Annotated in this window: 53 protein-coding genes, 1 tRNA gene and 2 pseudogenes (2 of these 56 running past the window's edge); 41 read left to right on the top strand and 15 right to left on the bottom strand. The window is 45.2% G+C overall.

What is annotated here, in order from left to right; genetic code table 11:
- Window positions 1-1,177: the beginning of a chromosome segregation protein SMC gene (smc, locus tag BMZ56_RS18725; protein WP_090629237.1), read on the bottom strand. Its footprint begins 2,390 nt before the window's first position; only the first 1,177 of its 3,567 coding nucleotides appear in the window; its start codon is at window positions 1,175-1,177; its stop codon lies beyond the left edge, outside the window.
- A gap of 100 nt (window positions 1,178-1,277) precedes the next feature.
- Here smc and BMZ56_RS18720 point away from each other — a divergent pair, with 100 nt between their 5' ends.
- Window positions 1,278-3,116: a UbiD family decarboxylase gene (locus BMZ56_RS18720; RefSeq protein WP_090629235.1), complete on the top strand. Its 1,839-nt coding sequence runs from the start codon at window positions 1,278-1,280 to the stop codon at window positions 3,114-3,116.
- Between the two features lie 12 nt (window positions 3,117-3,128).
- Here the strand turns inward: BMZ56_RS18720 and BMZ56_RS18715 are convergent, their stop codons facing one another.
- The 3 genes and pseudogenes from BMZ56_RS18715 to BMZ56_RS18705 all read right to left on the bottom strand — a co-directional run bounded on the left by BMZ56_RS18715 (window position 3,129) and on the right by BMZ56_RS18705 (window position 7,091).
- Window positions 3,129-5,786 carry a DUF5916 domain-containing protein gene (locus BMZ56_RS18715; RefSeq protein ID WP_218146614.1) on the bottom strand — a complete coding sequence of 886 codons (2,658 nt, stop codon included), beginning with the start codon at window positions 5,784-5,786 and terminating at the stop codon, window positions 3,129-3,131.
- Window positions 5,787-5,854: 68 nt separating this feature from the next.
- A pseudogene (locus BMZ56_RS26195) lies at window positions 5,855-6,019 on the bottom strand (DUF427 domain-containing protein); the annotation flags it as partial.
- A 169-nt stretch (window positions 6,020-6,188) separates the two neighbouring features.
- Window positions 6,189-7,091 carry a LysR family transcriptional regulator gene (locus BMZ56_RS18705; RefSeq protein WP_090629232.1) on the bottom strand — a complete coding sequence of 301 codons (903 nt, stop codon included), beginning with the start codon at window positions 7,089-7,091 and terminating at the stop codon, window positions 6,189-6,191.
- Between the two features lie 98 nt (window positions 7,092-7,189).
- On the opposite strand from BMZ56_RS18705, the gene BMZ56_RS18700 reads away from it, so the two are divergent.
- From BMZ56_RS18700 to BMZ56_RS18665, 8 genes are all read left to right on the top strand, one after another.
- Window positions 7,190-7,819, top strand: a complete 630-nt coding sequence (locus BMZ56_RS18700) for an NAD(P)H-dependent oxidoreductase (protein ID WP_090629231.1) — start codon at window positions 7,190-7,192, stop codon at window positions 7,817-7,819.
- Window positions 7,820-7,873: 54 nt separating this feature from the next.
- Entirely contained in the window at window positions 7,874-8,185 is a 312-nt protein-coding gene (locus BMZ56_RS18695) for an aldo/keto reductase (protein WP_245893299.1), read from the top strand.
- Between the two features lie 28 nt (window positions 8,186-8,213).
- Window positions 8,214-8,540: a hypothetical protein gene (locus BMZ56_RS18690; RefSeq protein WP_090629229.1), complete on the top strand. Its 327-nt coding sequence runs from the start codon at window positions 8,214-8,216 to the stop codon at window positions 8,538-8,540.
- A 359-nt stretch (window positions 8,541-8,899) separates the two neighbouring features.
- Window positions 8,900-9,655, top strand: coding sequence for a hypothetical protein (locus BMZ56_RS18685; protein ID WP_090629227.1), 756 nt, complete (start codon window positions 8,900-8,902; stop codon window positions 9,653-9,655).
- Entirely contained in the window at window positions 9,652-10,041 is a 390-nt protein-coding gene (locus BMZ56_RS18680; protein ID WP_090629226.1) for a hypothetical protein, read from the top strand. Before BMZ56_RS18685 ends, BMZ56_RS18680 begins: the two co-directional genes overlap by 4 nt.
- A 213-nt stretch (window positions 10,042-10,254) precedes the next feature.
- On the top strand, window positions 10,255-11,106 hold the full coding sequence (locus tag BMZ56_RS18675; RefSeq protein ID WP_090629224.1) for an NAD(P)H-binding protein: 852 nt from the start codon (window positions 10,255-10,257) through the stop codon (window positions 11,104-11,106).
- A gap of 12 nt (window positions 11,107-11,118) precedes the next feature.
- Complete coding sequence (locus BMZ56_RS18670) at window positions 11,119-12,039, top strand: helix-turn-helix domain-containing protein (protein ID WP_177195211.1); 921 nt, start codon at window positions 11,119-11,121, stop codon at window positions 12,037-12,039.
- 32 nt (window positions 12,040-12,071) lie between these two features.
- Window positions 12,072-13,007 (top strand): NADP-dependent oxidoreductase, encoded by a 936-nt coding sequence (locus BMZ56_RS18665; protein WP_090629221.1) that lies wholly within the window; start codon window positions 12,072-12,074, stop codon window positions 13,005-13,007.
- Between the two features lie 268 nt (window positions 13,008-13,275).
- Here BMZ56_RS18665 and BMZ56_RS18655 read toward each other — a convergent pair whose 3' ends face one another.
- The 4 genes from BMZ56_RS18655 to BMZ56_RS18645 all read right to left on the bottom strand — a co-directional run bounded on the left by BMZ56_RS18655 (window position 13,276) and on the right by BMZ56_RS18645 (window position 16,057).
- The gene (locus BMZ56_RS18655; RefSeq protein WP_090629220.1) at window positions 13,276-14,406 is read right to left on the bottom strand and encodes an IS481 family transposase; all 1,131 of its coding nucleotides are present in this window, start codon (window positions 14,404-14,406) and stop codon (window positions 13,276-13,278) included.
- Window positions 14,407-14,473: 67 nt separating this feature from the next.
- Window positions 14,474-14,752 (bottom strand): hypothetical protein, encoded by a 279-nt coding sequence (locus tag BMZ56_RS25465; protein ID WP_143072967.1) that lies wholly within the window; start codon window positions 14,750-14,752, stop codon window positions 14,474-14,476.
- Window positions 14,703-15,221: a hypothetical protein gene (locus tag BMZ56_RS18650; RefSeq protein ID WP_090629218.1), complete on the bottom strand. Its 519-nt coding sequence runs from the start codon at window positions 15,219-15,221 to the stop codon at window positions 14,703-14,705. Before BMZ56_RS18650 ends, BMZ56_RS25465 begins: the two co-directional genes overlap by 50 nt.
- Before the next feature lie 302 nt (window positions 15,222-15,523).
- Window positions 15,524-16,057, bottom strand: a complete 534-nt coding sequence (locus BMZ56_RS18645; RefSeq protein WP_177195210.1) for an antirestriction protein ArdA — start codon at window positions 16,055-16,057, stop codon at window positions 15,524-15,526.
- A gap of 489 nt (window positions 16,058-16,546) precedes the next feature.
- Between BMZ56_RS18645 and BMZ56_RS25660 the strand changes: the two genes are divergently transcribed.
- Window positions 16,547-16,708 carry a hypothetical protein gene (locus BMZ56_RS25660; RefSeq protein ID WP_162835070.1) on the top strand — a complete coding sequence of 54 codons (162 nt, stop codon included), beginning with the start codon at window positions 16,547-16,549 and terminating at the stop codon, window positions 16,706-16,708.
- 26 nt (window positions 16,709-16,734) lie between these two features.
- Window positions 16,735-17,532 (top strand): annotated as a pseudogene (locus BMZ56_RS26015) (recombinase family protein); the annotation flags it as partial.
- Between the two features lie 739 nt (window positions 17,533-18,271).
- Here BMZ56_RS26015 and BMZ56_RS18630 read toward each other — a convergent pair.
- Together BMZ56_RS18630 and prmC are read right to left on the bottom strand one after the other, a co-directional pair.
- Window positions 18,272-18,344, bottom strand: a tRNA-Lys gene (locus BMZ56_RS18630).
- Window positions 18,345-18,515: 171 nt separating this feature from the next.
- Entirely contained in the window at window positions 18,516-19,382 is an 867-nt protein-coding gene (prmC, locus tag BMZ56_RS18625) for a peptide chain release factor N(5)-glutamine methyltransferase (RefSeq protein ID WP_090629213.1), read from the bottom strand.
- A 99-nt stretch (window positions 19,383-19,481) separates the two neighbouring features.
- On the opposite strand from prmC, the gene ribD reads away from it, so the two are divergent.
- The 5 genes from ribD (at window position 19,482) to BMZ56_RS26010 (ending at window position 23,800) form a co-directional block, all read left to right on the top strand.
- Entirely contained in the window at window positions 19,482-20,546 is a 1,065-nt protein-coding gene (ribD, locus tag BMZ56_RS18620) for a bifunctional diaminohydroxyphosphoribosylaminopyrimidine deaminase/5-amino-6-(5-phosphoribosylamino)uracil reductase RibD (RefSeq protein WP_090629211.1), read from the top strand.
- Window positions 20,546-21,424: an ABC transporter permease gene (locus tag BMZ56_RS18615; protein WP_090629210.1), complete on the top strand. Its 879-nt coding sequence runs from the start codon at window positions 20,546-20,548 to the stop codon at window positions 21,422-21,424. The genes ribD and BMZ56_RS18615 overlap by 1 nt, the downstream gene beginning before the upstream one ends.
- A 16-nt stretch (window positions 21,425-21,440) precedes the next feature.
- Window positions 21,441-22,199, top strand: a complete 759-nt coding sequence (locus tag BMZ56_RS18610; RefSeq protein ID WP_090629208.1) for an ABC transporter ATP-binding protein — start codon at window positions 21,441-21,443, stop codon at window positions 22,197-22,199.
- 90 nt (window positions 22,200-22,289) lie between these two features.
- Window positions 22,290-23,579 (top strand): DUF2851 family protein, encoded by a 1,290-nt coding sequence (locus tag BMZ56_RS18605; RefSeq protein ID WP_090629207.1) that lies wholly within the window; start codon window positions 22,290-22,292, stop codon window positions 23,577-23,579.
- Window positions 23,579-23,800, top strand: coding sequence for a PspC domain-containing protein (locus BMZ56_RS26010; protein WP_090629371.1), 222 nt, complete (start codon window positions 23,579-23,581; stop codon window positions 23,798-23,800). The genes BMZ56_RS18605 and BMZ56_RS26010 overlap by 1 nt, the downstream gene beginning before the upstream one ends.
- Window positions 23,801-23,803: 3 nt before the next feature.
- Here the strand turns inward: BMZ56_RS26010 and BMZ56_RS18595 are convergent, their stop codons facing one another.
- The gene (locus BMZ56_RS18595; protein WP_245893298.1) at window positions 23,804-24,478 is read right to left on the bottom strand and encodes an ankyrin repeat domain-containing protein; all 675 of its coding nucleotides are present in this window, start codon (window positions 24,476-24,478) and stop codon (window positions 23,804-23,806) included.
- A gap of 460 nt (window positions 24,479-24,938) precedes the next feature.
- On the opposite strand from BMZ56_RS18595, the gene BMZ56_RS18590 reads away from it, so the two are divergent.
- The 12 genes from BMZ56_RS18590 (at window position 24,939) to BMZ56_RS25460 (ending at window position 34,621) form a co-directional block, all read left to right on the top strand.
- Window positions 24,939-25,997, top strand: coding sequence for a COG1470 family protein (locus BMZ56_RS18590; protein ID WP_245893297.1), 1,059 nt, complete (start codon window positions 24,939-24,941; stop codon window positions 25,995-25,997).
- Window positions 25,998-26,000: 3 nt separating this feature from the next.
- A complete protein-coding gene (locus tag BMZ56_RS18585) occupies window positions 26,001-26,975 on the top strand; it encodes an ABC transporter ATP-binding protein (protein WP_090629201.1) in 975 nt (324 codons plus the stop codon).
- Entirely contained in the window at window positions 26,959-28,023 is a 1,065-nt protein-coding gene (locus BMZ56_RS18580) for an ABC transporter permease (RefSeq protein WP_245893295.1), read from the top strand. Before BMZ56_RS18585 ends, BMZ56_RS18580 begins: the two co-directional genes overlap by 17 nt.
- A 48-nt stretch (window positions 28,024-28,071) precedes the next feature.
- Window positions 28,072-28,635 (top strand): UbiX family flavin prenyltransferase, encoded by a 564-nt coding sequence (locus tag BMZ56_RS18575; RefSeq protein ID WP_090629200.1) that lies wholly within the window; start codon window positions 28,072-28,074, stop codon window positions 28,633-28,635.
- 130 nt (window positions 28,636-28,765) lie between these two features.
- Window positions 28,766-30,034, top strand: a complete 1,269-nt coding sequence (locus tag BMZ56_RS18570) for a dihydroorotase (protein WP_090629198.1) — start codon at window positions 28,766-28,768, stop codon at window positions 30,032-30,034.
- Window positions 30,035-30,036: 2 nt separating this feature from the next.
- Window positions 30,037-30,705: a hypothetical protein gene (locus tag BMZ56_RS18565; protein WP_090629196.1), complete on the top strand. Its 669-nt coding sequence runs from the start codon at window positions 30,037-30,039 to the stop codon at window positions 30,703-30,705.
- 15 nt (window positions 30,706-30,720) lie between these two features.
- Window positions 30,721-31,296: a DUF4199 domain-containing protein gene (locus BMZ56_RS18560; protein ID WP_090629195.1), complete on the top strand. Its 576-nt coding sequence runs from the start codon at window positions 30,721-30,723 to the stop codon at window positions 31,294-31,296.
- Window positions 31,297-31,302: 6 nt separating this feature from the next.
- Window positions 31,303-32,253: a glycosyltransferase family 2 protein gene (locus tag BMZ56_RS18555; RefSeq protein ID WP_090629193.1), complete on the top strand. Its 951-nt coding sequence runs from the start codon at window positions 31,303-31,305 to the stop codon at window positions 32,251-32,253.
- A gap of 14 nt (window positions 32,254-32,267) precedes the next feature.
- Window positions 32,268-33,269: a glycosyltransferase gene (locus tag BMZ56_RS18550; RefSeq protein WP_090629367.1), complete on the top strand. Its 1,002-nt coding sequence runs from the start codon at window positions 32,268-32,270 to the stop codon at window positions 33,267-33,269.
- Between the two features lie 80 nt (window positions 33,270-33,349).
- The gene (locus tag BMZ56_RS18545; RefSeq protein ID WP_245893293.1) at window positions 33,350-33,598 is read left to right on the top strand and encodes a hypothetical protein; all 249 of its coding nucleotides are present in this window, start codon (window positions 33,350-33,352) and stop codon (window positions 33,596-33,598) included.
- Window positions 33,595-34,362: an MBL fold metallo-hydrolase gene (locus BMZ56_RS18540; RefSeq protein WP_090629190.1), complete on the top strand. Its 768-nt coding sequence runs from the start codon at window positions 33,595-33,597 to the stop codon at window positions 34,360-34,362. The genes BMZ56_RS18545 and BMZ56_RS18540 overlap by 4 nt, the downstream gene beginning before the upstream one ends.
- Window positions 34,363-34,468: 106 nt before the next feature.
- Window positions 34,469-34,621, top strand: a complete 153-nt coding sequence (locus tag BMZ56_RS25460) for a lmo0937 family membrane protein (protein WP_104443725.1) — start codon at window positions 34,469-34,471, stop codon at window positions 34,619-34,621.
- Here the strand turns inward: BMZ56_RS25460 and BMZ56_RS18535 are convergent.
- Entirely contained in the window at window positions 34,592-35,311 is a 720-nt protein-coding gene (locus BMZ56_RS18535; RefSeq protein ID WP_090629188.1) for a 2-C-methyl-D-erythritol 4-phosphate cytidylyltransferase, read from the bottom strand. The two genes, BMZ56_RS25460 and BMZ56_RS18535, sit on opposite strands and share 30 nt — an antisense overlap.
- A gap of 13 nt (window positions 35,312-35,324) precedes the next feature.
- A complete protein-coding gene (gene queA / locus BMZ56_RS18530) occupies window positions 35,325-36,374 on the bottom strand; it encodes a tRNA preQ1(34) S-adenosylmethionine ribosyltransferase-isomerase QueA (protein WP_090629186.1) in 1,050 nt (349 codons plus the stop codon).
- A gap of 174 nt (window positions 36,375-36,548) precedes the next feature.
- Between queA and BMZ56_RS18525 the strand changes: the two genes are divergently transcribed.
- On the top strand, window positions 36,549-37,796 hold the full coding sequence (locus tag BMZ56_RS18525; protein WP_090629185.1) for an ABC transporter permease: 1,248 nt from the start codon (window positions 36,549-36,551) through the stop codon (window positions 37,794-37,796).
- A 25-nt stretch (window positions 37,797-37,821) separates the two neighbouring features.
- Here the strand turns inward: BMZ56_RS18525 and BMZ56_RS18520 are convergent, their stop codons facing one another.
- Window positions 37,822-39,027: a pyridoxal phosphate-dependent aminotransferase gene (locus BMZ56_RS18520; RefSeq protein ID WP_177195209.1), complete on the bottom strand. Its 1,206-nt coding sequence runs from the start codon at window positions 39,025-39,027 to the stop codon at window positions 37,822-37,824.
- Between the two features lie 104 nt (window positions 39,028-39,131).
- Here BMZ56_RS18520 and BMZ56_RS18515 point away from each other — a divergent pair, with 104 nt between their 5' ends.
- Entirely contained in the window at window positions 39,132-40,103 is a 972-nt protein-coding gene (locus BMZ56_RS18515; RefSeq protein WP_245893292.1) for a cation diffusion facilitator family transporter, read from the top strand.
- Here the strand turns inward: BMZ56_RS18515 and BMZ56_RS18510 are convergent, their stop codons facing one another.
- Window positions 40,104-40,982 carry a PPK2 family polyphosphate kinase gene (locus BMZ56_RS18510; RefSeq protein WP_090629181.1) on the bottom strand — a complete coding sequence of 293 codons (879 nt, stop codon included), beginning with the start codon at window positions 40,980-40,982 and terminating at the stop codon, window positions 40,104-40,106.
- Between the two features lie 122 nt (window positions 40,983-41,104).
- On the opposite strand from BMZ56_RS18510, the gene BMZ56_RS18505 reads away from it, so the two are divergent.
- The 11 genes from BMZ56_RS18505 to BMZ56_RS18450 form a co-directional block, all read left to right on the top strand.
- Complete coding sequence (locus tag BMZ56_RS18505) at window positions 41,105-43,456, top strand: penicillin-binding protein 1A (RefSeq protein ID WP_090629180.1); 2,352 nt, start codon at window positions 41,105-41,107, stop codon at window positions 43,454-43,456.
- Window positions 43,457-43,627: 171 nt separating this feature from the next.
- Window positions 43,628-46,741 (top strand): peptidase MA family metallohydrolase, encoded by a 3,114-nt coding sequence (locus BMZ56_RS18500; RefSeq protein ID WP_317048202.1) that lies wholly within the window; start codon window positions 43,628-43,630, stop codon window positions 46,739-46,741.
- A gap of 519 nt (window positions 46,742-47,260) precedes the next feature.
- On the top strand, window positions 47,261-48,040 hold the full coding sequence (locus BMZ56_RS18490) for a LexA family transcriptional regulator (protein WP_090629175.1): 780 nt from the start codon (window positions 47,261-47,263) through the stop codon (window positions 48,038-48,040).
- 104 nt (window positions 48,041-48,144) lie between these two features.
- Window positions 48,145-48,615, top strand: coding sequence for a ribosome assembly cofactor RimP (gene rimP, locus BMZ56_RS18485; RefSeq protein WP_090629174.1), 471 nt, complete (start codon window positions 48,145-48,147; stop codon window positions 48,613-48,615).
- 2 nt (window positions 48,616-48,617) lie between these two features.
- Window positions 48,618-49,856 carry a transcription termination factor NusA gene (gene nusA / locus BMZ56_RS18480; protein WP_090629172.1) on the top strand — a complete coding sequence of 413 codons (1,239 nt, stop codon included), beginning with the start codon at window positions 48,618-48,620 and terminating at the stop codon, window positions 49,854-49,856.
- A gap of 110 nt (window positions 49,857-49,966) precedes the next feature.
- On the top strand, window positions 49,967-52,858 hold the full coding sequence (gene infB, locus BMZ56_RS18475; protein WP_090629170.1) for a translation initiation factor IF-2: 2,892 nt from the start codon (window positions 49,967-49,969) through the stop codon (window positions 52,856-52,858).
- Between the two features lie 403 nt (window positions 52,859-53,261).
- A complete protein-coding gene (locus BMZ56_RS18470) occupies window positions 53,262-54,110 on the top strand; it encodes a formylglycine-generating enzyme family protein (RefSeq protein WP_245893291.1) in 849 nt (282 codons plus the stop codon).
- Window positions 54,111-54,139: 29 nt separating this feature from the next.
- The gene (locus BMZ56_RS18465) at window positions 54,140-55,459 is read left to right on the top strand and encodes a Gfo/Idh/MocA family oxidoreductase (RefSeq protein WP_090629167.1); all 1,320 of its coding nucleotides are present in this window, start codon (window positions 54,140-54,142) and stop codon (window positions 55,457-55,459) included.
- Entirely contained in the window at window positions 55,459-56,478 is a 1,020-nt protein-coding gene (locus BMZ56_RS18460) for an FAD:protein FMN transferase (RefSeq protein ID WP_245893290.1), read from the top strand. The genes BMZ56_RS18465 and BMZ56_RS18460 overlap by 1 nt, the downstream gene beginning before the upstream one ends.
- Window positions 56,475-57,398 carry a hydroxypyruvate isomerase family protein gene (locus tag BMZ56_RS18455; protein WP_090629165.1) on the top strand — a complete coding sequence of 308 codons (924 nt, stop codon included), beginning with the start codon at window positions 56,475-56,477 and terminating at the stop codon, window positions 57,396-57,398. The genes BMZ56_RS18460 and BMZ56_RS18455 overlap by 4 nt, the downstream gene beginning before the upstream one ends.
- Before the next feature lie 3 nt (window positions 57,399-57,401).
- Window positions 57,402-57,671 carry the beginning of a nucleoside permease gene (locus BMZ56_RS18450; protein ID WP_090629164.1) on the top strand. It continues 948 nt past the right edge of the window, so only the first 270 of its 1,218 coding nucleotides appear in the window; its start codon is at window positions 57,402-57,404; its stop codon lies off the right edge, out of view.

The following is a 57,671-nucleotide window of genomic DNA, read 5'->3' as shown; positions in this document are numbered from 1 at the left end:
TTTGTAACTCGTTATGTTGGCGCACGGTGGCGTCCAGTTTATTTTTGGCCGTTTGCTGCTGACCGCGGAGTTCATCTACCTCGGCCTTTTGCCGGTGCAGGGAGGAGGTGATGCCATCCAGTTTGGTCTGCTCCACGAGGTGTTCTTCGTTGAGCCGCTTAATGTTATAAAGTGCGTGATTGAGCTGTTGTTTATCTTGGTTCAGCTCATTGCTCAGGCGGGCCTCTTTATCCTGCAGGTTCCGAAGCTGCTCGTTTTTAACTTTTTTGTCACTTTCGTATGCACGTATTTTTCCAACATATTCGTTGGTTGCTTTCTGTTGGGTGGCCAGATTTTTCTCCTTGGCCAGGCTTTCCTGCTTTAATTGTTGGAGTTGCGCCTCTAATGTGGCAATTTCTGTGTTGATGCGGGTCTGTTCCGTACGTTGTGCCAATTCCTGTTCTTCGATCTTGCCCAGCGATTCACTGAAGTGGGCGATACGGTAGGAAGCCAGCGAAATGCTCAGCGTTTTATATTGTTCTTTGAGGCGGTAGTATCGTTCTGTTTTTTTTGCTTGGTTCTCCAGCGTTTTGAGGTTTTTTTCAATTTCGAACAAGAGGTCGTCTACCCGTTCCAGATCACTTTCTGTATCTTTCAGTTTACCGAGGGTTTGTTTCTTCCGGACTTTGTATTTGGAAATTCCCGAAGCCTCCTCAAACAGGTTCCGGCGTGAATTTTCCTTGTTGTTAATGATCTCGTCGATCATTTTAAGTTCAATGATGGAGTAGGTATCGGCTCCGATACCGGTATCCAGAAAGAGATCGGTAATGTCTTTGAGACGGCATTTAACGTCATTGAGCCGGTATTCGCTTTCGCCGTTTCGGTAGAGTTTACGTGTGATGGTTACCTGCGAAAACTCCGTCGGCAGAATGTTCTTCGTATTGTCGAATGAGAGCGATACTTCAGCAAGATTGGCAGCTTTGCGGTTTTTGCTGCCGTTAAAGATGATGTTTTCCATCTTTTCCGAACGCAGCATGCGGGTGCTCTGTTCGCCCAGTACCCACCGGATTGCATCCACCACATTGGACTTGCCGCATCCATTTGGACCCACGATGGCAGTGATCCCTTCGTTGAAGTGGATGGTTATTTTATCGCCGAAACTTTTGAAACCCTTTATCTCAAGCTTGGTGAGTTGCATCGGTATCTATCTTCTCTTTTCGTGTTTCCGTGGCGAATTTAAGAAATTGGATTGATTAAGTACATCGATCGGTTATCTTTGTCCAATAATACCAAACAATATGGGATACAAGAGCCTTGCCGAATGCATTAACGACCTGGAGCGTCATAAACATTTGATCCGTATCCGGCAGGAGGTAGACCCATATCTGGAAATGGCTGCCATCCACATGCGCGTGTATGATGCACAGGGGCCTGCGCTATTGTTTGAAAATGTTAAGGGCAGTCCGTTTCCTGCGGTTTCCAACCTATTTGGCACGTTGGAGCGTTCGCGGTTTATGTTCCGGGACACGCTCGACAAAATCAAGGTGCTGGTGGATGTTAAGTCCGATCCCATGCAGGCGCTGAAAAAGCCATTGCGCTATACCCGCGTGGCATCTACGGCACTCTCAGCACTTCCGTGGAAGAAAAAAAGCGGAGCGCCTATCCTCCACGGTACTACCTGCATCAGTGAGTTGCCGCAGATTGTTAACTGGCCGATGGACGGTGGTCCGTTTGTGACTATGCCGCAGGTATATACCGAGGATGTAACCCAACCCGGTGCCCTGCATGCCAATCTGGGAATGTACCGTATCCAGTTGGCGGGAAATGATTACGTGACAGACAGCGAAATCGGTCTCCACTACCAGCTCCATCGGGGTATCGGGGTGCACCAAACGAAAGCCAATGCATTGGGGCAGCCCTTAAAGGTGAGCATTTTCGTAGGCGGGCCTCCGGCGCATGCGTTGTCGGCGGTGATGCCGCTGCCTGAAGGACTATCCGAATTGACGTTTGCGGGAGCTTTGGGCAACAGGCGGTTCCGGTATTTTTACGACGAGGAAGGTTTTTGTATTTCCGCGGATGCTGATTTTGTCATCACGGGAATGGTTTATCCGCAGGAAAATAAGCCTGAAGGTCCGTTTGGAGATCACCTGGGGTACTACAGTTTGACCCATCCGTTTCCGCTGATGCGTGTGCACAAGGTGTACCACCGCCGCAACCCAATCTGGTCGTTCACTGTCGTGGGGCGCCCGCCGCAGGAGGATACCAGTTTCGGTGCCCTGATCCATGAGATCACCGGCTCGGCCATACCGCAGGAAATAAACGGGCTCCATGCTGTCCACGCCGTGGACGCCGCAGGTGTACATCCGCTGCTTTTTGCGATCGGTAGCGAGCGATATACGCCTTACCTTAAATCCGAGAGGCCACAGGAAATCCTCACGATTGCCAATCAGATATTGGGCAAAAATCAATTGAGCCTGGCCAAATACCTTTTTATTGCGGCATACGAAGACAATCCGCAGCTTGATATACACGACATTCCGGGATTCCTAAAGCATATGCTGGAGCGGATGGATTTTGAGCGCGACCTGCATTTCCATACCCGGACTACCATCGATACGCTGGATTATTCGGGAGATGGGCTGAATGCCGGTTCCAAGGTCGTTTTCGCAGCTGCGGGCGGGGTAAAGCGCACGCTGTGGGGCGAGTTACCGGGAGGGCTCGAACTGCCCCGGCCGTTTGCTACTGCTAAGCTCGCCGTGCCGGGTATCTTAGCCGTGGAAGCTCTTCCTTATACCGACGAGGGGACCGAAGCCGATCGGATTGAAACCTGGTGCCGGGAGATCGCGGATCGGGATTTATCGGGACTTGCTTTGATGGTGCTTTGTGACGATGCCGCGTTTACGGCTGCCAATGTGAATAATCTGGTTTGGATTGCCTTTACCCGAAGCAACCCTGCGCATGATATCCATGGCGTAGCAAGCTTTATTCAACACAAACATTGGGGGTGCCGGGGACCGCTGATTATCGATGCCCGCAAAAAGCCTCATCATGCACCCGAACTGATCAAAGATCCCCAGGTGGAAAAACGGGTGGATGCACTGGGCGCATCCGGTGGACCGTTGTATGGGATTATTTAAAAAGTTGTTACCTCAGCGACCGAACCAATAGTTAATTTTCACCATGAGGGCATTCGTGGCGGGCAAACCAAACATCCGATCGAGGTTGCCATCCCATCCCGGCTGGTATATGGGGTCCTGATAGGATCGGTTATGCTGCCAAACGAGATAGAGCGTCGAACCGGGAAGGTATTCCCAACGGGCAACCAGGTTGGATCGCAATTCATTGAAACTGAAGTTGGGGTTTTTAAATGACAGCTGACCATTGCCCGTGTTGAAGAAATAGTAGTCGTTGACGAGGCTGATTTCATGATCCTCAATCGGATGGAACCGATCGGAATACGTATGTGACCGCGTATCCGCTGCCAGTTTGAATTGGTCGTATTTTGCCACCGATGTGAAGGGGGATCCGTAATATTGGATGGAAATATCAGGGGTAAGATTGACCTGCATGTTCAGCGTTACGCCATACGTTTTCTGTTGCATCCGGCCCATTACATATTCCGTTTTATCATCCGGCGAGCCGCTTACTGGGATGCTGCTTACATATTGCAGGTTGTCATCGTTCCAGGCATAGTCAAACTGCCCGGTTAGGCGGATGTGATTTCCGATGCGAAAGATTAAGCTAGGGTGTATTTGATTATAACCTATCTCTTCGGCAAGGTAATGCCGGCCATCGTAAATCAATTTGTAGACGACTCTTTTCGCGCGATCGGAGTTCACACTTACATTGGTTTCGAAGTTTGCTGTGTATCGCATATCCGGTCCGCCTCGTAATCTACGGCTGTCCACGGTATTCCAACTGAACGTTTCTTTTACATCCATTTCAATGCGATGCGCGATGCTCAGGCTTCTCCAACGTATGGCGACGTCATTATTTATCGCATCTCCTCCGTAATTCCAGACGTTTTTCTGCGTAAGGGTGATCCCCGCAGCCCGGAACGGTCCCCATGGGTCGGTTTTCCTTAAGGCAATTTCGGATTCGTTCAACTTATAGTCCGATTGCTTCATATAGCCCACATCGTTCAGATCAAAGCCGGGCGACGACCAGCTGAAGGTCTCGGAGAAATTCCATTCTGCGTTTCCCTTTTTTCCGACCTTTACATATCCGCCGGTTCCCTGCATCGAACGGCTGTCGGGGTTGAGATTTAAGTAGTCGGCTCCCGATTCGCGATGGAAATAATGGACCGCATTCGTTTTTGTCCGTAACAGCGCTTCCGGTGATCCATGCAGGGAACTGAACATACCTTTTGCATCGATGTAATAAAGACGGTTTGCAAAATATTGGGTAAAATCCAGACCCGCGGTGAATGCATTGCCGATCATGGCTTCCTGCAGGTGTTCTTTGGTCAGATTCCGGTTAACGGCCGTGGCCATACCTCCCAATAAGGTGTTTCCCTCCCAATTCTTTTGGATGCGTACCACCGTGTAGTTGGTCAGCGGTTCGGTTACCTCACGGTCGCTTACGCCTTTGCGCATTACTTTGGACGTCGTTTGGGCGGTAACGCTTTCGAGCAAGCCCACGGTAAGTCCTTTCCGGTTCGTTCCCGTTAATTTCAGGGCGCCGATGATGGGAATAAAATTGGGCGTGCTGGCAAAATTATCGACATTGTCTATATCCACGGGCGGGTAGGAAGGCATCGCCCCGATTCTGCGCGAATAGAACATTCTGTCTTCAGCGTTGTCAAATTCCAGAATATGCTTTCCTTCCAGGAAAAAGGGTCTTTTTTCGTCGTAAAACACTTCATAGGCCGATAGGTTCATCACCGATGGGTCGACCTCCACCTGGCCATAATCCGGATTGAAGGTCAGATCCAGCGTAAAATCCCGCAGGGCTACTTTGGCATCGAGCCCAGCACTACCGGCCCACTGGCTACCTTTCTGATAAGGGCTTCCGGGTATCCGGGGTTCAAGAATGTGCTTACCCATCACGTACGGAGCAAACTCCAGGCCACGGGGTTTGGGCAGGTCGTTCATGCCGTGCATTTCTCCGAAGGAGAACACGTGGCCGTTGTTCTTGATGGGAATCAGGCTCCAGTTCTGGACTTCGTTATTTCTGCGGATGATGCGTCGTACGTGCAATCCCCATATTCCGTCTGCATCTTTCTGGTTGTAACGCAGTTGGCTGAATGGGATCCTGAGTTCCGCGGTCCAGCTCGAATCCGGCAGGTTTATATCGGTTTTCCCTTCCCAGACGGCGTTCCAGCTTAGGTTGACGGAAAGTTTGTCTGTGACGGTCAGGTCTGTTTTATTTCCGCCGAGGTTTATGTTAAACTCCGGAGCCACACGATAATCGTGGTAGGTGTCAAATGCGATGCTGATGAGGTCGCCATTGCTGTTATCGTCCCTGTTTCCGATAAACGCGTTCATGGTTTCGGGATGCCGATCCTTGCAATATACACCGATATAGATATTCTCATCGTCGTAGAAAATTTTCATGCGTGTCCATGAAGCGGTGAATACCCGTTCGAACGGGATGACCTGCGAAAACTTTTCCGACCATTCGCCGGTGTGCTGCCAGGTATCTTCGTCCAGCTTTCCGTCTATTTTGAAGGTTTCCCCACTGAGCTTGGTAATGTGATACACGCGTTTGTAGGCATCTTCAAACGTGACCACTTCTTTCCGGTCATCCTGGGCTTGGCAAAACAAGCAGGTGAAAATGAGAATAACTACGCAGTAGTATCTCATCATGTATTCTTTCTTACGATAGGGAATTCTTTGCACGGCCCAAAAGTATAAAATTTAGCCGCAATTATGTGCTACCGGGTTACCTCTACACCACGCCAAAATGCGATGTGTCCTTTTATTCCCGCTGCTAACGCGCTGGGGTTAGGATAGTACCATGCAGCATCATTTGCTGTTTCCCCATCAACCACTACATGATAATAGGAAGCCACACCTTTCCAGACACAGGTGGTATGTGTATCGGAATCCGTTGATCTTGGTTTTGAAAATGTTCAGGTATTCAGCCGATTCTTCAAGAGATTAGCCGGAATTCCACCTACTGAATTTCGACTTATTAGAAACGAGGCACCACTTAGGGCACCCGTTGCCTCGGATAGGAGTGATCCCATTGGTCAGAACCCGAACTCTTTACCGGACCCATCTCTTTTCCAGTAAACTCTCCAATCGATCTATTTCATTACAATACATGGTCTTTTTCCTCGTTCCGAAATAGAGCGTATTTTCCAGCGGATGATTGCCTTCCCAAACTAATTTTATTTTTCCCGAAGCAATGGCTTCTCTGCAAAGAAAATCGGGCACAATCGAAAAACCTGTGCCATCGCTCAGACAACGGATGATGGAACTGATATTGGGTACAATGTAATTCGGACTGAAATCGGGATGCTCGCCAAAATGTTTCAACCAAAAATTCTTTAGGTGGTCCATATCTGCTGCCGTGCTGTACCAAAGTTGCTGTTTTAATAAATCGGCTGCTGCTTTTATTTTATTCTCTTGCAATAAGTTTTCCAATGCAGCCGTGTCGGTTTCACTGCCGGCAATCAGCACAATTCTTTCTTTAGAAAACGGACGATATACCAAATTCTGTTGATCGCCTTTTTGCGGCGTAATAATCAAGTCCAGCAAGCCGCTGTCCAAATCGTGCTGCATTTGCGGGTATTCGCCGAACTTAATAATCAGGTTAAACGGTAATCCGGAAATATGCTCTTCCAGCGTGTATTGAAAAGTCTCAAAACACATGCCCACGCTGATGGTGGCACGCTCATCCTGTGAACGTTTATGAAAATGTTCCTCGCCCGTTTCCAGTTTCTTTAGCGGATCTAAAATATAATTATATAGAATTTTCCCTTTTTCCGTGGGTACCATTTTCCGTGCAGAGCGATCAAATAACTTATAACCCGTAAAGGCTTCCAGCGAGTTCAAATGCAGGCTTACGCCGGGTTGGGAAATAAACAATTCCTGCGCCGCGGCAGAGAGCGTTCCTGTTTCATAAATTGCTTTAAAGGTGCGCAACCATTCCAGATTCCATCTCATTTCTATTATTTTTATGATACAAATATACAATTTAAGTTATTTTGATAATAAAAAATTCTGATAGAACTTTGCTTTATTAATTATCACGATAATATAAGATGAAGATATTTATTATTAACGGCGGACAGGTTTTTGCGCATTCAGGCGGAGCATTCAACAATACCTTGACGGACTGGACAAAATCTTTTTTCGAGAAAAACGAATTTGATTTACGTATCACCAACATCAATGATGATTTTGATGCGATGGAAGAAGTGGAGAATTTTAAATGGGCTGATGTTATTATTTATCACACGCCTATTTGGTGGTTCCAGGTACCGAATCGGTTGAAGAAATATATCGATGAGGTTTTCTCCGCCGGTCATCAAAACGGCATTTACAGGAGCGACGGAAGAAGCCGTAATAATCCTGAAATCAATTATGGAACAGGCGGGTTAATGCAAGGCAAGAAATACATGGTTACCTCCACATGGAATGCACCCGATACGGCTTTCACATTGCCGGGAGAATTTTTCGATCAAACCGCTGTGGACGATGGCATATTAGTTGGTTTCCATAAGATGAATCAGTTTGTCGGTATGGATAGAATTGATGGATTTCATTTTCACGATTTAGAAAAAAATGCAACACCGGAGCGTATTGATAACTATCATCGCGATTATTTGCAACATCTGCAGGAGGCTTTCATTTTAGAAAAACATGAATATTTATTTAACGGCAGTCATTAAGACAAAGCTTGAACATCTTACATCATAAATTTATCTCACTAATAAAATATAAAAATGGAATACAGCACATTAGGTAACTCCGACTTAAAATTATCAGCTATCGCTTACGGAGCATTTGCCATCGGAGGCAATATGTGGGGCGGAAACGAACAAAAAGACAGCATCGCTGCCGTAAAAGCTTCGATTGATCATGGGGTTACAACCCTGGATACAGCTCCGTTCTACGGTTTTGGATTGAGTGAAGAAATGATCGGCGAAGCGATTAAAGGATATGACCGAAGCAAGATTCAATTACTTACCAAATTCGGTTTGGTATGGGATTACGAAGCTGCGATTTGCCTATCAGGTAGGTGTCCGCAATCTTAATGGAACAGATAGCCTGACAGGCAAAAACATGAATTTCTTTAATGGGCTTGGTAATGTAGGATTGTTTTTCCAGACAGGCGCCTGGAAGGATACAGATACGGATAACTTGGGGGTTTTTTATGTCCAGGCAAAAGGAATGGCGTCGCTGTCTTCCAAAGGGAATTTACAGGCACTTTTTGGACCAGGATTCGACAATGGGCTTTTGTTTGGATATTCACTGGACGCCGGCATAGAGATAGACCAGGTGATCAACCTCAAAGCGAGTGTTTACCAATATGTGAATCATAATGAGATAAACCTGCTCAAAGAGCCGGTAGTGAAATTTTCAATCGACTACTCGTTTAATAGGAAGTAGCACTTCATTCAAATATGTTCAGCAGTAATCTAGCGGCATGGTTCACAGTGTTGTCATGCAAATCCACATGATTTGCTTGGATCGCGTAGGGTTTTAGATGCGCATAGAAGGGAAGCATCCTGGGTGGTTCCCGAAAGTGGCACCTGTTAGCTAAAAAAACTCCCGTATTTCACCGGTTCTCAAAAGAGTTTTTACATTTGTTTCGGCCGGTCTGGTTGTAATTCGGTCCGCGGTACTTGCGGTCAGGTACCCACGACAGGTACAAAATAAGTGCAAGACAGGTATAAAGTAAATGTATGCGCATAAGCAACGACATGTAAAACACATCCATGAAAGAGAATATTATATTGATGCTTATAATGATAGCTACCAGATGCTTCGGGCAGGGAGAGATCACGGTATCCCATGCTAACCAAACGGAAGATTTTATAGAGATCGGTCTGAACATGGGTAAGCCAACCAGCAAGTTCGAGCTGATCAACATCGATACCATGACCGTAACGGATAACAGGGGAAACGTGCTGGAAGAAAACTTCGAATATCCGCTGAACTATAACTATAATAATGGAAGAGCCGAAACATCACGGTATTATCCCCCCAAGAAAAAAAGCAGGGAGCTACATATCAGGGGTGTCATGAAATATTTTACCCCATCCGAAGAAAGCAATTCATACTTCAACCTGGGAAAAAACGGGGGCATTGCCCGCAATGTTAATCTGGTGGACAAGGCAATACTGGCGGAAAATCCCGACCTCTATTTCGCCATTGTTGATTCGACGGTGATAAATAAAGTCTTCCCGGACTTTAAATACAGGACAAAAGACAGTGAACCTTACCGTAAAATTGACTTTAGCTTCTTTGATATCATATACGCATACAGGTACACGGATGAACAGAAGATCGTCTATTTCATCAATGATGATCCGATGCCGGGGTATACTAACATGACGCTTAAGGACAAGAAGACCGGTATTATATACGCGTTAACTAAAATTAAAAGGGACATTTCTCAAGCCGAAAAAGATGATATTTCGGTGGAGATCATGATCGAAAATGAGGCGTCCGTTAAAAGGATACCTTTTGAAATTGGAAAAATAAAGGTAGAGCGGTTATGACGGTTAAAAGGAGTGTATGGGTAATGCTGATCGGTTGTTGTTATCTGCTCATAACGGGTTCCGGGACAATGGAGGGAAAAACCATCATAACCGGCTATTTTGAAGGCACCGAGCCTTTCTGGGAGATGGAGATTAAAGACAACTATGTTGTTCTGCACTGCATCAACGATATCGTAAAGGATACCCTGCTTTTATCCCGCAAGCAAGCCCATACCGAAACCTACGCATTTCAGGGCAACGAAATTCACGGGATCGTCAGGCATTCGGACAACGGTGGTTGTACCCTGGACATAACCGAAGAAGGTAGTCCCACACATGAAATCTACTTTGCCTACAGGAATGTAACCTATATGGGCTGTGGTAGGCTGTCCCTCCGAAACCGATAGTCTCGGGAACAGGTAAGCCGCCCGGAATGAGCGTTATCTTTGCGCGCTTGCCGCCCGACCGGTATCCTCAATCGGTCGCAAACTTCAAAATTGCTCCACCCAAACAAGTTGCCTGGTAACAAAGACCATTCATTTTGGCTACAAAAACAGTCGCTTTGGTTACATCTGTTGCTAGACAGTGTTGCAACTTTGCAGTAACAAAAAAGACAGCATATGAATATTGTATTGACAGGCTCATTGGGCAACATCAGCAAACCGCTTGCAACAGCATTGCTTGCGAACGGACATTCGGTAACGGTTATCAGCAGTAAAGCCGACAAACAAAAAGACATTGAAACCCTTGGCGCAAAAGCAGCAATCGGATCAGTAGCAGACATAGATTTTTTGACAACAACTTTTGTCGGTGCAGACGCTGTGTATTGTATGATCCCTTTCAACTTTATGGAAGAAGACCAAGCGGCCTATTTCAAAAAAATGGAAACGAATTATGTACAGGCGATCAGGGAAAATGAAATTGAAAAAGTTGTATTTCTGACCGGTTGGGCGGCTGATACGGCAGACTCCATTCTACTCATCCAGCTATCAGACAGAACGGTCATCGAGCTACGTCCCGGTTCCTTTTACACCAATTTCTACAATGACATTCAAACAATAAAAGAGCATGGAGCAATAATGTCCGGTTATGGCGGAGAGGATAAGATTGCATTTGTTTCTCCGGATGATATTGCAGACGCGGCTTTTGAAGAGCTGACAAGGCCGTTTCAGGGGAAAAAGGTCCGCTATGTCGCAAGCGAGGAATTGACCTGTAATGAAGCGGCAAAGATTTTAGGCGAAGCCATCGGCAAGCCTGACCTGAAATGGATAGCATTACCAGAAGAGCAACTTTTAGACGGCTTGATCCAATCAGGCTTTCCGCAACAGCTTGCACATGAATTCGTAAGCATGCAGGCAGACACACACAGCGGAAAAACATTTACGAATTATCTGAAACACAGGCCCGAATTGGGAAAAACAAAATTGAAAGCGTTTGCCAGGGAATTTGCAAAAGCATACAAGCGACAATAATTATCTTTGTATATGACAAAGCCAGTTAGAATAAAATCAATCAGCGAGTTTCACCGGCTACGAGGCTTGTCTAAGCCCGAACATCCTTTGATCAGTATAGTAACAAAGGAGGATTTCACCGGCTTGCCCAATCAAAGTACGATGAGCGCGGTATTTGATTTCTATTTTATTGCGTTGAAGCATATGCAAGGCGTAAAGTATAAATATGGGCAGCTGCTCTACGATTTTGAAGATGGCGGCGTACTGTTTTTTATGTCGCCAAACCAGGTGCTTGACATTGAAATCAATGAGAAAGAACGTTCCGGAGAACCGTCTGGTTGGATGTTGCTCATACACCCTGATTTTATTTGGAACACACAGTTGGCAAAGGGTATCAAGAAGTATGATTTCTTTGATTATTCGGTAAACGAAGCGTTGCTGTTATCGGAAAAAGAAGAAGGAACGCTTAACGGGATCATAGAAAATATCAGGCAGGAATATCGTGCCAATATTGACAAGTTTACCAAGCAGATCATCATTTCCCACGTAGAGGCGTTGCTCAATTATTCGGAAAGGTTTTACAACCGTCAGTTCATTACAAGAGAAAAAGCGCATCATCAACTATTGGAGCGTCTGGAAAAGTTATTGACAGACTACTTCAATAGCGATGACTTGATTTCAAAAGGGTTGCCGACCGTTCAATACGTTGCAGCGGAATTAAATGTTTCACCGGGTTATTTAGGCAGCCTGCTTAGGGCGCTTACCGGGCAAAACACCCAGCAGCATATCCACGACAAACTGATAGAAAAAGCCAGGGAAAAACTATCCACAACTAATCTCTCCGTAAGCGAAATTGCTTACGAACTGGGTTTTGAGCATTCACAATCCTTCAGCAAGCTTTTCAAAACCAAGACAAACGTTTCGCCTTTGAAATTCAGGCAATCGTTTAACTGACAACAAACAGGTAAATCACTAACTTTTCAGTTATGAAGGCATACTTATTATATGAAGCCGGAGGTCCTGATAACCTGCTACTTGGCGAAGCACAGAAACCTACTTTGAAAAATGGAGAAGTTTTAGTCAAAGTAAAAGCCATTGGCATCAACCCTGCTGATACCATTTATCGCAATTCACCTGCATTTATTACCGCTTTATTTGGCGAATACCGCCCTGCAGTGTTGGGTTGGGATATCTCTGGGGAAATTGTAGAAAAAGCTGAAGGTACCGATGGGTTTGACGTAGGTGACGCTGTCTTTGCGCTTTTACCGAATGCTCGTGGCTATGCCGAATTTGTCGCGGTAAACGCAAAGATGTTGGCTCGGAAGCCGGGTCATATTAGTTTTGAAGAAGCTGCCGCTTTACCAATGGCTGGTTTGACAGCATGGCAACCCCTGGTTCGCGGAATGAATATAAAAAAGGGCGACAAAATTCTTATTCATGCGGCATCAGGTGGAGTGGGACATTATGCCGTGCAAATGGCCAAGCATTTAGGTGCCGAAGTAATTGCAACATCGTCAGCTAAAAACCGTGATTTTGTTATGGCACTGGGCGCTGATAGACATATCGATTACCAAAGTGAAAATTTCTGGGAGGTAATTGACAATGTTGATTTTGTTTTTGATAGTGTAGGCGGCGATGTTCTGGAGCATTCTATTGGTGTGGTAAAACCGGGTGGTACTATTATTTCAATTTTGGCGCTTACAAACGAAAACCTGAAGATTAAAGCTAAAGAAAAAAACGTGAATCTGTCCTTATGGGGAATGCAACCTAATGGAGATGATTTAAGAGCAATCGCTGATTTAATATCGAAAGGCACGATAAGGCCACACATTGCCAAAATTTATCCCTTTGCGGCTATGGCAGAAGCCCATGCCCAGGTTGAAACCCGTCGCACCGCAGGAAAAATCGTACTTACCGTTTAGCTGAACAGGAAACAAAAATGAAACAGGGAAATGTACAATAATATTGGTGTCGAAATGAAGGAGAAATATCTCAGCTTTCTTCATTTTATGATGATGTTCCCCGATTTACCCTTAAAAACTGTTTTAAAAAAGCTGTTCAGAAAGCAACAGGTTAGAGAGCTTGCAGAGAGTTATGGTTTGGCATTAGATAAACCCGTATGTTCAATGTGTAATAGCCACTACTTGATCTGACAGTCAGGGGTTCTAAAAAACTGTCAGTTGCTCTCTGCTAATATACTCCATTTTCTTCAAACTCGACAGACTCATTTTTTGCCACGCCCTCTCTCTGTGTGGAGGAGGGCTTAGGCACAAAATGGTCTTCGGATAGTGCTTCCAACAACTTTTCGTGCGCTAAGGGTTTACTCTGCACAAACGTCTGCATTGGCGTTTTTCCGTAGCAGTATTTTCCCGTATGGGTACGCTCATTGTTGTAATAGGCCATCCATTTGTCCAGATCATGCTGTAATTCGTCAATGCCCCTGTACACCTTTTTCCGGAAAGCAACAGCGTAGAACTCTTCCTGGACGGTCCTATGGAAGCGTTCACAGATTCCGTTGGTCTGCGGGCTTTTAGCTTTTGTTTTGCTATGGTCTATATCCTCGATGGCAAGATAGAGCTGGTATTCGTGGTGTTCCCTTGCACCGCAATATTCCGTCCCCCTGTCGGTCAACACCCGGAGCAGCCTGAGGTCGTGTTCCTCATAAAAAGGTACCACGCGGTCATTGAGCATATCGGCAGCCACCAGTGCGTTTTTACGGTCATACAACTTGGTGAAGGCCACTTTGGAATAGGTGTCGATGAACGTCTGCTGGTAAATATGGCCGACACCCTTGATGTTCCCGACGTAATAGGTGTCCTGTGCACCAAGGTAACACGGATGGTGGGTCTCGATTTCACCCATGGCTTTTTTCTCTTCCCTGGCACGTTCCAATGCGGCCAGCTGTGCTTCGGTCAGCACAATGCCTTCCTGTGCCGATTTTGCTTCCAGTGCTTTTAAACGCAGTTTGAAAGTATGGAGATCGTGACGCAGCCAGATACTCCTGACCCCGCCCGGGGAAATGACGATGCCTTTTTTCTTCAGTTCGTTGCTTGCCCGCAGTTGGCCAAACGCAGGCTGGTCTATGGCCATCTCGACCGCTGCACGCTCGACGTGTTCCTCAACCCTGTTCTTCAGGATCGGCTTACGCCTGGAGATCTCCTGCAGGGCTAATTCGCCTCCTTGTTCATACAGTTCCTTGAAACGGTAAAAGCTATCGCGGGAATACCCCATCACTTTGCACGCCTTTGATACATTGCCCAGGTGCTGTGCAAGCTCCAATACTCCCAACTTGTTCTTGATGATTTTTTGTTGTGTTGTCATATTACTTAATCTGTTTAAAGTTACTTTTCTAATCGTAACTGTCAGATTAAGTCGTGACTAATTCATCTTATTTTAAATGATGGAGTCTTGCTAAATATTTTTTACATATTCTTTCATCTCGTTTATCATAAAGTGATTTGCGGATACCATAATATCCTCCACCAATAATACTTAAACTTCCAAAAACTTCTTTTATATATTCTTGATTTAAAGCTTCTGAATTATGGGCTAAAGTGTAAAATGCAAGAGGTATGGTGGCGATATCAATCCCAAGTCTTATGATTTCTCTTGCTATTTCATTGAACGTATAATTGTAGTTGTAAATTGTCTGTAATAATACTACCATTTCTTTCAAATGCAATTGCTTTTGCGAGATGTGTCATATATAAGAAAGCAAGGCTTCTTGGTAATACAATACCATCGGCATTTCTTCGTCCAATCTTTTCGCCTTCACAAAATTCAACCCAAGAATTTGAAAATTTTTCTCCATAAATTTGGTAGTCCCAAGTATTTGGATTTTTCCAATCTCTAAAAATATTAACTCTGTTAAAAAGGAAGCTTGATTCGTAAGTTCTCTTTATAATTCTTTCAGCTTCGGAAATGGCTTTCAATGAAGCTTGTTCACCTTGATAGTACTCTGGAGAGAAAAAGTCCACCAAATCCGTTTCATTTTGAAGCTTCCGATAGTCGTTACTAATCAAATGTTGTCGGTTATATGGTATAATACTTTCGAACTTATCTAAATATAAAATTGAGAATTTTAACCATTCATTTTCAGGAGGTTCAAAATTTGGATAGTAGATGTATTTTTTCATTATTATTGCGTTTATCTGGTTGTAGTAACAAATTTAAAGAATAAAAAGCTTTCATTATCAGCAATTAATGTAAAAGTTAATCAACTACAATCTTTGGTTTCTTTGCTACTTTCTTTTTCGTCTCAACTCACTCCGAATGTAACCTATTTGAAAAATGCAGGTGTGAGGAATGATGAGGCGGAGGCATTTTACAAAGGGGGTGTTCCGCTTTCCGCAAAAAGACGGTCCCGACCACCGAAAGGATCTGTCTTTTTTCCTACCGGATTTAATAAAAATGGGAACGGCGCACCGTTCCCGAAAATTCAAGAATTATAAAATACATGACCGCTATCACTCCAATAGTCACCGCTAAACAGGTCACGGGCATAAGCCTCATAATCGAAGTACGTTTTTGCAAATTCGGGCAAGTCCATTTGCTCTACCTGTTCATAGGCAAAATCTTCCTCGTCCTTGTACTCGCCTATATAGTCATCGTCAAAGTCGCTTATTAGGTCGTCAATATCGCCCTCGGATAGCTTACGGTGTCCGTTTCCGCACCATATTAGGAATGCCTCTTTTCGGGTTTCGTCCATATCTTCCAAAGCCTCCAAAAACTCAAATATGCTATCGCTTATCCAACTTTCGCCGATTAATCCGTTTGGGATATTCTCGTAGTCTTGGAACATAAATTCGGGGTCTGTCTCGTCATTGTGTAACTCCTTGCAAGCCGTGTAAAACTCGTTTTTATCTGCATAGTCGGACAGCTTGAGCCATTCCCCGAAGATTGAACCGTCATTATATTTTCCGTATGTGCCTACATATACCCTTGCTTCCGATGTGTTTATTTGATGTGTCATTTCTTTACTGTTTTGAATTGATTTTTTTGATTTATTCGGCAATGAGAGTTGGTGCTGTTGTTTTGTTTCAATACCATTTCCACTGCTTATATTCCTCATGCCTGACATTTTTTTTATTCGTGTAAAGAGCCGGAGTATGCTGTGTTTCGTTTCGGGAGCATCAAAGGTTAGTGTTTAGGATGCACAAGGTTTTGGGAAACAAATACTACCCAACGGGTGGAGATTTTTTTTCAAACTTGCATGACCTTTTGCCTACGTTAAGAACACGTCCAACCTTTGCTCCATGAAACGTGAACAACAGGCATACTCGCTTTTTAGGCATAACCAAACGTGGAAGTAATGAGGATAGCATTGCCGAAATGGTTCTAAACAGGCAGACTATGCCAAGTAATTCAACCCAAAGACACAATCCAATATCCACTCCATCAGTGCGATAAGTTTGCCTGTGCGGATTAATCCGTGCGGTTAACAGGCAAAAATCAATTGAAGATGGAGAAAGAAAAAGCGAACGATTTAACACCCGAAAGAGTTGTACAAATCTTGAAAAAGAAAGGAACAGAGGTCGATATAGAGGAAGCAAAAACCATCTTGGAGTTTGTCAAGAAGATAGCTCACATTGCAGTTAACCAATATCTAAGAGGAAAACTTTAACCAAATGAACAAGGAAAACTGTTGTGATGAGAAAGGCAGATTTATACATACGTGTATCGACAGACGAGCAAGCGGACAAGGGATATTCGCAACGTGACCAAGAAGACCGATTAAGAAAATATTGCGAGATAAAGGGCATTCCGGTAAGGGATGTTTACATAGAAGACCATTCGGCAAAATCTTTTAAACGTCCAGAGTGGCAGAAATATTTATCCAACCTGCGTAAAACAAAGAACAACAAAGCGGGGTCAATAATATTATTTACCAAATGGGATAGGTTCAGTAGAAATGCAGGGGATGCCTACCAAATGATTAACCAGTTACGGACACATGGCGTTGAGCCTGTTGCGATAGAACAGCCCTTAGACCTTACCATTCCCGAAAATAAAATCATGCTTGCGTTCTATCTCGCTTCACCGGAAGTTGAGAACGACAGACGTGCATTAAATGTCTTTCACGGAATGCGCAGGGCGAAAAAAGAGGGGCGGTATATGGGTACTGCTCCTTTGGGATATGTCAATAAGATAACAGAGGGCAAAAAGAAATTCATTGCACCCCATGATTTTGAAGCACCACTTTTAAAATGGGCGTTTGAACAAATCATTTCCAATAACTTCAATACGGAACAGATATGGAAAATGGTTCGGGAGAAAGCCGATGGAAAAGGTCGGTTCAGCAAAAATAACTTTTGGGTAGCCGTCCGAAACCCCCTGTACTGTGGCAAAATATTCATTCCTCCTTACAAAGAGGAAAAGGGATATTTTGTCAAAGGACAGCATGAGCCATTAATCAGCGAAAAGACCTTTGCGGATGTACAGGATATTCTCGATGGGAGAAAGAGGGTTGTAAAGCCTAAAATCGTGGCTATGGACAATCTACCGCTTAGAGGGTTTATTAAATGCCCTAACCCTAATTGTAATAGGATGCTCACAGGAAGTGCCTCAAAAGGCAAGATGGGCAATTACTATTACTACTATCATTGCACTTCCTCCTGCGGAGTACGGTTCAAAGCCGAAACCGCCAATGAGGCTTTCTTAAAACAGTTACGGTATATGTCGCCAAAAGAGGGTATGGTCGATGTTTTTATCGAAGCCTTTATAAAAGATTTCAATAACAAAACCAAAGCCCAAAATACCGAACGGACAAATATCATAGGTGAGATTGATGCGTTGAACAAACGCTATCAAAATGCGCTTTTAAAAAATGCCGATGGAGAAATGGCAGATGACGACTTCCAAGAAGTAAAGAAATTGACCAAAGGAAAGATTGAGGTTTTGGAACGTAGATTAAACGACTTGGCAGTAGTGGGAACGGAGATAAAAGACTTAGTAGCATCCACCTTAAAAAAGGTCGCAAACATTGATAGACGGTATGAAAACGGCGATATTGAGGAAAAAAGGCTTATAGTGAGTTCGATGTTCCCCGATTTTTTGGAATTTGACGGAACACAACATCGAACTCCGAGGCTAAATTCTGCGATCGCTCTTATCTATCAGAATAACAGCAAGTTACAGAGTAAAAAAAATGGGACAAGTCTATCATTTTTAGACTTGTCCCAAGAAGTGATCCCGCTGGGATTCGAACCCAGGACCCATACATTAAAAGTGTATTGCTCTACCAGCTGAGCTACGGAATCATTGTTTTTAAGAGCGCTTTTCCTTTTTTGGAAAGTGGTGCAAAGATAGGATTATCGACTTTATCGTCCAAAATAAATTTCAGATAATTTTCGATCGCTAACAACTGCTTTTAAATCAATGGTTAACATTTCTCGAATTTCTGCCTTCCGTTTCCAATCGTTTTCCATTGATTAAATTTTCTTGGCGTGAATCATACGGTCAGCCCCTTGCAGGTCCGGATACAGCTGGACATCCTTGAACCCTTTTTTTTGTAATAGATCGCATACGGCTAAGCCATAATTGCGGTTGATTTCGAAGTAGAGGTTGCCCCCTCGCCGAAGGTGTTTCAACGCAAATGCCGCAATGTGTTCGTAAAACAGCAAAGGGGCACTGTCGCCAACGAAGAGAGCCAAATGAGGTTCATGGGCTAAAACATTGGCATGCATTTCACTTCGTTCTTGGTCGGTAATATAAGGCGGATTGCTTACGACCGTGTCAAATAGCTGATCTGTTTGGAAGGTAACATCCCATTCAAGAATGTCTGCTTGGATCCATTCGATAGACACACCTTGCGTATCGGCATTTTGTTTAGCGACACGCAAGGCGTCCTTGGAAACATCCAACGCGTGGAGAATGGCACGAGGAAGTGCCCTTTTAAGTGCAACAGCGATACAGCCGCTGCCCGTACCGATATCGATGATACTGGGTGAATCGTTATGAGTAGACCGTTGTTGGTCGATGATGAGCTGAACCAATTCTTCCGTCTCAGGCCGGGGAATCAGCACAGCCTGGTCGACCGTCAATTTCATCCCCATAAACCAGGTGTATCCCAGAATGTACTGTATGGGTTTGGCCTTTTTCAGAGAAGATAGTACTTCAAGCAATCTATTGATTCGCTGGTCGTCAATGAGTTCTTGCCTACGCCGGAGATAATCATGTCGGGTCCATCCTAATTGATCTTCTAAAACGAGGAGATATAGCTGTCGGGCCTCCCCGGCGTCATAAAAATCTGTCAGTTCGTCTATAAATTGCTGTTCTACGCTTGCTAGTTGCCGCATTGTACAAAAATACGGGATACTTTCGGATCGCCAAGTGCGATTGTCACGAAGGGTTCGTTTGCTGAACATTGATTGGCACATTTTAAGTATGTTTGCAACATGCAAGAGCACGAACCTTATATGCGGCGTTGTTTAGAGTTAGCCCAATTGGGAGCCGGGTGGGTTAGCCCTAATCCTATGGTAGGAGCGGTGCTTGTGCACAACGGGCATATTGTAGCAGAAGATTATCACCGAAAATTTGGCGGTCCGCACGCGGAGGCATTGGTGATTGCGGATGTACAACGGCGGTATGGTGATAATGCTGCCGAGTTATTTAAATCTGCCACGATGTATGTGAGCTTGGAACCCTGTGCACATTATGGAAAAACCCCTCCTTGTGCCCAGCTGTTGGCTGATCACCGCGTTGGCCGGGTGGTGATTGCCTGCAGGGATCCGTTCGGCCAGGTAAATGGCCAAGGCATTCAGCTGTTGAGGGATGCTGGTATCGAAGTGGTTGAAGGGGTATTGGCGAGGGAAGCGCTTTGGGTCAACCGTAGATTTATGACGAGGGTACAGCATCAACGACCGTATGTTATCCTTAAATGGGCGCAAACAGCAGATGGTTACATGGCACCTGCTTCTGGGACACAACGCTGGATAACTGGGCCGGTGGCTAAGCAGGTAGTGCATCGTTGGCGCAGTGAGGAAGATGCCGTGTTGGTGGGAGCTAAGACGGCCTTAGCCGATCGTCCGCAGCTCACGGTGCGAGAATGGAAAGGCAGAAATCCCAAACGGATTCTGATTGATAAGCACCTTGTCGTGCCAACAGATTTGGAGCTGTTTGACGGAAGTGCTGAAACAATCGTTTTCAATGCTTCCCGGTCAGATTGGACGGATGGGGTTAAATACATTGAATTGGAGGATATGGACTTTTACTTGCCACAAAAGATCCTTTATCAATTATATTTGATGGACGTCCAATCGCTGATAGTGGAAGGAGGGAGGAAGACACTTAACCTATTTATAGAGGCCGGATTGTGGGACGAGGCTCGCATATTTACTTCTCACAATACGTGGGGTGACGGAATCCCCTCGCCGGCATTGCATGCTGCGGTGTCAGAAAGTCGTAGTATCGGTGCAGATCGTCTGGATATTTATTACCGAAATCATTATCAAACCACCTAATGGATTTTTACGTAGCAGCAATTATTCAGGCCATGTGTTTCGGTCCCTTGGTCATCGGCCTTTTTCTTTCCATGAAGATTTTTAATATTCCCGATATTACCACAGATGGGAGCTACACGTTAGGTGCGGTGATTACAGCAGTGGGATTGGCCCAGGGTTCCTCTGCAATAGTTACGTTGTTTTTGGCATTGGCCGGGGGCGCGCTGGCGGGAAGCTGCACAGCATTGATCCATACCCGTCTTCGGATCCATGCACTTTTAGCTGGGATATTGGTGATGACGGCGCTATATTCGGTCAACCTGGTGTTGTTGGGTCGCTCGAATATGCCTTTACTCGGCTACATGGATATATTTTCAGGATTTGGAGTGTTTGAAAGTCCGGATCACAATACTCTGTCAGTGCTGCTGATCATGTTGGCTATCTTATTTTTGGTCATGAGCTATTTGCTTCGGAGTGATTTTGGTATCGCGATGCGAGCTACGGGCGACAGCGAACCGATGATACGGGCCCAAGGCGTCAATACGTCGCGGATGAAAGTATACGGCCTAGCAATATCCAATGCATTGGTAGCCTGTAGTGGATCATTAATGGCACAATTTCAGGGGTTTACGGATATAAATATGGGGATAGGTATTGTCATCAGTGGCTTGGGTGCGGTAATTATAGGAGATACGGCAATTAACTTTTTGAAAGTCCGTGCAATTTCCGTCATGTTAGTTTGTGTGCTTTTTGGTGTTGTCATTTTTCAATTGATATTGGCCGCGGCTCTTGGAGTCGGTGTGGATGCGAACCTACTGAAGCTAACGACTTCACTACTGGTTTTGTTCATTGTCGCTTTGCCAAGGATGGGCGGCATTCTGCAACTCAGTAGGCGATGATTAATAGAAATATCGGATGCTTGATCTTCAACATATCACCAAAGTATTTAATGTCGGCAAGGCCACCGAAGTGACCGCCGTGCAAGATATAACGCTCCAACTGAATGCAGGGAGTTATACGGTACTTGTTGGCGCGAATGGTTCGGGAAAAAGCACATTGCTTAATCTGATTGCGGGTAATATCTATGCAGACACAGGCAGTATTCGATTGCATAATAAAGAAATTCAGCGGCTGCCGGACTACCGCCGGAGCCAATGCGTAGCCCGTGTTTTTCAAAATCCGCTACTTGGAACGGCTGCATCACTAACCATATTGGATAACTTCCGAATGGCAGCCTTGCGCCGATCTCGGAAGTGGATGAAATTGGGAATGGATCGTACGTTCACGCAAATAGTGCGCGATAAGGTGTCAACTTTAGGGATGGGGCTTGAAGATAAGCTGGCTCAACCCATGGGCACGCTGAGTGGCGGACAGCGGCAAGCGCTTACGTTATTGATGACGGTAATGACGGATGTAGACGTGCTGTTGCTTGACGAGCCTTCCGCGGCGTTGGATCCGCGATCTGCCCGGGAAGTGATGGAGATCGCCGATCGGATTATACAGGAGAATAAGCTGACTGCGTTGTTGGTAACCCACAATATTGGCGAGGCGTTGCGTTATGGAACGCGTCTTATTCAGATGGAAAGCGGGCGCGTTGTTCGTGATTATAATCAACAGGCTAAATCCGAACTCGGCCATGCCGACGTGGTTTCCTGGTTTGATTATTATGAATGATTTTGCACGATCGAGAACGATTGTTACGCATTCGTTGGCTGTTAGCGATAAAATATCTACCTTTGTCGTACGTACCTATGAACCTGATGTATGACCTTGCCAGAAGATATATTACATTTTGTTTGGAAATACCGGCTGTATCATGCCACTCAGCTGTTTACCGTGTCAAAAAAAACACTGATGATATTAGATACGGGCTATCAAAATAACGATGCAGGCCCGGATTTTCTCACTGCGCGGATACGAATCGGGGACACAGAATGGGCCGGAAATGTCGAGATTCACGTGCACGCGTCAGAATGGGATGCTCATCAGCATAGCCGTGATAAAGTTTATAATAACGTCATATTGCATGTAGTATATGAAGATGATAAAGTCATTCGCCGTGAAGATGGCACGTTTCCGGAAACTTTTGTACTGAAACCGCTGATTCCCAAACATGTTTTAGCGAAGTATCGTGAATTGATGAGCGGCATGTATTGGATCCCCTGCGAAAAGCTGGTTCATCGGGTTCCGGCTTTTCACCGGTCACAATGGTTGTCGCGTTTGCTGGTTGAGCGTTTTGAGCATAAAATTGCTGCTATCTATGAACTGTTGGCCGAGCAACACGGAAGCTGGGAAGACACCTGTTATCTTTGGGCCGCCCGCAGTTTCGGATTTAAGGTCAACGCCCAGGCGTTTGAGCAGCTGGCCCGAAATTTACCTCAGACCGTTTTAGCAAGACATCGCCATAGTCCGCAAGCAATAGAAGCCCTATTTTTTGGTCAGGCGGGTTTGCTGGAAGATCCATTGTTTGCAGATGCATATCCTTGGAAACTACAACAGGAATATCGTCATCTTCGTCAACTTCACGCGCTGACTCCCATGGATGCGTCTTCTTGGAAGTTTCTTCGCACACGTCCGAGCAATTTCCCAACAATCCGGATTGCCCAGTTTGCTGCAGTATATCTTCGATCGGTACATTTATTTTCCACGTTAATCGACACACAGGATACCGATCAGTTGAAGGCATTGTTTGAAAAGTTGCCGGTAAATTCTTACTGGAACGATCGTTATCGGTTTGATGTACCCTCTTCTAGACATGGCTGCCAGTTGGGACGGCATTCCATCGATAACCTGCTCATCAATATGGTGTCTGGTATTTTATTTGCTTATGGTAAATATATCGGTAAAGAACTGTATATTTACCGAGCTATAGCTCTTTTGGAACGTTTAAAAATAGAAAAAAATTCAGTTTTAGCGCACTTCTCGGAATTGGGTATTCAGGCGGAGCACGCCGCTGAATCGCAGGCTTTGTTACAAATGAAGTCGTTTTATTGCGATAGGAAGCGGTGTTTAGAATGTGGAATAGGACTGCAATTGATCAAGTATAACGAATGATGATAAAGCGAATTATTTTGTTTTTTGAACAGCGTTCTTTCGGTGTATGTACATACATCGGAGAACGGCTTGGCATATCCATTTCCAAGCTTCGCTTATTTTTTATCTACACATCGTTTCTTGCCGTGGGATTTCCTATTATTTTCTACTTCTTGGCGGGCATTGTATTAGATTTTCGAAATTATATCAAACGCATGCGTCACCGCCTTTGGGACTTTTAATTCTTAGGTCTTCAAGATTTCTGCAATTTCGACGTGTCTTTTTTCCGCCGCCAAATCAGACGCAGTTTTTCCCATATCATTTTTGATTTCTACCCGCGCACCGTTTTCTAACAACAGTATAATGAGATCGATGTTCCCGTTTTGCGCCGCAAGATGTAAGGGACTGGTCCGAGATGTCTGCAATACATTCACTTCGGCACCCGCCTCAATGAGCATCTTGGCTATGCCGTCAAAGTTAGCGCCGATGGCTGCATGCAATGGATAGACATTATATCCGTTCTGAGATTGAATATTTGGGTCGGCGTGTTTTGCAAGCAGGTATCGAACAACATCTTCGTTGCCAAAATGTGTCGACAAACCCAGTGGTGTAAATCCATGATCTGAAATCACATCGATTAAATCCGGGTGGTCTTCAATCATTGCCTGAACCTGTTCCAACTGAGCTGCTGCTGCCGCTTCATGAATCGTAAGTTCGTCCAGATGCTTTAATAATACTTTTACAATTTGCGGCTTATTATAATAACAGGCTAATAGGAGGGGGGAGATGTCGTGGCTTGTTTTCTGTTTACTCAGGCTCGGATTGCCATTTAGCAAATCATCAATTGCACGGCCGTTGCCTGTCTCAATATATTCTTCCAGTTGACTAAGGCTCATTTCTTCAATCTGTCTTCTAATCAATAATTAAATTACGCAGCACGAATTAACTAAAAAAAATCAAACCTGCATAACCGCAGCCGCTCTTTTTCTTGTAGTATTACATCTACAAAAACTTTTTTTGAACGAATAAATGTTTTGTATCCTCAATCTTAGCTGTACTTTTGTAATGCCCTCCCAAAGGGCATGTTTTTCATAGGTAGATGTAGGGTCGAATATTCTTGTATTCGGCCCTTTTTTTGTTTGGGTCCGTTTAAGGCCTCAAATATCCGAAATGTTATCTGAAATGTTAAAAAATGTGAAATCATTTTTGGAGGTTTCTTGATTTTCTAATTTTGTCTACACAGCTTATTTATTTCTAAATTAGTTCGGTTTTGTTATGTTAACACGTGCCATTACTTTACCTAAAGTTATTATTTTATTAATGTGCTTTTGTGGAGTGGTCCCGATGAAAGGGATTCAGCGGATGGGGGTTGCTCAAAGCATGACCCTTTACACTCCTTATACAAAAATTTCGGTTCCTCCGGGTGAATCCATCGATTATTCGGTTGATGTAATCAATAACGGAAGCGGTGTCAGAACGGCGGAGATAGCGGTGGTCGGATTGCCGGAGGGTTGGTCCTATGAACTCAAATCCGGAGGGTGGACGGTTGAGCAGCTCGCCGTTTTACCACGGGAGAAAAAGAATTTTTCGTTCAAACTACAGGTACCCTACCGGGTGGAAAAAGGTACTTATCGTTTCCAATTAGTAGCGAAGGGAATCAGCCAATTGCCGTTGACTGTAGAAATATCCGAGCAAGGAACCTTTAAATCGGAATTCAACACGGATCAGGCCAATATGGAGGGGGCGGCGAACTCAACATTTACGTTCAATTCCACGCTCAGGAATCCATCGAGCGAGGAACAGGTTTATGGATTACGCGCCCAGGTGCCCCAAGGGTGGAACGCATTATTCCGGGCAAATGGCAAGCAGGTTTCGTCGGTAAATGTGGGAGCCAATCAAACGCAGAATATCACCATCGAGTTGGATCCACCAGACCATCTAGGAGCAGGTAGCTATAAGGTGCCTGTGGTGGCTTCCACCAGTGGAATGTCGTCTAACCTGGAATTGGAAGTTGTTATCACCGGGTCTTATAACTTAGAGTTGACCACACCTACAGGGAAACTGAGTACATCCATCACGGCCGGTAGCGATGAGAAAGTGGAGCTATTGGTAAAAAATACCGGGTCGGCCCCCTTGAAAAATATAGAAATGAAATCTTCGGCTCCCGTAGATTGGGCGGTATCGTTTGAACCCAGCAAAATTGATGTAATCGCACCCGGCCAGCATGCACAGGTGTTTGCCACGATCAAAGCAAGTAGAAAATCGGTAGCAGGCGATTATGTCGTAAATCTGGAGGCCAAAACACCAGAGAAGTCAGCAACTGCATCGTTTCGATTATCTGTTCGTACGCCGTTACTGTGGGGATGGCTGGGGATTTTGATCATTTTGGGCACATTGGGCGGTGTGTATTATTTATTCCGGAAGTACGGAAGGAGGTAATCTGTGAATCAATCCATTATCGAACTTGAAAGCCTTACCAAGAAGTACGGCGAATTTGCGGCGGTGGATCACTTGGATTTGTCTATTCGAAAAGGTGAAATTTTTGGATTGCTCGGACCAAACGGTGCGGGCAAGTCGACCACCATTCTGATGATGCTCGGACTCACGGAGCCTACCTCAGGCCGTGTGAAGGTATGTGGAATAGACTCGACGATCCATCCCATTGATGTAAAACGGCGGGTAGGATATTTGCCGGATGATGTAGGGTTCTACGAACAGTTGAGCGGGCGCGAAAATTTATTGTACACGGCGAGGCTCAACCGTCTTTCCCGAAGGGAAGCGGAGCAACGCGTGGATGCGTTGCTTCAACGTATTGGATTAAAGGATGCATCCGGAAAGAAAGCCGGTAAATATTCACGGGGGATGCGCCAGCGACTGGGATTGGCGGATGTACTGGTCAAAAATCCGGAAGTCATTATATTGGATGAACCCACATTGGGAATAGACCCCATCGGTGTGCGTGAGTTTCTCGATTTAATTGTTGCCCTCAGCCGCGAGGAGCAAATCACCGTCTTACTTTCGTCTCATCACCTCCATCAGGTACAACAAGTGTGTGACCGGGTGGGTATATTCGTCGCCGGCAAGCTGCTTGCTCAAGGGAATGTGGTAGAATTGTCCAAAGCGTTGTTTTCTGATAAAGAGCCTTATCTTGTTGAAGCAGCTATTGAGGGAGCCTTGACGCCGGAAATGGCGGAAACCGTAAAATCCCAGCTACTGGATTTGGAGGGCGCCGTATCTGTCCGCATAGACAAGGAGCGGATTTACATAGGCGGCACCCAAGAAGTAACTGCTGAAGTAGCACATATTCTCGTTCATGCGGGGGTGGGGTTGAAACATCTCAATACAAGGGAATATGGCTTGGATGACATTTATACCAAGTATTTCGAAGGAGGGGAGGTCTATGGAAAAACTGCATAATGCCGTTCGCCAATTCAAGGAAAAGCCCTGGGCTGCGGGGGTAATCGCAGCGATAGATCGCTATACAAAAAAGCAACAGGAGCGAAGGATGTTAGCCGTCAGCCACCCGTTTTGGGTAATTGTCCAGAAGGAAATCTCGGATCATGTACGCAGCTGGCGCTTCAATGTTTTACTGTTTCTCATTCTGTTGACGTGTTTTGGATCTTTATATACTTCCATAACGAGCTTGGTGGATGAAACCCGGAAGGCCGGAGACTCGGACGATCCTTTTTTCTTTTTGAAGCTCTTTACGCTGTCGGATGGTTCGCTGCCTCCATTTCATGTTTTTGTGGGGTTCCTCGGGCCTCTGCTGGGCATTGGGCTGGGTTTTGATGCCATCAACTCCGAGCAAAACTCAGGCACACTAAGCCGTATTGTGGCTCAACCCATCCATCGTGACTACCTGATTAATGCTAAATTCATTGCGGCGCTCACCGTTATTGGTGTACTGTTTTTCGCATTGGGCTTTTTAGTGATGGGATTCGGGATGTTTATCATCGGCATACCACCCACGGTAGAAGAGTTTTTCAGGATTGTATGCTTTCTGTTATTAAGCATACTGTATGTGGCGTTTTGGTTAAACCTATCGGTTTTTTTGTCCATTCGCTTTCGACAAGCGGCTACATCAGCGCTGACTGCGATCGCTGTATGGCTGTTCTTTACGATCTTTTATCAACTAATTGTCAACATGGTTGCTCGGGCGCTGATGCCTTCCGAGGCGGCTTTACCCCAGCAGCTTATTGGCTACCAGCAGTTTATCATGAACCTGATGCGCGTAATACCCAGTCAGTTGTATACGGATGCCACGACCACATTGCTGGTGCCTTCGGTTAGGAGCTTGGGGCCGTTGACCATGGAACAAGCGTACGGTGCCATACCCAGTCCCTTGCCACTGGGACAGAGTCTGTTGATTGTATGGCCGCAATTGACGGGATTGATAGCGGCTACGGTGGTGTGCTTTGCGTTGTCCTATGTTTCCTTTATGCGAAAGGAAATCCGCTCGCGGTGACTTGCATTTGAAACGTGAGTTGCCTAAGTTTGGCAGATATTCAGAGATATGCCAAAGAAAATCGTCGTCGCCATAACCGGGGCAAGTGGTTCCATTTACGCCAAAGTGCTGCTTGATAAGCTGTTGGCTTTCCAGCATCGATTAGATGCGGTGGGAGTGGTGATGTCTGATAATGCAAAAGACGTCTGGAAGTTTGAATTGGGTAATGAAGATTATTCTAAGTACCCTTTTACATTTTATGAAAAGAATAATTTCTATGCACCGTTTGCTTCTGGATCTGCAAAATTTGATACCATGATTGTGTGCCCCTGTTCGATGGGGACATTGGCGAGGATTGCCGGAGGAATTTCGTCGGACCTGACCAGTCGGGCGGCAGACGTCATTTTGAAAGAGCGTCGGAGACTTATCCTGGTTCCCAGGGAGACTCCGTTGAGTAGCATCCATTTACGGAATATGCAGGTAGTTACCGATGCAGGTGGCGTGATCTGTCCTGCGAGTCCCTCGTTTTATAGCCTGCCTCCTAATTTCGAGGCATTAGCGGCCACGGTGATCGACCGGGTACTGGAGTTGGCAGGGCTGGAATCGGGCGGATACGAATGGGGAAATCCGTAATTTCAAAAATAAATAGTTGCATTGCTATTGATTTTGTACTTTTGTTGGTTAATGAATGCATACGCTACCGTAGTTCCATTAAAAATCAACTTTCCGGTCTTATTAGAACCTTTTTCGTCTTATTACATACATGGATAACTTACTCATCAAGTCGGCCAGGATTATCTTTCCCAATACACCCTTTCACGGTAAAGAACTGGATGTTTTGTTAAACAAAGGAGTAATTACTAAGATTGCGAAGCAAATCGAAAGAGGCAAAGATCATCTTGATGTTTTCGATGCAAAGGGTCAATATTTAGTGCCCGGATTTTTTGATATGAACGTCAATTTTGGCGAACCGGGTTTAGAAACGAAAGAAGATATCTTATCGGGTTCTGCGGCAGCCCTTGCAGGAGGGGTAACGGGAGTAGCGGTCCAACCCAATACACACCCACCGGTACATAGCCGATCGGAAGTGGCATTGATTGTGAATCGGTCTGCACCGTTGCCAATTGATGTGCATCCCATTGGTGCAATTAGCAAGCAGCGAGAGGGGAGAGAGCTGGCCGAGCTGTATGATATGAAGCTGGCGGGCGCCGTGGCATTCTGCGATGGAGATAGACCGCTTCAGCAGGGAGGATTGATGAGCCGAGCATTGCTATATAGCAAGGGGTTTGGAGGCCTCATCATTTCGAGCCCCGAAGATGTTTCGGTAGCGGCGGGAGGTAAGATGAACGAAGGGCCAACAAGTACGTATCTCGGGATGAAGGGAAATCCTAATCTTGCCGAAGCGCTGATGGTTGCGCGCGACTTATACCTTGCGGAGTACAACGATGCGCCTATACATTTTACCACGATCAGCACCGCTGAAAGTGTAGCTCTTATCCGAAACGCCAAAGCAAGTGGTATAAAAGTAACGTGTGATGTAGCTGCTCATCATTTGGTCATGACGGACGAACTGATCGCCGGCTTCGATAGCAACTATAAAGTTAGCCCGCCTTTGCGGACGCAGGCTGATGTAAGCGCATTGCTTGAAGGGTTAAACGACGGAACCATTGATGCCATTGTTTCGCAGCACACCCCCCATGAAGTGGAATATAAAAATGTCGAGTATCAGATCGCAGCTGATGGGGTAATCGGCTTGCAAACATTACTCCCGTTGGTACTCGAGGCGGGATTGACGATAGATCAACTTGTTGATAAATTGGCTCTTGGGCCACGACGTGTGCTGGGACTTCCGCTGCCGGAATTCAAGGAGCAAGCTCCAGCTAATTTTACTCTGCTGGATACCGGAAAAAAATGGCGATTCGATACCGAGACCAATCGCTCTAAATCAATTAATAGTCCGCTGATGGGAAGCGAGTTGAAGGGAAAAGTAACAATGGTTGTCAACAAACGTCAAATTATAAACACACAATAACCATGGATATCTATATAGCGAGGGCGCTTGAAGCTTGCATACAATCATACAGCTCAATAGAGCAGATCGATGGTAACGGATTGCTACGCCAGCTTGCCGAAATTTTTGCAGGCGATGCCGCGTATTTGGATAAAGTCTCGTTGATGGATCAGGCATTTGACGATCAGCCTCGGTTTGAGGAATTGAGGGAAATCGCGTTTGACTTGTTGCTGCTGAATTTCTTTGCTGCCGACGTAGAAAAGTTAGAAGGAGATTACCTGGAATCGGAAGAATGGGAAAGTATTGAGAACCAGACCATTGATCGGGGAACGGAGTTGCTGAATGTGTTGCTTTATCTGCGGGAATGTGCCGATGAACAGCTTGAACCTCAGCTTGATGATTATCTTAAGGAATTTCTGTTAGTAGATGAAGATGAATTTCAAGATGAACACCGTATTTATGAACCGGTGATTGCTCATCAGATTCTGACAGACAGCTCTTACGGTGAAATCGCTAAGATTGCCCAAAAGATTTCGGCAGATCAGGAGTTGGCTGAACTATTTTATCCAATAATGGGATTCTTTTATGAGCAACGCCCTACAGCCGAAGAGTTGAAAACGTATCTCCGTCACAGTGCAAACCCGGGCTTTGAAGGAGCAGTATACCAGCTGTTAGTTGCCTATAATCATTAATTAAAACACATAACCATGACAACAACAAATCTAGACACCGCAAACGCAAAGAAAGTTGCGATTAATAATGCGTTGATTTGGGCACTTATCAACATCATCATTTTTCTAATGGTGTATTACGCTTCACCTTCTTTGATGGGTAATTTTGCGTACGGATTTATCCAACTCGCCATTGCCATAGGTTTGGCAATTTATTTCACGCTTGATTTACGGAAAAAAATAGGTGGGTACTGGTCATTTCGGGAGGCATTGGGCAATATCTTCCTCATGTTTATGGTACAGGTCGTAGTGGTCACCCTATTTACCACGGCATTTGCTAAATGGATCGAACCGAGTTACGCGGATACGATGCGCGAAATATCGCTAAATGCGACTACGCGCGTAGCGGAGACATTCAGTTCCGATCAGGAACAGATCGACAAAATCATTGAAGAAGCGGAGAAAAATATTGAAAAGCAAGTCAATCCCGGTTTTATGGATGTCGTAAAGGGTCTGGCTCTTGGTGCTATTTTTTATTTCATCGGCGCGTTAATTTTTGCGGCTATTTTCAAACGGAATCCACCGGTGTTTGCGCCGGTGGAGGAGGAGTAACCCCTGATGGATATCTCTGTTGTCATCCCCCTGTATAACGAGGTTGATTCGCTGCCGGAACTCACGGCGTGGATCAGGCAAGTAATGGATGATCATCGGTTCAGCTACGAAATCATTCTGGTGGACGATGGCAGTACCGACGGATCGTGGATGGCTATCGAAGGGCTAAAAGCCATGAATCCCAAAATAACGGCGGTAAAATTTCGGCGGAATTACGGAAAGTCCGCGGCACTCAATGTAGGATTTGCTGCCGCCCAGGGCGATGTGGTCATCACCATGGATGCAGATTTACAGGATAGTCCCGATGAGATACCTGAGCTGTACCGACGCATTGTTCAAGAGGATTTTGATCTCGTATCCGGATGGAAACGGCAGCGGCATGATCCTCCCAGCAAAACCATTCCCACCAAGCTTTTTAATTCGGTAACCCGGGGTATGTCTGGCATCCATAATCTCCATGACTTCAACTGTGGACTGAAAGCTTATAAAAAAGAAGTGGTGAAAAGTATTGAGGTGTACGGTGAAATGCACCGTTATATTCCGGTCATTGCCAAGTGGGCAGGATTTAAGCGAATAGACGAACAGGTAGTGCAGCACTATCCGCGTAAATACGGGAAGACCAAGTTTGGACCCGGAAGGTTTATGAAAGGTTTTTTGGATTTATTGTCCATTTTTTTTGTTGGTAAATTTGGAAAACGCCCGATGCATTTTTTCGGCACAATGGGCGTATTGAGTTTCCTCGCCGGTTTCATCATCGCTATATGGCTTATTGTTGAAAAATTGGTTAGCATAGCCAACCAAAGTCCCTATCGTAACGTAACCGAACAACCGCTTTTTTTCTTTGCACTGATAGCGATTGTTATCGGAACTCAGCTATTTCTGACCGGTTTTATTGCTGAACTGGTTTCACGAAGCAGTGCCGAGCGTAATAACTATCAGATTGAGAAAGTCATTTAATGGCCAGGCAATCGATTTTTTTTTCCCTTATTATTCCCCTGTATAACCGTCCACAGGAGATCGATGAGTTGTTGGATAGTTTGACCAGACAGACCTATCAACCATTTGAAGTGTTGGTCATTGAGGATGGTTCAGTCCACAATGCGAAGACGATTGTAGAGCGATATCGAGATCGCCTGGATGTTTATTACTATGTAAAGCCAAATGAAGGTCAGGGATTTACGCGGAACTTCGGTTTTGAACGGGCGAGGGGCGACTACTTTGTTATCTTCGATTCGGATTGCCTGATTCCGCCTGATTACCTCTCGATTGTAGCTGCCTCCCTAAAAAAAATGCCGTTGGATGCATACGGTGGACCGGATGCTGCCCATGAAACGTTTACCCCGGTACAGCAGGCTATTAGCTATTCAATGACTTCGCCTTTTACCACTGGTGGAATTCGAGGTAATAAAAAACATATTGGTACGTTTCACCCACGTAGTTTTAACATGGGCGTGTCGCGGAAAGTTTGGGAGCAGATAGGAGGTTTTAAGCTTACACGGCTGGGGGAAGATATTGAATACAGTATCCGAATTCAGGCTTCTGGATTTAAAATCGGTCTGATTCCCGATGCCGTGGTGTACCACAAACGACGCACGGATTTTAGGCAGTTTTACAAGCAGCTTCATTTTTTCGGCCGGGCCCGTGTCAATATTTACAAACATTTTCCGGGAGAATTAAAACTTGTTCACTTTTTTCCCGCAGCATTTGCCTGCTTTTTGTTGATTTTGATACTGCTCAATGGCTTGTGGATATTGGGGATGCCCGTCGCTGATGATTACATCGTTGGTTTGGCGCAGCTAGGTGATGTATTACTCATTGTGTATACGTTCCTTATTTTATGCCATTCGTTGGTGAAAACCCGTAGTATCCAAGTGGCTTTACTGAGCATGGTTGCAGCATACGTCCAATTAATTGCCTATGGATTGGGATTTATGCAGGATCTATGGAAATATAAACTCGAACGCTGTGGATAAAACAATGTTGTGATTTTATTGGATGAATCGTATTTTGGCACGAAAATAAAACGTCATTGCTATCTAATACACAACATAGCTTGGAGAAACTGGAATCTTTGTTAAAAGATCTCGGTTACCGGGTAAGGTATGAGAAAGGTAATTTCAAGACGGGTGCATGTGTGTTGCAAAGTAACAGGGTTGTGGTTGTTAACCGGTTTTCAAACCTGGAAATGAAAATCGGAGCGTTGGTGAGTATATTACGCGATATACCGTTGGATGGAGGTACATTGGACGAGAAGCAACGGCAATTTTTACGAAGTATCAAACAAACCAAACTAGCGATTTGATCATAAAATTTTTAGGAACGGGAACGTCACAGGGTATTCCTGTAATTGCTTGCAATTGCGAGGTGTGTAGGTCTTCGGATGCACGAGACAAGCGTCTTCGCTCATCGGTATTGCTGCAACTGGCGGATAAAAATATGGTGATCGACACAGGTCCGGATTTTCGGTATCAAATGTTGCGTGAGCAGGTTGATCATTTGGATGCGATCCTCTTTACCCATTCACATAAGGATCACATAGCCGGCTTGGATGACGTCAGAGCGTTCAATAGGCAACAAGGTGGCGCGATTGATATTTATGGCGCTCGTGAAGTACACGAGGCACTGAGACGTGAATTTTACTACGCATTTACGGCGAAGAAATATCCGGGTATTCCCCAATTGGAGCTTCATGAGATAACGCTTTCGCCTTTTTTTTTATTTGGTGTTAAAATTATTCCGATAGAGGTGATGCATTATATGATGCCTGTGTTGGGTTTCCGGTTAGGGGATTTTACATACATAACGGATGCAAAGACGGTAAGTGAGGCAGAAATTAAAAAAATCGTCGGAACGAAGATATTAGTCGTCAACGCATTGCAGCAAGAGCCTCATATTTCCCATTTTACCCTAGATGAAGCCATAGCTTTTGCGCAGCGCGTTGGAGCGGCACAGACATATTTCACACATATAAGTCACAAACTTGGGCTTCACAAGGAGGTAGAGCGGAAGCTACCCAAAGGAATTTCGCTGGCGTATGACGGACTCGTATTGGATATGAATCGGTAAACATTATAAACATTAAAGCTATCTAAAACTTTTTCGTGGAAAGGATGTTGTCATTATTGATTGTTAATTTTATATAAATCAATAGTTACACTTAACCTTTGTAGTCATGGGAAATTTGCTTTATGTTATCGCTGTTATTTTAGTTATCGCCTGGGCGATCAGTTATTTTGGTGGATATTATACAGGCGGAGTTATTCATATTCTGCTGGTTATCGCTATCATCGCTATTCTATTGCGCGTCATTCGAAGTGCTGCTTAAGTCGGCACCGCCTGATAGGATTGCTGCGATACGTAAATCTTCGGGGAAGGTGATTTTGACATTACGGGTATCCCCGTCCACCAATGTGACGGGATACCCTTTTTTTTCGACTACCGATGCATCATCTGTAAATGATTGGTCTTCATCCAGTTGATAAGACTCCGACAGGATGAGCCCATTAAAGGTTTGAGGCGTTTGCATGAGATAAACCTGTTGCCTCGGATATGCATTGTTTTTTAAACCATTGTTACTCGTTAGCCGCACTGAATTGGTGCTTTGGACGGCCAGGGCTGCCGCGCCGGTGCGAGCGGCTTGGTCGAATGTAGCATCTATCAAATCCGTGGAAACCAACGGCCGAACCGCATCATGTACCGCAATAAGGCTTTGAGAAAGATTTGCGCAATTGGACTGTACGGCTGCTAAACCACTCCTGACACTTTCAAATCGGCTGTGGCCACCGCTTGCCAGAATATGCGAAATATGAAAGTTGTGTTTTTCACAGAGTTCTGACCAACGACTGTGTTGAGCCGAGGGAATGACAACAATGATTTGCGGAGAATGTCTGCTATGGTGAAAGGCACGGATTGTATGCATCATCACCGGTATGCCATTCAATGGCAAAAACTGTTTCGGTATAGCTGCGCCCATACGGGTGCCGACCCCACCGCCCACAATGATTGCATAATTCATATGCCTGCGATGCTTAAATAATTAGCATGGCGTCGCCGTAACTATAAAATCGGTATTTTTCTTTTACGGCAATTTCGTAAGCATTCATCACATGTTCGTACCCACCAAATGCCGCAATCATTACTAACAAGGTCGATTCGGGTGTATGAAAATTAGTGACCATGGTGTTGGCGATGCTGAATTCGTAGGGAGGATAGATGAACTTACTGGTCCACTCGTTTGCAGGTTTCAAATGTTTGTCTGCAGAAACCGATGACTCGATGGCTCGCATGGACGTAGTACCCACAGCGCATACCCGTCGTTTTGCGTCAATCGCTTTATTTACCATCGTAGCCGATTCTTCCGGAATGATAAATTGCTCCGAATCCATTTTGTGTTTGGTAAGATCTTCTACTTCAACCTGTCTAAAGGTTCCCAAACCTACGTGAAGAGTGATTTCGGCAAATTCTACTCCCTTTAGCTCCAGCCGTTTCATCAGTTCCCGGCTGAAATGCAAACCGGCAGTTGGGGCCGCTACCGCGCCTTCATGCTTGGCAAATATGGTTTGGTATCGGAATTTGTCTTCGGGCGTCGCTTTGCGTTTGATGTATTTTGGAAGTGGTGTTTCGCCGAGAATTTCGATGTTCCGTCGGAACTCCTCGTCCGTTCCATCAAAAAGGAAGCGGATGGTGCGGCCACGTGAAGTAGTATTATCCACTACTTCGGCTACCAGCAAATCATCGTCGCCGAAATACAACTTATTACCCACACGTATTTTGCGGGCGGGATCCACGAGTACATCCCAAAGGCGTAGTTCTTTATTTAACTCACGGAGTAGAAATACCTCGATGGTGGCACCGGTTTTTTCCTTATTCCCATACATACGGGCCGGAAATACCTTGGTATTGTTTAAAATCATGACATCCTTGTCGTCAAAATAATTCAGGATGTCCTTAAATATTTTATGTTCGATTTTGCCGGTTTTGCGGTCGAGCACCATCAACCGGGATTCATCGCGGCTTTCGGTTGGTTCGTTGGCAATCAAGGATTCAGGCAAATTGAACTTAAACTGTGATAGCTTCATTGTTGACGTGAAATTTTAAGATGGGACATTTTATGTATGTCCATACGTATAAATTAGCGTGCAAAGTTATGAAATTATTTATTATTATAATGTTGTTTCCGTTGCTTTATTATCTGCACAAAATACTTTATCTTAGTTTGTAACTAATGATGGGATCATCCGTCTATGTGATATATGTTATTATTCCTGCGATTGATTGGCGAAAGTTTCGGATTTGCGTTTTCTGCGCTTCGGGAAAACCGTACCCGGACATTGTTGTCGCTTTTAGGGGTGACAATCGGTATTTTGATTATTATTGGGGTATTTTCGGCGGTTGATACATTGCGGGCAAATTTGGAAAATAGTGTCGAAAAACTGGGCAGTAAAACAATCTACGTTATGAAATGGCCTTGGGATGGAGGACCCGATTTTCCATGGTGGAAGTATGTAAACCGCCCCGAGCCTACACTCCGCGACTACGAATCGCTGAAATCAAGGATGACCTCTGCAGAGGCAATTTCGTTTTCAATTGATATTGGAAACCGGACGGCACAATATCTCAATAATAATGTTTCGGGCATTACGGTTACTGCTACTTCACATGAACTTTACAACATCCGCGACCTGGAAATTGTGGAGGGTAGGTATTTCTCGGAATCGGAATCGAATAGGGGAAGTACTGTCGCCGTTATTGGGGCAACTATTGCTGAAGGATTATTTCCCAATATGGATCCGATCGGCAAATCGCTGAAAGTATTGGGCAGGAAGATCACCGTTATTGGTGTTTTTAAAGAAGAAGGGGAAGGAATGATTTTCGACGTGTCGATGGATAATGTCATCATGATTCCCTTAAATCTGGGACGTAACTTAATCAATATCAGGCGTTATGGGCCCGTCATCATGGTAAGTGCGTTGCCTAATGTTTCGTTGGAAGAAGCCGAAAGTGAATTGCGCGGCGTGATGCGGTCTATTCATCGATTGGCACCACAACAGGAAGACGATTTTTCATTGAATAAAACCACCATCATCACGGCACAATTGGATTCGATGTTTAAGGTCATCAATATTGCAGGTGGCGTGATAGGCGCCTTTTCCATCCTGGTTGGCGGTTTTGGGATTGCGAATATCATGTTTGTGTCGGTTAAAGAACGCACACATATTATTGGCATCCAGAAATCTCTTGGAGCTAAAAACTATTTTATTTTATCCCAATTTCTTATCGAAGCGATTGCACTGTGCCTCATTGGGGGCTTGATGGGGCTTTCTTTTGTTTACCTTCTTACACTGCTAGTCAAATTTATATTTGACTTGGCCATCGTCGTTAATGTTTCGATGGTAATACTTACCGTATTCCTTTCTACGCTGATAGGTCTCATAGCCGGCATCATTCCTGCAGCTATGGCTGCCCGCATGGATCCGGTGGAGGCCATACGAAGCAAGTGACAAAATAAACCGGGGATTTCCCGGTTTATTTAAGTTTTCCTAAAGCGTCTTTAATTCTTCGTAGCGCCTCTTTGAGGCTTTCATCCGAGGCTGCATAAGACAGCCGTATGTAATTGTTATTGCCAAAGGAGTCGCCGCCGACGGTAGCCACATGGGCCTCATTGAGCAGATACAGTGCGAGGTCTGCCGAATCTTTGATAACATTCCCCTGCGGGTCTTTTTTCCCAAAGAAAGAACTGATATCGGGGAAAAAGTAAAAGGCACCTTGCGGAAGGTTGGTCTTCACGCCCGGAATATCTTTCAATAAGTTATAGACCAGTTCACGGCGCCGCTCGAAAGCGTCCTTCATTTCCAGCACGGTATCCAATCCCTGTTCGAGTGCTGCAATACCCGCGCGTTGTGCGATGGAACAGGTACCCGATGTGGTCTGCCCCTGCAGTTTGTCGTTGGCAGCTGCAATCTCTTTGTTGGCAGCAAGATAGCCAAGGCGCCAACCGGTCATGGCAAATGCTTTCGAGAATCCATTGATGACGATCACGCGATCCCTGATGCTATCAAATTGCGCAATGGATTCGTGCTTGCCGATAAAATTGATGTGTTCGTAGATTTCGTCGGAAATGATATAAATATCCGGATGTTTCTCAAACACACGCACCAATCCTTCCAATTCATCCTTGGTGTAGACACTGCCCGTGGGGTTGCATGGCGAAGAAAACATGAATAACTTACTTTTGGGGGTAATAGCTGCTTCGAGTTCTTCGGGCGTGATTTTAAAGTCGCTGTCAATGGTTGCATTGATAAACACCGATTTGCCCTCGGCGAGCGTGACCATTTCTGAATAAGAAACCCAATAGGGAGTTGGGATAATCACTTCGTCACCGGGATTAACTAGCGTTAGGATGGTATTGGATAGCGATTGTTTCGCTCCGGTGGAAACCACAATTTGGGAGATATCGTAATCCAGTCCATTTTCATTTTTTAGCTTGGCAACGATGGCCTTCCGCAGTTCGGGATAACCCGGTACTGGAGAATATCGGGTATAATTATCATCAAGCGCTTGCTTGGCAGCGTGCTTTACATGCTCGGGCGTATTAAAATCAGGCTCTCCTACGCTGAGACTGATTACGTTGATGCCTTTAGCCGCCAATTCGCGGCCTAATTTGGTCATTTTCAGGGTTGCCGATTCGGAGAGGTTGTTTATCCGTTCCGAAAGAATAGATGGTGTACTCATGGTGCGCAAAACTAGGTAAATTTGTGACATTCTCCAATTTTTCCGGATTTAAAAAACCTCAATTACTAGTTGAATTATTACCTTTGTCCGATTACCGCTGGGATTTGAACAAGCAGAAAAATATCATTCGGTTTGCATTAGTTGCAGGCATTTTGCTGATGCTTGTGAAATTCGCCGCCTATTTGCTTACCAGTTCCAATGCCATATTAACCGATGCGATGGAAAGCATCGTGAATGTGGTAGCTTCCGGGTTTGCGTTTTACAGCATTCACCTTGCTGCCCGTCCAAAAGACCAAAATCACCCATATGGACATGGGAAAGTTGAATTCTTTTCCGTTTTTCTGGAAGGGGGACTGATTTTTATCGCCGGGGTGCTGATTCTTGGCAAGGCGGTATATAACCTGTTTTTTCCTGAGACGCTGGGCAACCTGCTGGAAGGAATCGGACTGATCGCGTTCACCGGTGTGGTCAATTTTGTGCTCGGCACCTATATGGTGAAGCAGAGTGATCACTTGAATTCGCTGACGTTGCATGCCGATGGAAAACACTTGCAGACCGATGCGTATAGTACCGTGGGATTGTTGGCTGGGCTTATCATCATGTATTACACCGGGTGGGTTTGGATTGATACGGTCTTGTCTTTGGGACTGGGTGCGTTTATCCTATTCAGTGGCTATAAATTGCTTCGGAAATCCATTGGAGGATTAATGGATGAATCAGATGCTGAGCTGGTAGAGAAGGTCGCACACATTTTACAGAAAAACCGGAAAGATGATTGGATTGATGTGCACAACCTGCGTGTGCAACGTTATGGCCATGAATTGCATATCGATTGCCATGTTACGTTACCCAATTACTATAATCTAAATAAAGTACATGACGAGGTATCGGCATTTGATCGGTTGATTAATAATAATTTACATGCAAATACAGAGTTATTTGTTCATGCAGATCCCTGTATCCCTACCTGTTGCCATTATTGCCGTCTCAAGGATTGTCCGATCCGTAGTGAACCCCAACGCAGGGATGTCCGTTGGGACCAGGAGAATATCAGCGAGAACAAAAAGCATTTCTAATCATTCCTCCTGAAGTTTTTGTTTATAAGATTTCAATTTCTTTTTTTGGCCTTCAGGTAACTCCGGGAATTCAGGTTCCATTTGTGCCAGCGTTTCCACGATAATTTTTCCAACAGCATACCGGGCGAACCATTTTTTGTCGGCCGGAATGATGTACCAGGGCGAAGCTGGGGTTGCTGTGGCGGCGATGGCAGTTTCATACGCGTTCATATAATCGTTCCAATGAGAGCGTTCTTCCACATCGGTTGCGGAAAATTTCCAATTCTTGTATTTTTCTTCGATACGATCAAGAAAACGCTTCTTTTGCTCTTCTTTGGATACGTGAAGAAAAAATTTGATAATTTTGGTGCCATTGCGGTGCAAATGTGCCTCAAACTGACGGATGCTCTCGAAGCGATTTTCCCAAAAGTCTGTATCGAAATCAGCCACATTCCGGTAGCCCGGGATCCGTTCGGATAGGTTGTACTCGGGGTGCACCTTACATACCAGTACATATTCATAATGTGATCGGTTATGGATACCGATGCGCCCTCTTTCAGGCAGCGCTTTGTAATGTCGCCAGAGGAAATCATGTTCGTAATCGTTGCTGGTAGGCTGCTTGAAACTAAATACCTGGCATCCCTGCGGATTGACGCCGCTCATGACGTGTTCGATGGCGCTGTCTTTGCCCGCAGCGTCCATGGCTTGAAGAATGATCAATAAGCTTTGGGAATCTTCGGCATACAGCCGCTCCTGATACTCGTTGAGCTCGGCTTGAAAATCCGTCAAATCAGCTAATGCTTCTTTTTTTTCCATGGATCCAGAGTCGTCCGTTTTGTAATTTTCCAGATTAAATGACTCTCCGGACGTCACACCAAATTTTTCAATGACATTTGCCATAAAGAATGAGTGAAAGTAAACAGGTTGCAAAATAAGATTTTATAGAAATAATACAATGAAATTGTAGCACAAACTGTTGGCCAACCGTATAGTATGTCAAAACATTTCTTCATCTTTACCGGATGTTTAAGGAAATACGCAATCGTTACATACGCTATGCTGTTATCATTATTTATTCCTTGATAATGCTTATATGTGCGGTGGAGGTAAATTTCTTGTGGCTATTTGGCTATTCCCCAACATCCAGGGATATTAGCAAACCCATCCAAAGCATCGCATCTGAAGTGTATACCGCTGATAGTGTTCTTATCGGTCGGTATTTCGAAGAAGACCGATCGCCGGTACCCTACGACAGCATTTCGCCGGATGTTGTCAACGCATTGATTGCAACCGAAGACATCCGCTTTTTCAAGCATCATGGAGTGGATTTCTGGGCCATCTTTTCAAGTATTGTCTCTACTGCACAGGGTGATCGGAGGGGCGGCAGTACCATTACCCAGCAACTGGCAAAGAATCTATACCGGACCCGGTATAACCAATCGATTGGGCTGTTGGGAGAAATACCCGGAGTCCATATTTTGGTAGTCAAGTTTAAAGAATGGATGACAGCCTATAAACTTGAGAGCCAATACACCAAAAAAGAGATTATCACCATGTACCTGAACACAGTGTCGTTCAGTAATAATGCCTACGGAATAAAAACGGTGGCCCGTCGATATTTCAGTAAGGAGGCCGGAGACTTAACTGCCGCTGAAGCAGCAGTGCTTATTGGCATGTTAAAAGGGACTACGCTCTATAATCCAATTCGCAATCCTGACCGGTCGCAGGAACGGCGTAATGTTGTGCTCACCCAAATGCATAAAGCTGGTTTTCTTTCCGATATAACATATAATGATGCCAAAAATGCTGCGTTGGGACTGCGGCCAGGGGAAATTGACGAGCTGGGTAGCGGTGATTCCTATTTGCGTACGGCAGTCGAACGGTGGCTTGTTTCTTGGTGCGAAGAGAACGGATATGATATTTACGTCGATGGCCTGAAGATTTATACAACCATCGATTCACGCGTACAGCAGCATGCCGAAGATGCCGTGTCCGAACAAATGAAACCCTTGCAGCAACGGCTGGAAAATGCCTGGCAGGGCGAGCAACCCTGGCGGGATGCCGAAGGCAATGTGATCGATGGCTTTTTGGAGAAATTAGCTGAACGGACACCCTACTATCAGCAGTTGGTAGAGAAGTACGCGGATAACCGCGACAGCATATACTACTACCTGAATCTCCCCAAGACGATGGAAGTATTTACCTGGGAGGGACCTAAGGAAGTACACTATTCGACGTTGGATTCGTTGGCGCATTATGCCACAATGCTCAACGCAGGATTAATGTCTATGGATCCATACAACGGCGAAATCAAAGCTTGGGTGGGCGGAATTAACCACCATTATTACAAATATGACCACGTTTTTCAATCCAAACGCCAAGCCGGTTCTACCTTCAAACCATTTGCCTATCTAGCAGCATTGGAAGCGGGGAAGTCCCCTTGCGATAAGTATACGGATAAATTTGTGCGCATTGTTTACACAGAAAATGGGGAAGAGAAAATCTGGGAACCTAAAAATGCAGACTGGGTATTCAGTGGCCGGGAAATGTCTCTTCGCTGGGCTATGGGGCGGTCTGTCAATTCAATCACTGCACAGATAACCGAAGAAGTAGGGTGGGACAAGGTGGTCGATGCCGCCCACCGTTGTGGGATAACCAGCCCGTTGGCTTCCGTCCCTTCCGTAAGCTTGGGATCCAATGATGTTAGCGTGTTTGAAATGGTAAATGCCTATGCCACGTTTATGAATAGAGGGAGACGTGTTGAGCCGGTACTCGTTTCGAAAATAGTAGATTATCATGGGAAAACAGTAGCTACATTTAAAACAACTGCTTCACAGGCTATCAGCGAAGAAGTTGCCTGGTTGATGGGGTACATGCTTCGGGGAAGTATGGAAGAGCCCGAAGGCACATCCCAAGGGTTGTGGGAATGGGATCTGTGGAAAAATAATAACCAGATTGGAGGTAAAACGGGAACTTCTTCCGATTATGTTGATGGATGGTACATGGGGGTAACAAAAGATCTGGTTACTGGCGTCTGGATCGGCTGCGACGAACGGAGCATTCATTTTAGAAATTCACAGACCGGTGAGGGTTCCCGTACGGCTTTGCCCGTATTTGGAAGATTTATGGAGCGTGTTTATCACGACGATTCGCTCGCGTATGGATACGGCCCATTTCCTGATGCAACCGTGGCGATAACCCGGAAGTATAATTGCCCAAGCCCCCGTACGCCGCGTCCGGATAGTCTGTCGCTGGACAGCCTTGCGCCGCTCCGTCTACCTGACACGCCATTGGAGATACCCACAGATATCGAGGAGATCGAAAAACAATTGGAAATTGTTGCACCAACACCGCCAGAAAATAGAACCGAGTGACACACAAGGAAATGATTATCTTCGATGAGCTCGCAAGCTCGGTTATTTACTCGAGCTCTCATCAGCTAATAAAAAATAGATGAAAATAACGAAAAATAATATGTTGCCAGTAATTAAACTTTTTCACCGATATTCGTTCTAATTTTACAAAGTATTATACACCCATTTTCCATGACTTACCTTAATCGATTTGTCCGGCTTGTTGCGTTGAATGTCTTTGGTCTTATGATCGTCAGCTTAACCGCAGTGAACGTCCATGCCCAATATTTTGGTCAAAATAAAATGCGGTATAAATCCCTTAAATTCAAAGTGTATGAAACGCCACACTTCAATCTCCATTATTACCTTCAAAATGATTCGATGGTTAGGTGGATCGCCAAAGACGCAGAAGTGTGGTATGAGTTGCATCAGCAAGTGTTCAGGGATACTTTCTCAAGGAAAAATCCACTTATTTTATATAGTAACCATCCAGAATTCCAGCAAACCACGGCGATACAAGGTGAAATAAGTGTGGGAACCGGTGGGGTTACGGAAGCCTTCAAAAATCGGGTCGTCTTTCCGGTGATGCAGATCAATCACCAAACCCGACATGTGCTAGGGCACGAGTTGGTGCATGCTTTCCAATATAGGGTCTTGATCGAAGGTGGGGACTCCACGCGCTTGGAAAATATCGGAAATATTCCATTGTGGATGGTGGAGGGAATGGCCGAGTATTTTTCTATCGGAAAGAAAGATGCATTTACGGCAATGTGGATGCGCGATGCTTATTTGAACCATAACATACCGTCGTTGCGTGCGATGACTGAAAATCCGAACCAATATTTCCCATATCGTTACGGGCAGGCTTTTTGGGCATATCTCGGATCCACGTATGGAGATACCGTTATTATGCCATTGTTCAAAGCCACCGCCATGTATGGATACGAATTGGGCATCAGACGTGTATTTGGGTATGATGCGCAAACACTTTCCAATCTGTGGAGAAATACCATGGAAAACGCGTATAGCAGTTTGCCCGTTGATACCGCGGTGACGCCGGTGGGACGATCGGTTATCAACAGCAGCAATTCCGGGCGTATGAATGTGTCCCCAGCAATCTCCCCCGATGGGAAACATATGGCATTTTTGTCTGAAAAAAATCTATTCAGCATTGACTTGTTTCTGGCTGATGCCCACACAGGTGGAAATATTCGCAAGCTAAGCAGTAAACTGACTAATGAAGATATCGATGAATATAGCTTTATCGAATCTTCCGGTGCATTTTCTCCTGACAGCCGCAAGTTCGCCTTCAGCGTGTTCAGCCGGGGCAAAAGCAAACTGATGGTCGTCGATGTGGAAACAGGCAGGGAATTGGTGTTGGCAGCGATGGGTGACATTACTGAGTTTGCCAACATCGCGTGGTCGCCCGATGGAGAAACCGTTGCGTTTTCGGGATTGAAGAACGGCTACAGCGATATTTATCTCTATAACATCGCAGCAAAACAACTTAAGCAACTGACAAACGACGGATATTCAGATTACCAACCTAGCTTTTCGCGTGACGGAAAGCGAATTGTATTTAGTACAGACCGCGTGTCACTTCAATCGGACTCCAGAAGTGTGGATATTCCGATGAATATGGCAATAATCGATTTGGGAACAAAAGAAATCACTAATATCAATGTATTTCAGGGAGCTAATAACTTAAATCCACAGTTTTCGGCAGATGACAGCCAAGTATATTTCCTATCCAATTGCGACGGTTTCCGTAACATGTATCGATATACACTGGAAAACGGCAAAGTAGAGCGATTAACTCAGTATTTTACCGGTATCAGCGGTATTACTGAGTATTCGCCGGCGCTAAGTCTATCGGCAAACGGGGATGTATTGTATTCCTATTTCCGCAACAACGCCTATTCGCTTTATTATGCCAAGGAAGACGAATTTAAAGCAGTCGAAGTTGATCCCTACGTAGTTAATTTTGACGCTGCGATGCTTCCTCCGCCGGAGAATCTCGGTGTGGACGTTGTCAATGCTAACCTGAATAATTTCAACCTTTTCCAGCGGATTGGAGATAATCGAATTTCTGACGTTCCGTATAAACCAAATTTTAAACTGGACTATTTGGCTAATAGCGGTATGGGGCTGGCTGTCGGTAGCCGGTACGGTGCAGGAATCGCCAGCGGTATCCAAGGCATGTTTTCGGATATTTTAGGGCACAATCAGATTTTTGCAGCATTATCCATTAATGGTGAGATTTATGATTTTGGGGGGCAGGTGGCTTATATTAACCAAAAAAGCCGAATCAATTGGGGTGGTGCAATTTCACACATTCCATATATGTCAGGATACTCTTTTTATAGCAATCGCGATGTGGGAAATGGGGAAGAACCCATTTTGGATACGTATATTATCCGGACATTCCAGCAACAAGCCGAGGCGTTCGGTGCCTATCCATTTTCCCGAAACCATCGATTTGAGGTAGGCGGGGCAATTGCCCGCTACAGTTACCGCGTGGATCGATGGTGGCAAAGCTACTATTACGGTTACGGGGGCAGAGATAAAGTTACAAACGATGAAGCAAGTGCACTATTCGGAGGTAATTTCAATGCATTTGTGATCCAGCAGGTGAACACATCTTTTGTGGGTGACAATGCAGTATTTGGCATCGCGGCGCCTTTGCAGGGATATCGTTATCGGGTGGGAGCCGAACAGTATTTCGGCGACTATAATTTTACGGCTTATACACTTGATGTACGCAAATATAATCGATATCAGCCCGTCACCATCGCCGCAAGGGCTTATACCTATATGCGCGCCGGCCGTCATGAGAATGCGCTTTACCCATTGTTCCTGGGATATCCACACCTAATCCGAGGGTACGAAAGTGCCTCATTCAGAAGCTCACAAGACGAGCGATTTAATTTTAATAGTCTGATGGGAACCCGTATCGCGGTGTTTAATTTTGAAGTGAGACTCCCATTCACCGGTCCTGAAAAATTGGCCGCCATACGGTCCGGAATGCTGTTTTCTGACTTGAATTTATTCTTCGATGCGGGTTTGGCTTGGAATAGTGATTCAAAAGTTGCGTTTCGCGGCACACCCAGATACGTGGAAACGATCCAAGGACCCGGTGGACAGGCAGTAGACGTCTACGAGCGCGTTCCTGCACTAAGTGCGGGCCTCTCTTTGCGTGTCAATCTGTTCGGAGCAATGATATTAGAACCCTATTATGCATTTCCGTTTCAGCGTACAGATGTACGTTTCGGGACATTTGGGCTTAATTTTGCGCCAGGTTGGTAGCGATTTAAGCCACCGCAAAAAGCTGGATTGTTGGTATGTCCATGCTACGTTAATAAGCAACGCGGGCACGAAGAGCGGTTGATTCCGGGCGAAGCAAAGTAAGCGCCGAAAACCCGGACAATTTGTTCGAAATATAGAAGCTTAAATTAATCCAGTTCGGATTGTGTTTGCGAATAAGACGTTCCTTTTGCATGCGTGTATATTGGCTCAATTCCTGAAATCTTTTGAGCGCCATTTCCTCGGAGGGCAGTAATTCCTGATACACTATCCGGGAAACTTTTGAACATGAATCAACGAAAAAACCTGAAAGGCTTTTATACGCGTCTGTAGCCTCGTTAAGGTCGTTTGTCATCCCCACATGTAGGTAAGTGCGGTTGCAATCGGTCAGAATATAAATGTAGGTCTTCATTGTGTGAAAAAATATTTACTGATTATTTTTTGTACTTAAATATTAATTGCTAACTTTATTGGCACAATAATACTAATTAATTTAGTTGTTTCAAATTTATTTTAAATTTTATGTCTACGATTGCTAACAATCTTAAATACCTTCGTAAAAAGAAGAAGCTTACCCAGCAACAATTTGCGGATGAAATGGGGATTAAGCGCGCATCTGTTGGGGCCTACGAGGAAAGCCGGGCTGATCCTAAATACGAATTACTAAAGAAAATTGCTGATTTCTATGAACTCACGATGGACGAACTGGCAAATGAGACAATCAACGATAAATGGAAGCCCACACCGCGAGGCAACGCGGCCAATGTGAGGGTATTAAGTATTACAGTAGATGGCGACGATCGGGAAAATATCCAGTTGGTACCTGTAAAGGCTAGTGCAGGATACCTAAACGGCTATTCGGACCCAGAATATGTTGCCGAATTACCCAGATTCAGTTTGCCAATGTTTCGGCAGGGCACTTACCGAGCCTTTGAGATCAAAGGAGATTCCATGTTGCCCTTGCAACCCGGAAGTGTAGTAATTGCGGAATATCTCGAAAATTGGAATGAAATAAAACCCGGGCAGACGTATGTGGTCATATCCCGCAACGACGGTGTTGTGTATAAACGGATCGCATTTAAGTATAAGGAAGAAAAAGGATTAAAACTGGTATCCGACAACAAAACATACGAGCCTTATTGGGTTCCGGCTGCCGATATTCTGGAAATATGGCGGGCAAAAGCATATATCAGCACCCAATTGCCAGAACCCAATCCTGAACCTACGATGGAAACGTTGACAACCATGATGGCCCAGATGCAGAAAACCATTAGTAACGTAGTGGATAAGCGCGATTCGTAGGATTTTAGATTTTTATTTTTCAAAGGTTTTACATATCTTTGCATCATCTTGGAAGAGAGGGGACAGCAATAGTCCCCTTTTTTCATGGTTTTCATTGTAAGCGAATGGCAGTATCCATAGAAGATAGGGTTAAAGCATTGGTGGAGGCAAAAATTGCCGACCGGGAAGATCTGTTTTTGGTAGGGGTGAAAATGCACCCGGGTGGCCGATTGGAAGTGTTGGTAGATGGTGATACCGGCGTGGGTATACAGGAATGTGCTGAAATTAGTCGTTACCTGGGGTTTCAACTGGAAGAGGAAGATGCCATCTCTCATGCCTATCGGTTGGAAGTTTCTTCACCCGGTATCGATGCGCCTCTTGTTTCAATGCGGCAGTACCCAAGAAATGTGGGCAGGAATGTGCAGGTTTTGTTACATGAGGGGATAACAAAAGAAGGCGAATTGATGGAGATTACCGAGGAACACATTATTATTAAGGAAAAAATAAAGGAAAAAGGGAAGAAGGCTGTCGAACACCAAAGCACAATTCCGTTTGGAGCTATTAAGACAACAAAGGTGTTAATTTCGTTTAAATAAAAATGAGCAATAATATCAATTTAATTGACTCTTTTCAAGAATTTAAAGAGTTCAAAAACATCGACCGCCCTACTGTCATCAGTGTGTTGGAAGAGGTTTTCCGAAGCATGATTCGCAGAAAATATGGGGCCGACGAAAATTGTGACGTCATTGTCAATCCGGATAACGGCGACTTGGAAATTTGGCGTACAAGGGTTGTCGTTGAAGATGGTTTTTCCGAGGACGATGACTTGGAAATCGAATTGGCCGATGCGCGGAAATACGATCCGGATTTGGAGGTAGGCGACGATTATATCGAAGAAATTACGTTGGAAAGCTTCGGCCGCAGAGCCATCTTGGCTGCGCGGCAGACGCTCGTTTCAAAGATTTTGGAATTAGAGAAAGACGAGGTCTTCAAGAAATACAAAGACCGGGAGGGAGAGCTGATTACAGGTGAGGTTTATCAGATATGGAAGAAGGAAACATTAGTGCTGGATGACGATGGAAACGAATTGATCCTGCCGAAAACAGAACAAATTCCGGCAGATTATTTCAAGAAGGGCGATAGTATCCGGGCGGTGGTTCATAAGGTTGAGATGGTGAATGCCAATCCTCGGATTATTATATCACGTACCGCTCCCGAATTTTTACAACGCTTGTTTGAATTGGAGGTTCCGGAAATATTTGACGGGCTGATCACCATTCGGAAAATTGTGCGCGAGCCCGGCGAGCGAGCTAAAGTGGCGGTAGAATCGTATGATGACCGTATTGACCCTGTTGGTGCGTGCGTAGGTATGAAAGGGTCTCGTATCCATGGCATTGTCCGTGAATTGAGGAATGAAAATATCGACGTGATTAACTTTACGAATAATACGCAACTGTATATACAGCGGGCGTTGAGCCCGGCCCGTATCGGTTCAATTAAGTTGGATGACGAACACAAAACAGCGGCCGTATATCTCAAATCTGATCAAGTTTCGCTGGCAATCGGCCGCGGCGGGCATAACATCAAGCTTGCAGGAAAGCTGACGGGTTATGAAATTGACGTATACCGGGAAGCGGAAGAGGTAGAAGAAGATGTGGATATCGAAGAGTTTGCAGATGAAATTGATGGCTGGATCATCGATGAACTGAAGCGCGTTGGCTTAGATACTGCCAAGTCTGTGCTGGCACTCTCTGTCGATGATTTGGTGAGGCGTACGGATTTAGAAGAAAATACGATCCATGAGATCATTCAGGTATTGCAAGCAGAATTTGAATGATCGGATCGAGGAGAAGGACTTACAGAAGGATGCTTTTTTAATTATTTGCCAATAAACGCTTAAAAAAATATACTTTTGTATCGATACAAAACAGGAGATAAAGAAATTAAATGTCAGAAGGAAAGAGCATAACATTGCTGAAAGCAGCAAAAGAATTGAACATTGGTATTGGTACCGCTGTGGATTTTCTGGTTAAAAATGGTTACGATGTTGAACCCAAACCGGGAACTAAATTGGATAGCGATACCTACGATGTTCTGTTACGGGAATTCCAGGGTGATAAGATTGTGAAGGAAGAGGCCAATCAGATTATCATTGGCAAGATCCGCCGTGAAGAGTCTCCTGCTGAACCTGTTATGCCCAAACCGCAACGAGATAACGATGCTGAGGAGATTTTGATAAAGAATACGGGCGCATTTACGCCCGATCTTCGGCAAGCGACTGAACCGGAAAAAGAACCTGTGGAAGCTGACGAAAAGCCGCATGTGTCTGGCATGAAGATCGTTGGCAAGATCGATTTGGATAATCTGCGTAGAGGAAGATCCCAGAAGGAAAGTCCAAAGGAGGATAAAGAAGAGGAAAAGAAAGCGCCTGTTCAGCAGCCGGAGGAACCGACGGTAAAAGAAGAGCCTGTGCTGGAACAACCCCCACAGACCCCGGTCGAACAACCGCAAGAAAAAGAAGCGGAAGCGGAAAAGCCTATTGCGGAAGAAACTCAACCTGTAGCTACTGAAAAAGCTAAACAGGAAGATAAACAGGATGTAGTACCGCAAACTCCGCCGAAGGCGAAAGAGCAAACGCCTGAACCACAGAACGAAGTGATACGAGCACGTGCACAGCGTTTAGCGGGGCCAAACGTGGTTGGACGTATTGATTTGGCTGCTCACCAACCCAAAGAAAAGCCGGTCGCCTCTTCGTCCAGTTCATCGGGTGTTACTGCACATGACCACAAGCGTAAACGCAAGCGCAAAGATAAATCGGGCCCACCCCAGCGCCCGGGGACCAATGTGCCTCCCCAAGGAGGAGGTAAGGGACGCCCAGACTTTAAAGGTAAACCCAGGCATGCCGCCGAAACCAGGGAAGAACCGTCTGAAAAAGAGATACAGGACCAAATAAAAGCAACGTTAGCGCGTCTTAGCGGAGCTGGAAAGTCGGGCAAATTTGCCCAACGGGCAAAACTCCGCCGCCAAAAGCGCGACGATATTGCACACTCGGCTGAGGAAGCAGCATTGGAACAAGAGATGATGTCCAAAGTGTTAAAGGTGACCGAATTTGTGACGGCAAATGACCTGGCTAATATGATGGGGGTGCCTGTAACACAGATTATTGCGACATGTATGAGTCTTGGCCTATTCGTATCTATTAATCAGCGCCTGGATGCGGAAACTATTGCGATTGTGGCCGACGAATTTGGGTATGAAATCGAATTTGTCAAACCAGAAGACGAAGAAAATACAGAACTGGAGGAGCCGGATAATCCAGCTAATTTGGTGCCACGCGCACCTATAGTAACCGTTATGGGGCACGTAGACCACGGTAAAACCTCTTTGCTTGACTACGTTCGTAAAACAAATGTTATTGCCGGTGAAGCGGGTGGTATAACGCAACACATCGGAGCGTATGAAGTGACATTGGATGACGGACGAAAAATTACCTTCCTGGATACTCCGGGACACGAAGCCTTTACTGCCATGCGTGCACGCGGCGCACAGGTAACGGATATCGCCATCATTGTGATCGCAGCGGATGATGCGGTGATGCCACAAACAAGAGAGGCAATTAATCATGCGCAGGCAGCAGGTGTTCCGATCGTATTTGCATTTACCAAAATCGACAAACCAGGTGCGAATGCGGACAAAATCCGTGAGCAGCTTTCCGCGATGAATATTTTGGTGGAAGACTGGGGAGGCAAATATCAATGTCAGGAAATATCCGGTAAAACAGGACAAAATGTGGATATGCTCCTGGAGAAAGTTTTGCTTGAAGCCGAACTGCTTGAATTGAAGGCGGATCCGAAGAAACGTGCGGTTGGTTCGGTTATTGAGGCCAGCCTTGACAAGGGCAGGGGTATCGTTACCACAGTATTGATTCTCTCCGGAACACTTCGGGTAGGTGGTGCCATATTAGCGGGTTCCCACAGTGGTAAAGTGAAAGCCCTCCACAATGAACGTGGACAAAAAGTTATTGAAGCCGGTCCGTCCACTCCCGTGCAAATATTAGGCATGGCCGGTGCACCAACCGCCGGAGATAAATTTTATGAGATGGAGAGCGAAGTCGAGGCACGGCAAGTGGCAAACAAAAGACTTCAGTTACAACGCGAACAAGGACTGCGTACACAGAAGCATATTACGTTGGATGAAATCGGTAGGCGTCTGGCCATCGGTAATTTCAAGGAACTTAACGTGATTGTTAAAGGTGATGTGGACGGTTCAATCGAAGCGCTATCTGACTCATTACTTAAGCTTTCGACCGAAGAAATCCAGGTGAACGTCATCCATAAATCCGTTGGACAGATTTCTGAATCTGATGTACTATTGGCTTCGGCCTCGGATGCAATTATTATCGGATTCCAGGTTAGGCCGTCTACGGGCGCCCGTAAACTGGCTGAACACGAACAGATTGATATTCGTCTATATTCAATTATCTACGATGCAATCGAGGAAGTCAAAGCAGCCATGGAAGGAATGCTGGAGCCCAAGTATGAAGAAAAGATTGTGGCCAACGTAGAAATCCGCGAAACCTTTAAAATCAGTAAAGTAGGAACCATTGCGGGTTGTATGGTATTGGATGGTAAAATTAACCGTAATCATAACATCCGCGTGATACGCGACGGAGTAGTGGTCTATACTGGGCATTTGGCATCACTCAAACGATTCAAAGACGATGTAAAGGAAGTGTCGTCAGGTTATGAATGCGGATTAAATATTCAGAATTTCAACGATATAAAAGTAGGGGATATTATAGAAGCCTACGAACAAGTTGAAGTGAAACGTAAACTCTAACCACTAGCTGTATTACAAAAAAAATGCCATCGCTCGCATCACAACGTTGATGCGAGCTTTTTTTTATCAGGGTGACCCCAATCTCCGCTAACCGATTTTCAAAAAGTTTTCCACATGAAGAAATTATCCATAGTGTATTATTTACACGGTATATGCGGTTTTTTTGTGTTATAAGGATGTTTTTTGTACTAAATTGGGAGATGGGTATAAGTTAAAAAAAGGGTTACATTTTGCATTTAAACAAAAAGACACTAAATTCAGCCACCAATTTTGATTGATTATAACTGGAATGTCTGTTAAATCCTTATTTTTCACCGGCTTGTTTTTGACAAGTCATGCAATAGCTCAAGAAGATTTTAAATCGTACACACAAAAAGTTGAGGGTACTACCCTCAATTTCACAATGGAGGCGATTCCGGGCGGGGAATTTTCGATGGGAAGTCAAAAAGGGAATCCGGATGAGCAGCCGGTGCACCAAGTAAAGATAGCTCCTTTTTGGATGGGAACATACGAGGTTACCTGGAATCTGTTCGAACCCTTTGTATATAAAGATTTCGAACGAGTACGGAGCGGAGGAAGTATTCCGCCGGAAGTTGATGCGGTTACCCGTCCGACAAAGCCTTATCTGGATATGACCTTTGGCATGGGAAAGGACGGCCATCCTGCACTGGCGATGACCCAATATAACGCTATTCAATTCTGTAAATGGTTGTACGTGCGTACAGGTGTATTTTACCGGCTGCCTACGGAAGCAGAATGGGAATACGCTTGCCGGGCCGGAAGCAGTACGGAATACTATTTTGGTGATGATGCTTCCCGATTGGACGAATATGCGTGGTATAAAGGCAACAGTGACAGTAAAACCCATGAGGTAGGGCAAAAACAGCCTAACGCCTGGGGACTCTTTGACATGCATGGCAATGTCGCGGAATGGACATACGACCAATATGTCGAAGATTTTTACCAACAATTTGAAGGGAAGGTCGCAGACAATCCAATTGCTGTTCCAGAGAAACTTTATCCGCATGCAATCCGGGGTGGATCATTTGAAGACGACGCCAAGGATGTACGATCGGCGTCGCGTTTGCCTTCCGATCCTTTTTGGAAACAATTGGATCCCCAAATACCAAAAAGCAATTGGTGGTTTCCCGAAGCACCTTTTATAGGTGTTCGCTTGGTACGGCCGTTAAATCCACCATCAGACGCAGAGATCATGGCGTACTATGACAAAGCACCGATAGAAGATTATTGAGTATTAACCATTAGATAAACTAACACAAGATGGATAAAAAAAGCGTAGGCGGACAACGCCGGGATTTTCTGAAGACTTCGGCCGTATTGGCCGGTGGTGCCGTGCTCAGTGGGATGCCTTTCATGGGTGCGCACGCGAGTGTCGATGATACGATTAAAGTGGTACTGGTCGGATGCGGAGGCCGGGGTACAGGCGCAACATTTAATGCGCTGGCGTCGGGAGCCAATATCAAGATTGTAGCGCTTGCAGATGCCTTTAGAGACCGGTTGGACGAAGCGTACAAGAAACTATCCGAACGTCACGCGGACAAGCTGGATGTGCCTGAGGACCGTAAATTCGTCGGATTTGATGCATACCAAAAGGCGATTCCACTGGCTGACGTAGTTATTTTGGCTACTTCTCCTGGATTCAGACCCATTCATTTCGAAGAGGCGGTGCGGCAAGGTAAACATATCTTTATGGAAAAACCAGTTGCCACGGATATACCGGGCATACGGCGAGTGTTGGCAGCAGCAGAAGAGGCAAAACGTAAAAAGCTCAATGTGGTGGTGGGATTGCAGCGTCGTTATCAAGCTAATTACCGCGAAGCGATTAAGCGCATTCAGGATGGAGCCCTCGGTGATATTGTATCGGGCCAAGTATACTGGAACAGTGGCGGCGTGTGGGTACGTCCGCGTAAACCCGAACAAACCGAAATGGAATACCAAATGCGTAATTGGTATTATTTTAATTGGCTCTGTGGAGACCACATTGTGGAACAACATGTGCACAACATCGATGTTGCCAATTGGGTGAAAGGAAGTTACCCGGTATCTATCCAAGGTACCGGTAGTAGAGCATGGAGAAATGGAAAGGAATATGGTGAAATCTATGATAACCATGCCGTCGAACTTACCTATGCGGACGGCTCAGTCATATACAGCCAATGCCGCCATTTTGAAGGTACTTCCAACCGCGTGGATGAAACGTTTCAAGGAACAAAGGGACGAATCTATCTGTCTGCGGCAAATGATGCCACTCTATGGGATTCGAAAGGCAACGAACTTTATAACCACCCCAAGCGGGGCAACGCCAACCCTTATGAACAAGAACACGTAGAATTGTTCGATGCTATTGCCAAGGGCGAGTATAAATTTGATAACGCAGAGTACGGAGCTTATAGTACCCTTACGGGAATTATCGGTCGATTGGCAACTTATTCTGGCCAGGTTATCAAGTGGGATGATGCGCTGAAATCTAATGTGAACCTGATGCCCGAGCGCTTTGCCTGGGATGCTTTGCCGAAGGTCTTACCTGACGAAAATGGATTGTATCCTTACGCAATACCGGGTCAAACGGTTGTATTGTAGTGAAAGCCAAGTGGATATTTCTGATAATTGGTTTTGCCTGTCTTTTTTGGGCCGGCAAAACCACGGAAAACCTGAAAAAATACACGATTATAGGGTACGCGCAAGGCACAGATTACCTGATTACATACTATGCGACTGATAGCTGCATCCACAAAAACACCATAGATAGCACATTGAATGTCATTGATAGCTCGATGTCATTATATAAGCCTTATTCGCTTATTAACAAAATAAATGCTGGTGGACAAGGAGTTTTCGAACTGGATGACCATTTTTATAACGTACTAATAAAATCATTTGCGATAAAGCGGGACAGCAAAGGCATTTTTGATGTCACGGTCGCACCGTTGGTACAACTTTGGGGATTTGGGGTTAAGGCGGTTGACCACTTTCCAGATAGTGGTGAAGTACGCCAAGCGTTAGCTTGTACGGGGATGGATAAGATTAGGCTTAGAGGTCACCGTTTAGAAAAGAAAAGCCCATGTGTACAGATTGATTTGAATGGTATCGCCCAAGGATATAGCGTAGACGTACTAGCTGGGCTTTTGGAAGATCGAGGAATACGACATTATGTAGTGGAGCTCGGCGGCGAACTGCGGGTGAAGGGCCCCAAACCAGACGGCTTGCCCATGCGGATTGGAATTGAACGTCCCCTTGATGGAGAAAGCGGTGTTGTTACCATCAACGATGTGATGGAAATCCGTGAAGGGGCCATTACCACTGCCGGAAATTACCGGAAGTTTTTACAAGATGGTAAACGTAAGTTTTCGCACCACATCGATCCCAGGACGGGGTATCCATTTGATACCGGTATTATTAGTGCAACCATCTATGCCAAAGATGCGGTAACCGCGGATGGCTATGATAATGTAATTATGGCGATGGAAGCAGAAGAATCAATTACGTTCGTAAATAAGCGCAAAGGCTTGGAAGTTTTTGTGATTTACAAAGACACATCGGGGACGGTGCGCGACACCATGAGTATTGGATTTAAAAAACTATTAGCTATTAACAAATGAACAGAGCTGGATTTATCCGAAATTCACTGTTGGCAACAGGAGCGGTTGTCGGTGGTAACTCATTGTACGCGCAAGGAGATCGTACAATCAATGGGCAAGACAATAAGCCCTTCAATTTGAACTATGGCCCCCATCAGGGGCAGTTTGAGAATCACGCGGGAAAAAATATTCTTGACCAGATTCAGTTTGCTTACGATCATGGTTTCCGAGGAATCGAAGATAATGGATTTTCGGGTCGTTCGGTAGAGGAACAAGAGAAGATCGGTAAGTTATTAGCCAAATTGGGGATGGAAATGGGCGTGTTTGTTCTCAACAAGGGGGGCAACGGGGCCAATACCCTGACAGAGGGAAAGCAGGAATACGTGGATATTTTTTTGAAAGGATGCCACCAAGCGGTAGAATTAGCGAAGCGGTGTGGCGGCAAATTCACCACGGTTGTACCCGGGGATTTTACGCGTAAAATCCCGTTGGATATCCAAACGGCGAACGTAATTGAGGCCTTGCGCCGGGGCGCTGAAATATTGGAACCACACGGAATTGTGATGGTATTGGAACCGTTAAGTGATACCCCGGATCTGTTTTTGCGTACGTCCACTCAGACTTACCTGATTTGTAAGGGAGTGAACAGTCCCTCTTGCAAAATCCTGTACGACGTATATCACATGCAACGTAATGAGGGCGATCTCATTGCCAACATTGATCGTTGCTGGGATGAAATTGCGTATTTTCAAACGGGAGATAATCCCGGCAGACGTGAGCCGACAACGGGTGAAATCAATTACAAAAATTTGTTTAAGCATATTTATGATAAGGGCTATCGTGGCGTCGTCGGTATGGAGCACGGCAAATCCATGGCAGGCAAGGAAGGGGAAATGAAACTGATCGCTGCATACCGCGAAGTGGATAATTTTCTCCAGTAAATTATGAACGCAACCATAAGAATTAAACTTTCTTTTATGATGTTCCTCGAATTTTTCATTTGGGGAGCATGGTTCGTGACCTTGGGGACGTTTCTGAGCAGGAATCTCGGTACAACCGGATTTCAAACAAGTTTAGCTTTCCTGACCCAATCCATAGGTGCAATCATTGCGCCCTTTGTGATCGGTTTGATAGCGGACAAATTTTTCTCGGCACAACGGATACTTGGTGTGCTTCATCTTGCTGGGGCAATTTTGCTTTGGATTGCTTCCTCA

This window comes from Parapedobacter indicus (assembly GCF_900113765.1).
Classification (GTDB): Bacteria; Bacteroidota; Bacteroidia; order Sphingobacteriales; family Sphingobacteriaceae; genus Parapedobacter; species Parapedobacter indicus.
Note: the sequence above shows the minus strand (reverse complement) of the source record. Positions and strands in the feature narration are given on the sequence as shown.

Bases quoted from the DNA above. Each gene is read 5' to 3' on its own strand.
- BMZ56_RS18720 (WP_090629235.1), top strand. From the start codon at position 1,278: ATGGGATACAAGAGCCTTGCCGAATGCATTAACGACCTGGAGCGTCAT.
- BMZ56_RS18715 (WP_218146614.1), bottom strand. From the start codon at position 5,786: ATGATGAGATACTACTGCGTAGTTATTCTCATTTTCACCTGCTTGTTT.
- BMZ56_RS18705 (WP_090629232.1), bottom strand. From the start codon at position 7,091: ATGAGATGGAATCTGGAATGGTTGCGCACCTTTAAAGCAATTTATGAA.
- BMZ56_RS18700 (WP_090629231.1), top strand. From the start codon at position 7,190: ATGAAGATATTTATTATTAACGGCGGACAGGTTTTTGCGCATTCAGGC.
- BMZ56_RS18695 (WP_245893299.1), top strand. From the start codon at position 7,874: ATGGAATACAGCACATTAGGTAACTCCGACTTAAAATTATCAGCTATC.
- BMZ56_RS18690 (WP_090629229.1), top strand. From the start codon at position 8,214: ATGAATTTCTTTAATGGGCTTGGTAATGTAGGATTGTTTTTCCAGACA.
- BMZ56_RS18685 (WP_090629227.1), top strand. From the start codon at position 8,900: ATGATAGCTACCAGATGCTTCGGGCAGGGAGAGATCACGGTATCCCAT.
- BMZ56_RS18680 (WP_090629226.1), top strand. From the start codon at position 9,652: ATGACGGTTAAAAGGAGTGTATGGGTAATGCTGATCGGTTGTTGTTAT.
- BMZ56_RS18675 (WP_090629224.1), top strand. From the start codon at position 10,255: ATGAATATTGTATTGACAGGCTCATTGGGCAACATCAGCAAACCGCTT.
- BMZ56_RS18670 (WP_177195211.1), top strand. From the start codon at position 11,119: ATGACAAAGCCAGTTAGAATAAAATCAATCAGCGAGTTTCACCGGCTA.
- BMZ56_RS18665 (WP_090629221.1), top strand. From the start codon at position 12,072: ATGAAGGCATACTTATTATATGAAGCCGGAGGTCCTGATAACCTGCTA.
- BMZ56_RS18655 (WP_090629220.1), bottom strand. From the start codon at position 14,406: ATGACAACACAACAAAAAATCATCAAGAACAAGTTGGGAGTATTGGAG.
- BMZ56_RS25465 (WP_143072967.1), bottom strand. From the start codon at position 14,752: ATGGTAGTATTATTACAGACAATTTACAACTACAATTATACGTTCAAT.
- BMZ56_RS18650 (WP_090629218.1), bottom strand. From the start codon at position 15,221: ATGAAAAAATACATCTACTATCCAAATTTTGAACCTCCTGAAAATGAA.
- BMZ56_RS18645 (WP_177195210.1), bottom strand. From the start codon at position 16,057: ATGACACATCAAATAAACACATCGGAAGCAAGGGTATATGTAGGCACA.
- BMZ56_RS25660 (WP_162835070.1), top strand. From the start codon at position 16,547: ATGGAGAAAGAAAAAGCGAACGATTTAACACCCGAAAGAGTTGTACAA.
- prmC (WP_090629213.1), bottom strand. From the start codon at position 19,382: ATGCGGCAACTAGCAAGCGTAGAACAGCAATTTATAGACGAACTGACA.
- ribD (WP_090629211.1), top strand. From the start codon at position 19,482: ATGCAAGAGCACGAACCTTATATGCGGCGTTGTTTAGAGTTAGCCCAA.
- BMZ56_RS18615 (WP_090629210.1), top strand. From the start codon at position 20,546: ATGGATTTTTACGTAGCAGCAATTATTCAGGCCATGTGTTTCGGTCCC.
- BMZ56_RS18610 (WP_090629208.1), top strand. From the start codon at position 21,441: ATGCTTGATCTTCAACATATCACCAAAGTATTTAATGTCGGCAAGGCC.
- BMZ56_RS18605 (WP_090629207.1), top strand. From the start codon at position 22,290: ATGACCTTGCCAGAAGATATATTACATTTTGTTTGGAAATACCGGCTG.
- BMZ56_RS26010 (WP_090629371.1), top strand. From the start codon at position 23,579: ATGATAAAGCGAATTATTTTGTTTTTTGAACAGCGTTCTTTCGGTGTA.
- BMZ56_RS18590 (WP_245893297.1), top strand. From the start codon at position 24,939: ATGACCCTTTACACTCCTTATACAAAAATTTCGGTTCCTCCGGGTGAA.
- BMZ56_RS18580 (WP_245893295.1), top strand. From the start codon at position 26,959: ATGGAAAAACTGCATAATGCCGTTCGCCAATTCAAGGAAAAGCCCTGG.
- BMZ56_RS18575 (WP_090629200.1), top strand. From the start codon at position 28,072: ATGCCAAAGAAAATCGTCGTCGCCATAACCGGGGCAAGTGGTTCCATT.
- BMZ56_RS18570 (WP_090629198.1), top strand. From the start codon at position 28,766: ATGGATAACTTACTCATCAAGTCGGCCAGGATTATCTTTCCCAATACA.
- BMZ56_RS18565 (WP_090629196.1), top strand. From the start codon at position 30,037: ATGGATATCTATATAGCGAGGGCGCTTGAAGCTTGCATACAATCATAC.
- BMZ56_RS18560 (WP_090629195.1), top strand. From the start codon at position 30,721: ATGACAACAACAAATCTAGACACCGCAAACGCAAAGAAAGTTGCGATT.
- BMZ56_RS18555 (WP_090629193.1), top strand. From the start codon at position 31,303: ATGGATATCTCTGTTGTCATCCCCCTGTATAACGAGGTTGATTCGCTG.
- BMZ56_RS25460 (WP_104443725.1), top strand. From the start codon at position 34,469: ATGGGAAATTTGCTTTATGTTATCGCTGTTATTTTAGTTATCGCCTGG.
- BMZ56_RS18535 (WP_090629188.1), bottom strand. From the start codon at position 35,311: ATGAATTATGCAATCATTGTGGGCGGTGGGGTCGGCACCCGTATGGGC.
- queA (WP_090629186.1), bottom strand. From the start codon at position 36,374: ATGAAGCTATCACAGTTTAAGTTCAATTTGCCTGAATCCTTGATTGCC.
- BMZ56_RS18525 (WP_090629185.1), top strand. From the start codon at position 36,549: ATGTTATTATTCCTGCGATTGATTGGCGAAAGTTTCGGATTTGCGTTT.
- BMZ56_RS18520 (WP_177195209.1), bottom strand. From the start codon at position 39,027: ATGAGTACACCATCTATTCTTTCGGAACGGATAAACAACCTCTCCGAA.
- BMZ56_RS18510 (WP_090629181.1), bottom strand. From the start codon at position 40,982: ATGGCAAATGTCATTGAAAAATTTGGTGTGACGTCCGGAGAGTCATTT.
- BMZ56_RS18505 (WP_090629180.1), top strand. From the start codon at position 41,105: ATGTTTAAGGAAATACGCAATCGTTACATACGCTATGCTGTTATCATT.
- BMZ56_RS18500 (WP_317048202.1), top strand. From the start codon at position 43,628: ATGACTTACCTTAATCGATTTGTCCGGCTTGTTGCGTTGAATGTCTTT.
- BMZ56_RS18490 (WP_090629175.1), top strand. From the start codon at position 47,261: ATGTCTACGATTGCTAACAATCTTAAATACCTTCGTAAAAAGAAGAAG.
- rimP (WP_090629174.1), top strand. From the start codon at position 48,145: ATGGCAGTATCCATAGAAGATAGGGTTAAAGCATTGGTGGAGGCAAAA.
- nusA (WP_090629172.1), top strand. From the start codon at position 48,618: ATGAGCAATAATATCAATTTAATTGACTCTTTTCAAGAATTTAAAGAG.
- infB (WP_090629170.1), top strand. From the start codon at position 49,967: ATGTCAGAAGGAAAGAGCATAACATTGCTGAAAGCAGCAAAAGAATTG.
- BMZ56_RS18470 (WP_245893291.1), top strand. From the start codon at position 53,262: ATGGAGGCGATTCCGGGCGGGGAATTTTCGATGGGAAGTCAAAAAGGG.
- BMZ56_RS18465 (WP_090629167.1), top strand. From the start codon at position 54,140: ATGGATAAAAAAAGCGTAGGCGGACAACGCCGGGATTTTCTGAAGACT.
- BMZ56_RS18455 (WP_090629165.1), top strand. From the start codon at position 56,475: ATGAACAGAGCTGGATTTATCCGAAATTCACTGTTGGCAACAGGAGCG.